Here is a 57,671-nt window from a genome sequence, read left to right on the forward strand (position 1 = left end):
GGGAATTATCGAGCAAACCTATAACAGCACGTCAAAGCTCAAACCGGCGGCGGTCAAGCAGACTTATTACGAACAATGCGTACGCCACGAACTGGCCCAGCGCTGAAGCAAAGAAGCCCAACCTGAACCGGTTGGGCTTTTTCATGCCTGCCCCTATGTCAGTGTCACTTTTCGCTTTCGCAATTGACCATCCACGACACGCCAAAACGATCCACCAGCATGCCGAAACGCGCGGCCCAGAAAGTCGCCTCCAGTGGCATATCGACGCGACCATCCTTGGCCAGTGCGTTGAACACTCGCTCGGCCTCGGCAATGCTTTCGACGTTCAGCGAAATCGAGCATCCGCTCATGCCCTGGGTCGGGCGGTCGGGTGTGGTGTCCGAGGCCATGATCATCTGATCACCCACTTTCAGGCAGGTGTGGATGATCAGGTTGTGGTGCTCTTTGGGCACATGCTCGGCGGCGGGTGTTTCGCCGAATGTCATCATTGCTTCGAGCTTTCCTTGCAAGGCTTGCTCGTAAAAGGTGAAGGCCTCGCGGCAGTCACCGTTGAAGATCAGGTACGGGTCGATTCTCATGTCTCTGCTCCCGGCAGTCAGGCGCGGAGCGTGGCGGGTGGTCGCCGGGTTCCGCGTTGGGCGGTTAAAACATAGCAGAGCGTTGGACGCCGGAAAGGCCTGAGTCTTACAGATGTTTTTGTTCTGAAAAGCGTGTTGATAATAACGCGGTCGTCGGGTGAAGTTCAGCCGTAGTGCTGGAGTACCATGACCCACCACCACCTGCAGAGTCCACTACCCCATGCCTGATCTATCGCGTTTCACGTCCTTGTTCGATCAGGCGCAGCGAGCCCTGCGGTTGGTCTGGGGGACATCGCGTGGCTTGTTTCTGGGGCTGGTGCTGGCAACGTTGGTGGCCGGGCTGTTGCCGGCACTGGCGGCATGGTTGGGGCAGCGAATTGTTGATGCCGTGGTGGCGGCGATGCAGTTGCATGCGCAACACGGCAGCGCGCCGCTGTGGCCAGTGTTGCGTTACGTTTTGTTGGAGGCCGGGGTGTTGGCGCTGTTGTCCGGCACGCAACGGGCGCTCTCGGTGCAGCAGTCGCTGTTGCGGGTGCAACTGGGGCAGAAGGTCAATACGCTGATCTTGCAGAAAGCGCAGACCCTGTCACTGGTGCAGTTCGAGAACTCCGAGTTCTACGACAAACTGGTGCGTGTTCGTCGCGAGGCTTCGACCCGGCCACTGGCGCTGGTCATGAAATCGCTGGGCTTGATTCAGAACTTGATCATGCTGATCAGCTTTGGCGTGCTGCTGGTGCACTTTTCTCCCTGGGCGCTGGTGCTGCTGGTGGTCGGTGCGTTGCCGGTGTTCTTCGCCGAGGCGCATTTTTCCGGTGACGCCTTTCGTCTGTTCACCCGCCGTGCGCCGGAGAGTCGGCAGCAGAGCTACATCGAAACCTTGCTGTCCCACGAAACGTACATCAAAGAGGTCAAGCTGTTCGGATTTGCCCCGTTGTTGCTGCAACGCTACCGCGACACGTTCGCCAGACTGTATGCCGAAGACCGGCGCCTGACGTTGCGGCGCGATGGCTGGGGCTTCGGCCTCGGCCTGCTCGGTACGGCGGCTTTTTACGTGGCCTATGCCTGGGTGGTGATCGATGCCGTACATGGCCAGATCAGCCTCGGTCAGATGACCATGTATCTGGTGCTGTTCAAGCAAGGCCAAAGCGCTGTGAGCAGCAGTCTGAGTGCAATCAGCGGCCTGTACGAAGACGGCCTCTACCTGACGAGTCTTTATGAATACCTGGCCGAACCGGTGCAGGTGGATACCGGTCACCTGACGGTCGGTGCCTGCCCGGGCGATGGTTTGCGTTTCGAAAACGTCGGTTTTCGTTACCCCGGTGCCAGTCGGCCGGCACTGGAAAACATTGACCTGCAACTGGTGCCAGGCAAGAGCATGGCGTTGGTCGGCGAGAACGGTTCTGGCAAGACCACGCTGATCAAGTTACTGACCCGGCTCTACCGCCCTGATCAAGGGCGCATCCTGCTCGACGGCAGCGATTTGCAGGATTGGCAGGAGACCGCGTTACGTCGGCGGATTGGCGTGATTTTTCAGGACTACATTCGCTACCAGTTCACCGTTGGAGAAAACATCGGCGTCGGCGATACCCTGGCGTTCAACGACGTGCAGCGGTGGCAGGAGGCGGCTGCCCAAGGCATGGCTGCACCCTTTATCGAAGGGCTGGACAAGGGGTATGCCACGCAGTTGGGACGCTGGTTTGCCGGTGGCCAGGAATTGTCCGGTGGGCAGTGGCAGAAGATTGCCTTATCCCGCGCGTACATGCGCCGTGATGCTGACATTCTGATCCTCGATGAGCCGACGTCCGCCCTTGATCCGGCGGCCGAAGCGGCGGTGTTCGAGCATTTCAGCCAGCACAGCGACGGGCGCATGACCTTGCTGATCTCCCATCGTTTTTCCAGCGTGCGCAATGCTGACCACATCATCGTGCTGCAACAAGGCAAGATTCTGGAGCAGGGCGGCCACGATCAACTGATTGCGGCTGCCGGGCATTACGCGCAACTGTTCGATTTGCAGGCTCGCGGCTACCGTTAAGTGTCCCGCCCGCTGCGTACGGTCGCAGGCCCGGCCACCCGGGGGGCCGGTTTGCTCTGCATCAGGCTGTCGATCGCCTTGCGGTAATTCTGCCCGCCGAGCGCCATGCTGTTGTTGTGCGTCGCGCCCGGCACCAACAGCAGGCGTTTGGGTTGTTGCGCGGCGTTGAACAGTTGCTCGCTGAAACGCGGAGGAACGAAAGCGTCAGCCAGACCGTGGACCACCAGCAGCGGCATATGAATGTCGGCGATCTTGTCGATCGAATCGAATTTCTGCGACAGCAGCCAGCGCACTGGCAATGACGTGTTGGCCACAGATGCGGCGACATCTGCCAGCGTGGTAAACGTGGACTCGATCACCAGTCCGCGCACGGGTAGCGCGGAGTGATCGCGAGCGGCGGCCTGCCCAAGTTCCGCTGCCAGATCGATCGCCACGGCGCCGCCCAGGGAATGCCCGTAGATCAGGCGTTTGGCCGGATCCGGTTGCAGCAGTTTGAAGCGCTCCCACGCCACGCGCGCGTCTTCGTAGACACTGCTTTCCGACGGCAGATCACCGTGACTCTTGCCGAAACCGCGATAGTCGATGGCCAACACTGAGTAACCCGCCGCGCGCAATTGTTCGATGCGGAACAACTGGCCGGTGAGGTTCCAGCGCACGCCATGCAGATAGAGAATGGCCGGCGCATTGGCTTTTTCCGCCGGCCACCACCAGGCATGAATGTTCTCCCCGGCTTTGAAGCTTTTCGGTTGCAGGTCGAGTTCCTGCACGCTGCCAGGCAAGCCGTGATACCAGCCGGCCGTGCCGGGTTCGATGCGAAACAGCAGTTTGCGTTCGGTGTGTTCGAGTACGGCACAACTGGTCGGCACGCCGATAATCAGCGCGGCCATACAGGCGAACGCCAAACGGCGGCGTCGCAGACGCGTCATGAAGGACAGGAACATTAAACGTTTCACCCAAGCGCAGACAAAGAAGGCTTTTTACCAGATGGCTCGGTCTGCGCGTGAGTTTTTCGACCACCGTCCCGATGCAACGATTACCAAATGCTGCAAGGAATCACGCCACCTGCAGCACAATCTTGCCGATATGGTCGCCAGCCTCCATGTGCGCGTGAGCCTGAGCCGCGTCGTTGAGTGAATAAACCTTGTCGATCATCGGCAGTAACCGCCCGGCAGACAGTGCCGGCCATACGTGCTCGCGCAGTTGATCGGCAATCGCGGCTTTTTCGGCAGCGGTGCGGGCGCGAAGGAGAGACCCGGTAATGACCGCACGTTTGGCCATCATTGCCAGCAGATCAAAGTCGTTGGCCCGCGCGCCGCCGAGAAAGCCGAGCATGACCAGTCGGCCATCCATCGCCAGTGCGCTGACGTTATCGTTGAGATACGAGCCGCCCATGATGTCGAGGATCACATTGACGCCCTGGCCTGCGGTTTTATCGGCGATGACTTGGGCGAACTCCTCCTCGCGATAGTTGATCGGCAAGCCGCCAAGGTCGCGGATCGCTGCGCATTTGTCTGCGCTGCCTGCGGTGGCGAACGTTTCTATACCGAATTCGCGGCAAAGCATCAGTGCGGTAGTGCCGATGCCGCTGGTGCCGCCGTGAATCAGCGCGCGTTGCCCACGGCTGGCGCCGCCGAGGCCGAACAGGTTGGCCCATACGGTAAAGAAGGTTTCCGGGAGCGCGGCGGCGTGCACCCAGTCCAGGCCGTGGGGAATCGGCAGGGTCTGGCCGGCCGGGACGGCGCAGTATTCGGCATAACCGCCGCCATTGGTCAGCGCGCAGACTTTGTCGCCCACGGCGAATTGACTGACACCCGTTCCGAGTGCCACGACTTCACCGGCAACCTCCAGCCCCGGGATCGGGTTCATGCCGGGTTTCATCGGATATTTCCCCGCTCGCTGCAAGGCGTCCGGCCGGTTGATCCCGGCGGCGTGTACGCGGATCAGTACCTCGCCGTCTGCGGCGACCGGCAACGGCACGCGGCGGGGTTGTAATACCTCGGGGGCACCGGGTTCGGTGATTTCGATTCGGGTCATTTCATTGGGCAGTGACATATCGGATCCTCTTGGATTGAGTTCTGTAAGTGGGAGCGTGCGGCGCAAGCAATGATTCCATTCAATGTGCACAGCACTGCGGTTCGATCGGGGCGGGCAGCCATTTCATGGCTTGCTCCAGCAGCAATGCCACGACGATCGCGCCAGCGGCAATGACGAACAACAACGCGTGGTGACCGCCGCTGGCGTTGAACAGCGCCGAATAGGCAAACCCGGCTAACGCCTGAAACGTGGCAAACGACACCGTGGCGCGGCTCCAGGCGATTTGCTGGCGATGGTGCTCCGGCACCAGCTCATGCACTCGCGCCAGTGCCAGCGGCACGATGCCGGGCGGGAATGAACCGAGAATCACCGCCAGCAACGCCAGCGCTAGAAAAGACTGGGTTATCGTCAGTAGCCCCAAGGCAATCGCCTGCACCACCAGCACCAGGCGAATGCCGGACCGCGGGCCAAGCTGATCGGCGAGAAAGCCATAACTCACCGGGCCGACAATCGCGCCCAGGCCATACATCACCCAGATCGACGCGCCGACATGCGCCCCGGCGCCTAGTCCGCGAGCGACGTAATCCACCAGAAAAACCATCGCCGGCACCAGACCAGCGGCCATGAAAGCGTATTGGGCGAACAGCACATAAACAGCGCGCGGCGTCGGTTCAACGGACGCCGTTTGGTGCGGAGCCGCCGGGTGCGCAAAATCGGACGGCCAACCGAACCAGCTCAACGCAGTCAGCAACAGGGCCAAAGCCCCCAGGCCCAGCCAGGTTGCCTGTAAACCAAGGTTTAACAGCGGTGGCACCAGCGTCCCCGAGCCGGCTATGCCAAGACCGATGCCGAGAAAAATCGCGCCGCTGGCCAAACCTTTACGGGCGGCCGGAACATGCGGCAATACCGTCGCCGCCACCAACACCATGATCGCGCCACCGGCAATCCCGGATAGCAGCCGCCAGCCGAAGAACCAGCTCACCGACACCGGAAACGCGCAGGCAAAAAATGCCGCCGTGACGATCAGCATCATCAGCCGCAAGGCATTTTTATTGCCGAACTGGCGCGCTGTAGGCCGGCCGAGCAGGGCGCCGATCAGATAACCCACCAGGTTGGCCGCTCCGAGGTAGACCACATCATTGGCGCTGAACCACTGCGCTTCAATCAGCGAAGGAATCAACGGCGTGTAAGCGAAACGCGCCAGTCCGATGCTGACCAGGCTGGCGCAGAGGCCAGCGAAGATCGACAGCCAGATACCGGTAGAGGTTGAAGTGCGCATGATAGCGATCTCGCGGAAGGTTTATGGCGTTCAGCATATCGGCTATCGTTGCTGCGTTAATGCAGCGATTAAGCTGCACTGCGATGCGAATTTGCATCATCGGGAGACAGCATGAATTGGGATGATGCACGGGTGTTTCTGGCCGTTTGCCGCGAGTCGACGTTGCGTGGTGCGGCGCGGATGCTGGGAGTGGATCAGGCGACTGTCGGGCGGCGGATCAGCGCGCTGGAAAAGTCCCTGAGTGCGACGTTGTTCCTGCGCACCTCCGAGGGGTACGCGTTGACGGCGGTCGGCGAAGCGGCGCTGAAAAGTGTAGAGAAAATGGAGCATTCGGCGCTGGAGCTGGAGCGGCAGATTCAGGGCCTGGACGATCGTCTGACCGGCACGGTGCGCGTCAGTACCACCGATTCGCTGGCCATCGATTTTCTGATCCCGGCGATTGCCCGTCTGCACGAGCAGCACCCGGACGTGCGGGTGCAGCTGGATGCGTCCACGCAGATCGTCAGCCTGGCCAAACGCGAGGCGGACATCGCCGTACGTAACACCCGACCGGACAATCCTGACCTGATCGCTCGGCGAATTGCCCGATGGCCGGTGGGGCTGTTCGCCTCCCAGGCGTATATCGACGTCAATGGAGTGCCGCGACCGGACACGGCGTTCGAGGGGCATGATCTGGTGGTCTATCAGCCGTATCTGCAAAGCAAAAAGGATCTGACTCTGGTATCGGAGCCGTTGAGTCGCGGCCGCATCGTCGCGAGCCTCAGTTCCAGCCTGCTCGTCCGTCGCTCGATTGCTGCAGGATTGGGTGTAGGAGAAATTCCGGTGTACATGGGCGAGCGAGATGGACTGGTCAGACTCTGGTCGCAACGTACCCGGCCACTGCCGTATGAAGTCTGGCTGGTGACCCATGCGGATCTGCGCCATACAGCGCGGGTGAGGGCAGTAATTGACCAGATTGTTGAGGCGTTTGCGCTGGAGAATGAGTAAGCACGAGACTGTTTTGTAGAGGCTACATCGTCGGATGAAACGGCCTACAACTCAGGCTGAATCAGCCGGCTTGTGGTCACTGGGGAAGGAATCTATTGTTTCCACAGTCCGGTAGGCGATGCGGACCTCGCAACGAAACGATCGACCACGGAAGGTCGTAATCCCGTCAAAGGTGATGAATTGAAAGCCAGGGAAGTCAGTCAGTACCCATACAGTGATCCATTGAACGAAATCCGGAATACGCAAACCATGAGCACGATAAGCCGCGAAGAGTTCGATGCCAGGATCGAGACCATAGAGACGAGAATGGATGCTCGGATGGAAGGTGTATCGATGAGGATCGATGCATTTCTGGCGGCTCAGGCAGAGCGGGACAAGGCCAACGGCCGGATTCAGTCAGAGATTGACAGGACTCAAGCTGAGCGGGACAGAACTCAAGCAGAGCGGGACAGGGCTCAAGCAGAGCGAGACAAACGTTTCGAACTGATGTCGTCTGCCATCCAGACCATTGCAGAAGAGTCGAAAGAAGCGATCAAACAGGCGAGCACCACGAAAGCCAACGTCTGGGCAGCGACTGCCGTTCAATTGGTGGGGCTCGTTGCGATCGTCGTCGGTGCCTGTTATGCCAATCAAGCCAACATGTATGCAGCGATCCAGACGACGTTGGCGGCGATTCAGGCGGGCAAGGAATTCACCGTCCCGATGCCCCCGACGCTGCCGTGGCTCAAACCACCAGAATAAAAAACGGCCTTCACCGGAAGGCCGTTTCTGTGGGCATTGAAACACCGCATCATGGCATTTCTGGCAACTCCTGCGGCCGCAAGTCGAACACCAGCACCTCGGCATCGACACCATTGCTTAAACTCAGCAACTGTTCCTCGCGAACTCGCACGCCGTCGCCTTCCTGCAATCGCTGACCATTGAGTTCAACACTGCCGCGTGCAACGTGCACATAGGCGTAGCGGTTGGCGGGCAGTTCCAGCGTCGCGCTTTCCTTGCCGTCGAACAGCCCGGCGTACACCCGTGCGTCCTGGCGCACTTTCAGCGAACCGTCGTGGCCGTCCGGCGAAATGATCAATTGCAGACGACCGCGTTTTTTCTTGGCGCTGAAATGCTCCTGTTGATAACGCGGTTTGGCACCGGCAACCTCCGGCACGATCCAGATCTGCAGGAAGTGCACCGGTTTGCTCGCCGAATGGTTGAACTCGCTGTGCGCCACACCGCTGCCGGCGCTCATCAATTGCACATCGCCCGGGCGGATGACCGAGCCGGTACCCAGCGTGTCCTTGTGTTCCAGCGCGCCTTCCAGTACGTAGGAAAAGATCTCCATGTCGCGATGCGGGTGCTGACCGAAGCCTTTACCGGCAGCAACGCGGTCGTCATTAATCACCAGCAGGTCGGAAAAGCCCTGCTCGCGCGGGTCGCGGTAGCTGGCGAAGGAAAAGGTATGAAAGGACTTCAACCAGCCATGATTGGCGAGGCCACGATCAGAGGCTTTGCGAAGGGTCAGCATGATGAAATCTCCTTGCGGGACGTGAATTCGTCCGAGTGAGGAGAAGTTTACTGGTTACTGTTCGGTGCAATAAGTAGATGAAAATTGAAAGACTGTCCTGATCAGGTTGACAGTTGTGCGACGCGCCTCGCATAAACTCTTGCGCCCCGAATGTCGTACTTGGCCATAATGTCTGGCCTGTCTCATGTCTCCTTGATTTAAGTGATGTCTTCCCATGAAAACCGTGGCAATGGTGCTGTTTCCCGACTTTCTTCTGCTAGACATGGCCGGGCCAATGGAGGTTTTTTCAGTTGCCAATCGCTACTTGAAACCTGCAGCGCATTATCAATTGATCACGCTTGGCACTGAACGTGGGCCGCTGCGGGCCTCCAATGGTGCGTTGGTGCATGCCGACCGGACTATCGAAGACGACACCGAGCGATATGACTTGCTGCTGGTGCCGGGAGGCCCGGGTGCCTACAACCAACAGTTTCCGTCGCTGTTTGCCTGGCTCAAAGACGCCGTCCGGCGCGCCGAATACTATGGCTCGATCTGCACCGGCGCCTTCGTGCTGGGCCATGCCGGCTTGCTCGATGGCTACCGCGTGACCACCCATTGGAACTACACCGAGCGCCTGATCAGGGGTTTCCCGAAAGCCCATGTCGCAACCGATCAGATCTATGTCGAAGATCGCAATCTGATCACCTCAGGTGGTGTCACTGCCGGTATCGATATGGCGCTGGCCGTGGTTGCCCGCGATCACGGCAAGAAACTCGCCCAGGATGTAGCCAAAGTCCTGCTGGTGGTGATGAAACGGCAGGGCGGTCAAGCGCAGTTCAGTCCGCTGATGGCTGCCGTGGCGCCACAGGAAACGCCGATTACCCGCGCGCAGAATTATGTGCTGGAGCACCTCGACGAAGCCTTTACGGTCGAGCGCATGGCCGCCATTGTCAACATGAGTGCGCGGCACTTTGCGCGGGTGTTCACCCGCGAAATCAACATGACGCCGATGGCATTTCTGCAGAGTGCGCGCATCGACTGCGCGCGAAATCTGCTGGAAACCAGCGATCTGCCGCTTAAAACCGTGGCTTACAAAAGTGGTTTCGGCAGTGTGCGGCACATGCGTTCACTGTTTGCTGAAAAGCTTGGCCTGACCCCTGCGCAATACCGCGAACAGTTCAGCTAGAGCGTTTGTGTCCGTCTGGCGCACCCGGATGTCCGTGCTGCGCCTCGCGTAGCGGTTGTCGCGTCATCTGAGGCTGCCAAGATAGTTGGCATGGATAGCCTCAACGATTTGAACACGGCGTCGGTGGTGCATTTTGGCCCCTACGCCTTCCACCTGCGTCAACGGCTGATACTCGATGGAGATCGGCCATTGCGCATGGGCGGTCGCGCGCTGGACATTCTGCAAGTGCTGGTCGAGCGTGCCGGTCGAGTGGTCAGAAAGGAGCAATTGATTGCGCTGGTATGGCCGACGTCGGTGGTCGAGGAGATCAACCTGCGCGTGCACATCGCTGCGCTCAGGCGAGCGTTGGGTGATGGCGAAAACGGTCAGCGTTACATCGTCAATGTGCCGCAATGCGGTTATAGCTTTATCGCCCCGGTCCGCTGCGACAGCGTCGCGCAAGTGGTTTTCGAGGGATTGCACACGCCTCAGCATAATCTGCCTGCGCGACTGACCCCGGTCGCCGGCCGCGATGCGCTGGTCGGCGGGCTGGTGCGGCAAATGCCACTTTGTCGACTGATGACCGTTACGGGCGCCGCCGGCGTGGGCAAGTCCACCGTGGCGTTGCGGGTGGCGGAATTGCTGTTGCAGTACTACAGAGACGGCGTGTGGCAGGTCGATCTGAGCTTGATCGACGACCACACGCCGCTGCTTGATCATTTACTGCAGATCCTGGAGAGCGATTTGACCGGGCTGTCGACTCGCCATGCGATGCTGCTGCTGGATAACTGTGACCACCGCCGCGACGCTTGCAGAGTAGCGGTTGAAACGTTGCTCGAAGCCGCGCCTCGACTGTCGATTCTCGCCACCAGCCGTGAAGCCTTGCAGGTCAGTCTGGAAACCCTTCAGTGCGTGCCACCGCTGGCCATTGCGAAGCGCTCTGCAGCCAATTGCATCACTGAAGCCATGGGCCATTCCTCGGTGCAGTTGTTCGTCAGCCGTGCGCGGGCGCGACAGCATGATTTCCGCTTGCGCGAGCAGGATGTCAACGCCGTGCTTGAGATCTGTCGTCAACTCGACGGTTTGCCGCTGGCGATCGAACTGGCGGCGGCGCAGATCGATGCGCTGGCGCTGGTAGGTTTGCAAGCGCAGATAGCCAACGGTCTGCAAGTGCTCAGCCATGGCCGGCGCACTGCAGTGTCGCGGCACCAATCCATGCAGGCGGCACTCGACTGGAGCTACCAATGCTTGAGTGAGCAGGAACAACGCGTGCTGCAACGCTTATCGGTGTTCAAACTGGCGTTTACGCTAGAAGCGGCGCTGGCGGTGATCAGTTGTCCGCAATTGCCTGCGCAGCGACTTGCCGCGATGATCGAAGGTCTGGCGCGCAAGTCATTGTTGACGGTGGAGCGGGGCGGCAGTGCGGGCCGCTACCGGATGCTTAACACCACCCGCTGCTATGCCCGGGAGCAACTGGAGCGTAGCGGTGAAGGGATTGATCTTGAACGGCGGCATGCGCGTTACATCAACAGGATTCGCCGGGCCTCAGGCGTGCACGCGCTCGCGTAACTCGTCGATCAGCAAGCGTACCTTGCGCAAGTCCGGGGTTGCGTAGCCCTCGTTGAAGCGTTGATAGAGCGGGTTGAGCAAATCCAGCGCCTCGCCGCAACGCGATTGGCGCAGCCAGAGCTGCGCGAGTGAGGTGGCAGTGCGCAGTTCCCAGGCGAGCGCACCTTGGGCGCGGGCGATGGTCAGGGATTGTTGCAGGAGTTCTTCGGCTTCCTGAATATTGCTGGCGTTTGGGAGGACCTCCTCGCGGGCACGCTCGCTCCCACAGAGATTTTGGGTGTACTCAAAACCCATGTGGGAGCGAGCTTGCTCGCGAAGGGGCCTGTCCAGACGACCCCGATCGTCAGTCAGTAACGCCTGCGCCCGAGCCCGCAAGATTTCCGCCGTGCTCCACCCCGCATCACCACTCAACGCCCTTTCAACCAGCGCGTCATCCACAAAACGGCCATCCAGCGTGACCATGATTTCCCGAATCAACCCGCTACTGTCCTTCGGCACTGGCGTGATGGTGGGCGCATCGAGCACCTGCGCATAGTGCCGCGCCCATGTGTTGAACAGCAGCACCGAATGCTTTTGCGATTGCTCCAGCAACAGCTGCAACAGTGCCCGGGCGTTCTGTTGATCGCCGTTGTAATGAGCGATCAGGCAACTGGCCAGCGCCAGGGTGTAGCAAATCGAAGTGCCATGGTCGATTTGCACGGCAATGTCCAGCGCCTGCCGCGCCGTGCGCCACGCTTGCTCCGGCAGACCCTGCATCCACAACACCCGCGCCAGCACCGTCAGTGACGCGACGCTCTGGTCGTATTGCACGCCAAAGCCGTGAGTGAAGCGGTTGACATGACCGCTCTGCGCCATGCACTCAAGCACTTGCTCGGCATGCATGCGCGCCTGCGTCTGATCGCCGGCATAGTGCAGGGCCAGTACGCGCAAGCGGTGTGTACTCAGAGACAGCATCGGATCGCCGTGCAGGCCGAGGCGGTCGAAGTGTTCGCTCTGTGCCAGCGCCATGCGGTAATGCCCGCAACTGAGGTTGACCGCCAGGTGCCCGGACACTGCGCGCAACTGCCCGGCGACGTCATCGTTTTCATGCGCCAACCGGCGGGCGTCGGCGAACGCTTCGATGGTTTCTGCAGTACCGCCCCACGTGTGATAACAGGCACTGCCGAGGGCCAGTTTCAGCGCAACTTTCAGGCGCGGGCAAGGTTCGCCGAGTTCATCAAGCACGCTTAGCGCCCGGCGTACATAGTCGCCGTACTCGTTGAGCAGCGACAACTCTTGCCACAAGGGCGCCGACGCCGCCGTCAGACGAATCCCCAAACCTGCGTGGCCGACGCCGTTCAGGCTCCAGTCCAGTGCCGCGCGCAGATCTTCCAGCCCTCGGGCATAACGTTCGATCCACAACGCCGTCGGCGTGTTTTCCCAATCGTTTTGCGCCTGCTGCATCAACGCCAGACAACGTTCTGCATGGCGTTCGCGGGTTTCCTCGCATTCGGCGGCGTGATCGAGTTTTTCCAGGGCATAACGGCGGGTTGTGTCGAGCAAGCGGTAGAACACCTCCTCATCGCCGACCTCGACGCTGAGCAGGGATTTGGCCACCAGTTGGGTGATCGATACAAACACCGCTGCGGGGTCGATCTGTTGGCCGACGATAACGGCCGCCGCCGACTCCAGCGTAAAACCACCGCGAAACACGCCCATGCGGCGCAGACAGGTTTGCTCGCAACGGTCGAGCAAGTTGAAACTCCAGTCCAGCGTCGCGCGCAGTGTGAGGTGGCGTTCCAGACTGCTTTGATTGCCCGCTGCCAAAGCTGGCAAGCGGCCCTGTAACTGGCTGAGCAGGCCGTCCAGGCCCAGTTCGGTGACTTGCGCTGCGGCCAGCTCCAGCGCTAGAGGAATACCGTCGAGTCGGTGGCAGATCTCGATCGCTTGCGGCAACTGTGCGTCGCTCAGTTCAAAGCTTTCCTGCGCGGCCGTGGCCCGTTCGATGAACAGTTGCAGGGCCGAATGATCCAGCGCTTGCTGACGATTCAATGTCGCGTTCATCGATGGGTATTCGAGCGAATCGAGACGCTGCACGAATTCACCTTCCGCGCGCAGGCTTTCGCGGCTGGTGGCGAGGATATGCACCTTCGGTGCGCCGCGCAGAATGCTTTCACTGAGCGCTGCGACGGCATCGATCAAGTGTTCGCAGTTGTCGAGCAACAACAGCATCTGCCGCTGTTGCAGGCCATTGACCAGTGCCACCAGCGGATCATCTTCGAGCAGGGTCAGATCGAGCAGGGCGGCCAGGTGTGAGCAAATCAGCCGGGGATCGTTGAGTGGTGCCAGATCGACCAGCCGGATTCCGTCGCGGTACTGGCCGATCAACTGCTCGGCCACGCGTAACGCCACAGTGGTTTTACCGATCCCGCCGGGCCCGACCAAGGTGATGCAGCGTCGGCGCGGCAGTTGCGTCATCAAGCTGTCGACCAGCGGCTGGCGGCCGATCATGCGCGTGCGTCGCAAGGGCAGATTGTGTCGACCGCCCGCATTGCTCACAGGACGCTCCTTCATGGATTCCAGCAAAACCGGTGCGACAAAACTGTAACCCCGGTGCGCCACGGTGATGATGTAACGCTGGCCGGCCTGACCGTCACCGAGCGCCTTGCGCAGCGCCGCCATGTGCACACGCAAGTTGATGTCTTCAACGACGGTGTCCGGCCAGACCCCGGCCATCAATTGCTGCTTGCTCACCACTTCGCCGGCATGGGCCAGCAGAATCAGGAGGATGTCCATCGCCCGTCGGCCCAAGCGCAGCGGCTGCTCGCCTTCGAGTACCAGACGTTGCCCGGGATGAATCCGATAAGGGCCAAAACCGAGGGCCTGATTCGGCGAAAGACTCAACAGCTCACTCCTGCGGTGCTGCGGCGGACAGAGCGGAGTAGGGCCGGGCGCGTGCGCAGGCCTTCTAATCCGGGGTGTCCCGGCATAATCCTCAGGTTTGAGCGTCAGTGCAACGGGGGCCGCGATCAAAACACGGCGGGCTGTGAGCGGTGAGTCTTGGGTTCACGCATGATCTGGCAGCGCCAGGCAAACGGGTTGATGCCTTCACTGCGGGTGAACATATGGCAAAAATGCGCCTGATCGCAGAAACCGCATTCCAGGCTGATTTGCGTCAGGCTCAGGTCGGTGTGCTGGATCAACAGCTTGGCCCGCGCGATGCGTTGGGTGCGAATCCAGTCCTGCGGCGACAGCCCGGTGCTGCACTTGAAGGCGCGGGAAAAATGGCTGCGCGACAGCGAACAGGCGCGGGCCAGCTCGGTGACTTCGAGGCTTTCACCCAGACGTTCGAGGATCAGTTGTTTGACCTGTCGTTCGCGCTGCGGGCTTAACCCGCCGATCCCGGGCTTGCGGGGTTCGCTGGCAGGGGCGAGGGCGACGGTGTGCTGTAAGTGAGCCATGGCCAAAGTCCGTGTCGATGGGGAATGCACGGTCGGCGCATCCCCTCAGGTCTAAAAACAACGCTGCGCAGTGGCATTCATTGTTGGGCGAGGGCGGCGGGCTGACGAGTTAATCGTTGTTAATTTCGCTGCGAAACGGCGCTAACAGTCCCGTTGATCGCGTAAAGTGCGCAGCACTGGCGTCTGACTGGCTAAAAGGAATCCGTGCCCATGAACCGTAACGATCTGCGTCGCGTTGACATGAACCTGCTGGTGATTTTCGAAGCGCTGATGTTCGAAAAGAACCTGACCCGCGTCGCCGAAAAACTGTTCATGGGGCAACCGGCCGTCAGTGCAGCGTTGGGGCGTTTGCGTGATCTGTTCGATGATCCTTTGTTGTTGCGCAACGGTCGCGGCATGGAGCCAACCGCGCGGGCGCTGGCGATTCTCAAAGAGCTGCAGCCGGCGATGGATGTCATCTCCGGCGCGGTCAGCCGGGCCAAGGAGTTCGAACCGGCGAGCAGTTGCGATGTGTTTCGCATCGGTTTGTCCGACGACGCCGAGTTTGGTCTGTTCCCGCCGCTGTTACGCCAGCTTCAGCAAGAAGCTCCGGGGATTGTCGTGGTGGTGCGCCGCGCCAACTACCTGCTGATGCCGGCGCTGCTGGCCTCTGGGGAAATCTCCGTTGGCGTCAGTTACACCACTGAGTTGCCGGCCAACGCCAAGCGCAAAAAACTGCGCGACATTCCCTGCAAAGTCCTGCGCGGTGACGGCCGCCCAGGCCCGCTGACGCTGGATGAATACTGCGAGCGTCCGCATGCGATGGTGTCGTTCTCCGGCGATCTGAGCGGCAATATCGACCTGGACCTGGCCAAGGTCGGTCGTACCCGCCGCGTGGTCTTGGGCGTGCCGCAATTCAGCGGCCTGCGTGCCTTGCTCGCCGGCACCGAGATGATCGCCACGGTGCCGGATTATGCCGCGTGTGCGTTGGTTGAAGGTTGTGCATTACGTGCCGAAGATCCGCCGTTCCCGATCGATGCCGCACAATTGTCGATGGCGTGGAGCGGAGTGCATGACAACGATCCGGCGGAGAAATGGCTGCGCTCGCGAATCAGTCAGTTCATGGCGGCGCCGCTGGATATTCCCGTGATGTGAGTGTCCGTTCGTCTGAAACAGGGCTTGACCTGTTAGTTCTGACAGTGGCGCATCTGCGTGCTCCGATGTCTGATTGGCCGATGTCGAAGGGTAGCCAAAAAGGACGTGAACATGGACACGCTGATACGTGCGCTTGACAGTAACAATCTGCCGCCGCTTTCAATCATAGAAAGTCGCCCCGACGGTCTGCTGGATCCACAGGCCGCTCGGTACAGCCTGACGGTAAAAATCGACTTCGATTGGCAGACAGGAGACAGTCTCACGATCACGTGGGCCGGTACGGCAGGTTCTGGGTCCTACACCTCACCGCGTATACCGATCGGCGGATTTCAACGTCCTTTCCAGACCCATATTGATAACCTCCTGGTGGCTTTCAACCTCGAGCAAACCGTCATCGTCACTTATACGCTTTATCGCGGCACTGAACTGCCTGTTACTTCACAGCCTTTGGCGCTTTACATCACACGCATCAATCAATTGAACCTGCCTCGGCCATTCATCCGACAGGCCGACAACGACGGTCAGGGAGGTGAGCTGAATGTCAGCGACCTTTCTGAGTTCACCTTGCGTACAAATGCGTGGCTACTGGGCAGGCGCGGCCAATTCTTCTGGCTGAATATCAACGGCACAAATGCCGATGGCAGTGTTTTCGAGGCGTCGTACTGGCAAGCGCCGGACAATGTGGTCAATGACGAATTCAACCGCTTCGGTTTCTTCGAACAGAAATTCTCTGCTGCACCACTGCAACGTCTGCAGGATCGCAGCGTGCTGTCGTTGCGCTTCATGGCCGGGCTGCAAGGCAGTCAGGATGAATCCCTTGCGCAGCCATTTGCACATCGAAACTACATCGTACTGACAGGGGCCTCCAGTGGGCCGAGGATAATGTCAGTCTCCGATCTCGATGGAGACATACTTGACGGCACGGACACCCGATACACCACTGTCACGCTAAGCGGCAGCGCTTGCGACACCGTGGATGTATTCGACGGCACGACCAGACTCGACACGGTCGGTGCCGTTGACGGTAACTGGACGTACGTCGCGGCTGGCCTGACGGGTGGATTGCATGAGTTTACGGTGAGGTTGGCGGATGGCAGCGGAAGCGCCTCAAGTCCATGGCGAATCAATGTCGTGACGCAAAACCTGCCGCTGAAGATTGTCGAGGCTCCCGATAACATCAACCTCGATCCGTTGGCAGCAATAATGACCCTGACTGCGTTGGTGGATCTCGACCTGCAACCCACCGATAGGGTTTCAGTGACTGTGAAAGCTGCTGATGGCACTCCCCCTGCAGGTTCGCATACCACCACACCGGTTGCGGCGGGTACCACACGGCCGATCAGAATTCCTTTGCCTGTATCACTGGTGGCCTTCAGCATCGGAAAAATCATGGAGCTGACCTTTACCTATACCCGGGGCGTTTCAGCTCTGGTGAGTTCACAACCTCTGCGTCTCAACGTGTTGCCGATTGCGTTGGATCGACTCGCCGCTCCGGTGATCACTCAGGCCAACGGCACCGACATTCTCGATCTGAAAGATGTCCAGTCCGGCGCGAATCTGATGTTTGGTGACTGGTCGCATATCGCGGTGAAACAATGTCTCTGGCTTGATCTGGTGGGGGAGAGCGACACAGGTGCGCACAATCTGCGGATGTGGGCGGGCACCGCTAACAGGGTGCATCAGGCCTGGGTGACGAATGGCAGTTACACCCCGATTGTTTCGGCCAATTACGTACGGCGGCTGAAGGATGGCAGCAAGCTGATCATTCGGTTCAGGGTCAATCTGGATCAGGTTGCGGATTTTGACACGGCAATCGTGTTTCAGACACGGGAATACACCATTCGAGCAGTGCCTTGAAATCAAAACCTCAGCCAGCGTCATCGCGTGTAACCGCCGTCGCAACTGAGCACATCCATCCAATTTCCCCCCACCCATCATTGGCATGATTCAGGCCAATGACATTTCAAGGGTCGGGTCATGAACGCTTCGCAACGAGAAGAACAGGCGCGCGACATCGGTTTGCTGTTCCTGCGGGTCAGTGGCGGATTGTTTTTGCTCTGGGTCCACGGCTTGCCCAAGCTGCTGGACTTCACCGCGCAACTGCAACTGATCGAAGACCCGTTCCACCTCGGATCCCACCTCACCTTGATCCTGGCGATCTTCGCCGAAGTCCTCTGTCCACTGCTGATCGTCGCCGGAGTGCTGGCGCGATTGGCGTGCTTGCCTATTCTGTTTGTGCTGCTGGTGGCACTGCTGGTCGTGCATCCGCAATGGAGTGTGGCCGAGGGACAGTTCGGCTGGTTGCTGTTGATCCTGTTTGCCACTGTGTTGATCGCCGGGCCGGGACGGCTGGTGATTCCTGTTCGTTTACCCGGAGTGCTGCGTTATGCCTGAAGTCCTCAATCCACAAGCACAGGGGGCCGATGAGACGGTCACGCTGATCATCAAACACCGGGTCAAGGCCGGTTTCGAATCGGCGTATGAGGCCTGGCTGCGCAATATCGTCCGCGTGGCGGGACAGCGTGAAGGGCATTTGGGTGTGGACGTGGTGCGCGGCAAGCGCGGCCGTCTCGATTTCTACACCTGCGTGCTGCGCTTCAGTTCTACCGAAGCGATGCAGGGATGGCTCGAATCGCCGCAGCGTCAGGCACTGGTCGCCGAAGCCGCGCCGATGCTGGCTGATGGCGATCAGACCGAAGTCGCGCCGATCAATGAATTCTGGTTCTCGCCACTGGCCGATGCCGCTACACCGCCACCGCGCTGGAAGCAGGCCGTGGTCTCGCTGTTGGTGATTCTGCCGCACACCTTGCTCGTGCCGTTGATCTGGGGACCGTTGCTGGCGTTGCATCCGATTCTTTCCAACTACGTAGTCGCGACGTTCCTGATCACCCTGACCATCGTCCTGTCGGTGGTGTACGTGGTGATGCCGCCGGTCACCCGTTTGTTTACGCCGTGGCTCGAAGCCAGCCAGGCCCATGAACACCTCGATTCCCAAGAGACCTCGCCACGCTGAGCGCGCGGGGTTCGCTTCTTTTCACTTTGCTTGAGGAACTGCGATGAGCGCCGATCTGATTCTGTTCAATGGCCAATTTCATACCGTCGACCGCACCAAACCGCTGGCCAGTGCCGTGGCGATCACCGACGGCCGTTTCGTCGTCGTCGGCAACGACAACCAGGCCATGGCCCTGCGCGGGCCGAACACGCAAGTGGTCGATATGCACGGTCGCTGCGTCATCCCCGGCCTCAACGACTCGCACTTGCACCTGATCCGTGGCGGTTTGAACTACAACCTCGAACTGCGCTGGGAAGGCGTGCCGTCGCTGGCCGATGCCCTGCGCATGCTCAAGGATCAGGCCGACCGGACGCCAACCCCGCAATGGGTGCGCGTGGTCGGCGGCTGGAACGAATTCCAGTTCGCCGAAAAACGCATGCCGACGCTGGAAGAAATCAACCAGGCCGCACCGGACACGCCAGTATTCATCCTGCACTTGTACGACCGCGCCTTGCTCAACCGCGCCGCGCTGCGTGTGGCCGGTTACACCCGCGACACGCCGAACCCGCCGGGTGGCGAGATCGTCCGTGACAGCAACGGCAACCCGACCGGCATGCTGGTCGCGCGACCGAACGCGATGATCCTCTACTCGACGCTGGCCAAAGGGCCGAAGCTGCCGCTGGAATATCAGGTCAACTCGACCCGCCAGTTCATGCGCGAACTCAATCGCCTCGGCCTGACCAGTGCGATCGATGCCGGTGGCGGTTTCCAGAACTATCCGGACGATTATCAGGTGATCGAACAACTGGCCAAAGATGACCAGTTGACCGTGCGCATCGCCTACAACCTGTTCACCCAAAAGCCAAAAGAAGAGCTGAGCGATTTCCATAACTGGACCGGCAGCGTCACGTTGCATCAGGGCGATGACTTTTTGCGCCATAACGGCGCCGGCGAAATGCTGGTGTTCTCGGCGGCGGACTTCGAAGACTTCCTCGAACCGCGCCCGGACCTGCCGCAAACCATGGAGCAAGAGCTGGAGCCGGTGGTGCGCCACCTGGTCGAGCAGCGCTGGCCGTTCCGTTTGCACGCGACCTACAACGAGTCGATCAGCCGCATGCTCGACGTGTTCGAGAAGGTCAATCGGGACATTCCGTTCAACGGCTTGCCGTGGTTCTTCGACCACGCGGAAACCATCACCCCGCAAAACATCGAGCGGGTGAAAGCGCTGGGCGGCGGCATTGCGATTCAGGATCGCATGGCGTTCCAGGGCGAATACTTCGTCGACCGCTACGGCAAGCAAGCCGCCGAAGCGACCCCGCCGATCAAACGCATGCTTGCCGAAGGCGTACCGGTCGGCGCCGGCACCGACGCAACGCGGGTGTCCAGCTACAACCCGTGGACTTCGCTGTACTGGATGGTCAGCGGTCGCACCGTCGGCGGTCTGGCCTTGTACGAAGAAGGTTTGCCACGCACCACCGCGCTTGAATTGTTCACCCACGGCAGCGCCTGGTTCTCCTCGGAGCAGGGCAAGAAGGGCCAGATCAAGGTCGGGCAACTGGCGGATCTGGCGGCGCTGAGTGCGGATTTCTTCCACGTCGAAGAAGAGGCGATCAAGTGGATCGAGTCGGTCCTGACCGTGGTCGGCGGCAAGATTGTTTACGCCGCCGGCGACTTCGAAGACCTCGGGCCGCGCTCGATTCCGGTGCTGCCGGACTGGTCGCCTGTCGTGAAGGTGCCGGGCCACTGGCGGCCGAATTCGCCGTTGCAGGCGCAGGTTCACCAATGCAGCGGCCCGTGCGCGGTGCACACCCACAGCCATGAAAAGGCGCGGATGTCGAATGCGCCGGTCAGCGACTTCGCCGGTTTCTGGGGCGCGTTCGGCTGCTCCTGCTTCGCTTTCTGATTTCCCCTGAAGCGCCGGCCATCCGGTCGGCGCCTCATGCTTCATCCATCCGTCCATCAGGAGTTTTCCCATGAGCGTTCCTTACACACGTCTGAACAAAGATGACGCGGTTGTACTGCTGGTCGATCACCAGACCGGCCTGATCTCGCTGGTACAGGATTTCACCCCGAACGAATTCAAGAACAACGTGCTGGCGCTGGGCGACATCGCCAAGTTCTTCAAGCTGCCGACCATCCTGACCACCAGTTTCGACGCCGGCCCCAACGGCCCGATCGTGCCTGAATTGCGCGAGCAGTTTCCGGATGCGCCGTTCATTCAGCGCCCGGGCCAGATCAATGCCTGGGACAACGAAGACTTCGTCAAAGCGATCAAGGCGACGGGTCGCAAGCAACTGATCATCGCCGGTGTGGTGACTGACGTTTGCGTGGCATTCCCGACCCTGTCGGCGATTGCTGAAGGCTATGAAGTGTTTGTCGTGACCGACTCGTCCGGCACCTTCAACACCACCGTGCAGCAGGCGGCGTGGGCGCGCATGTCGGCAGCGGGTGCACACTTGCTGAACTGGTTCTCGGTGGCGTGCGAGCTGCAGGGTGACTGGCGCAATGATATGGAAGGTCTGGCGCATTTACTGTCGGAGCGTTTGCCGAACTATCGCAACCTGATCAACAGCTATACCAAGTTCACTGCCAAGTAACTGGCTGATCCTCAAAAGCCCCTCACCCTAACCCTCTCCCAAAGGGAGAGGGGACTGACTGAGGGGCTTGTTCGAGATACGCAGACCTGCAATACCGAGCCGAACTCCGGTTTTGAAATGCCCGGAGATCGGCTCCCTTTCCCTTCGATGTCTTGGGGAGAGGGGGTCTTTCGGGATACGCCGACCTGGGGAATCGAGTCGAACTCCGCACTTGAAGCAAACGGAGATCGGCTCCCTTTCCCCCTCGCCCCCTTGGGGGCGGTCCGACGTTTTGATCTGGCTTAATGATTCTGGACACCCCTGAAGGGCGTAATCTACGCCCAACGACGAGGTGTAATTTTGACTAGACGGTACTTTTCGACAGATTTCAAACGGGACGCGGCTTGCTTGGTACTGGATAAAGATTATTCAGTAAGTGAGGCCTGCGAAGCGATGGGGGTGGGCCCGACCGCTCTGCGCCGCTGGGTTGAGCAGTTGCGCCAGGAGCGCAACGGCAAGACGCCCGAAAGATCCAAGGCCATGACACCCGATCAACAACGCATTCAGGAACTGGAAGCAAAAATCCGACGGATTGAGCGTGAGAAAGAAATCTTAAAAAAGGCTACAGCTCTCTTGATGTCGGATTCCCTCGATCGATAAGGCTGGTCGAGGAGTTAAGCGAGCAATATCCAAGAACCGAGTTGTGTGGTGTGTTTGGAATCAACCGCAGCAGTTTTTACGACCGGTTGAAACAGGGCACAAAAGTTGATGTTGAACGCGATCGCCTCAAGATCAAGGCTGTTGAACTGCATCAGCAAAGTCGCGGTTCGATGGGCGCGCGAGGCCTGTCAGAGGCGTTGCGTAACGAAAAGGAGTCTGTAGGTCGCTACATGGCTCGTAGCCTGATGCGCGAAATTGGATTAAAGAGCCAGCAACGGCGCAGGCATCGTTACAAACCCAGCGGCGCGGAGGCTCAATACGCCCCTAACCATTTGGAGCGTAAATTCAACGTCGAGGCGCCCAATCAAGTGTGGTGTGGCGACGTGACTTACATCTGGGCGGGTACTTACTGGGTTTATCTGGCTGCGGTACTTGATCTGCATGCCCGACGCATCGTCGGCTGGGCGATGTCCCGAAGCCCGGATTCAGCACTAACCTGTCAAGCCTTGAAGGTGGCTTTCGAGTCGCGAGGACGGCCTGAAAACTTAATGTTCCATTCGGATCAGGGCTGTCATTACAGCAGCAAAATGTTCCGTGAAACGTTGTCGGACATGCGGATAAAACAAAGCATGAGTCGACGGGGAAACTGCTGGGATAACGCTCCGATGGAACGTTTCTTTGGCAGTTTGAAATCTGAATGGATACCCAAGGCCGGCTACCGAAACGAAGACGAAGCCAGTACCGATGTGTTGCGCTACCTGACCCACTATTACAATCGGATCAGGCTGCACAGCCACAACGGTTATAGGACTCCGGTAGCCATGGAGGCCCTGGCGGCATGAGAAATGAACAAAACCCTATAACTGTGTCCAGTATCGTTTGACCAGATCATTTCGGGAGGGTTGGGGTGAGGGGGTAGGCTTTTGATCTTAAAATCTTCGCATCAACGCTTTTGCAGCCAACCGAGAAACCCACCTTTCCTCACCGCCACCGGTTTGGCCATCAACGCGAGGCGACTGTTCTGCTGCCGCACCGCCTGCAATTTATTCAACGCCCGACCCACCTCCGTGCGCTGTTCCATGCACTGACGAGTGAGGTTTTTGTCGAGACGATAAATGATGCTTGACGTCAATGCCGTGAACGTCGCCTGCGACGGCGTGTCGGCGAGAATACTCTGCTCACCCATGACCTCACTCGGTCCCATCCGGCCGGCCTCGACCTTGCTGTCGCCGTCCGCAACGGTCGCACTGACCACGCCGGTGGCAATCACAAACAGACTGTCCGGCACCTCGTCCAGATCCAGCACCACCTGGCCCGCCGCGTACTGCTGCGCAACCATCGATTGCGCCAGTCGATCACGCTCCTCACTGCTCAGCGAGCGGAAGATTTTCACTTCATCGAGCAATGCGCGAGCGCGGGTCGACGGTTCGATCACGCCGTCCGGATGCCGCGAAATGCCTGCCGCTTCCAAATGCCGGTGAGCGAGGTCGAACAGTTGATTGCGTACTTCGCTTTTCTTGCCGAGCTCGGCGATGAAACCGCTGGCGATGTACTCCGACATGGTTTCACCGGCCTCTTTGAGCACGGCTTTCGGCGCCGGACTCAACAACAGCGAACTGCTGCCTTGCAGCGTGCGATCAAGCGCATCCAGTACCCGCCGCGGACGAATGTGATTCGGTACTTTGATGCTGATCGACACCCCGTGCATGTTGTTCGGGCGGCTGAGGTTGACGATTTTCGCCTTGGCCGCGACCGAGTTCGGCACTACCGCCATGGTCCCGGCGCTGGTGAGCAGGTGCGTGGCACGCCAGTCGATGTCGAAAACCTTGCCTTCGACGCCGTCGATCATCACCAGATCATCCACCTGATAGGGCTTGGTGGTGTTCAGCACGATTCCGGAAAACACGTCAGCCAAGGTACTTTGCAGTGCCAGACCGACAACGATGGCAACCACACCGGAGGTCGCCAGCAGGCCTTTCACGGGCAATTCCAGCACGTAACCGGCGGCCGCAACGATGGCCACCAGAAACACCAGTGCGCCAATCACGTCTTGCAGCAAACGACCGCTGTGGCCGATGCGGCGCATCAGTGCCAGGCCAATCACTTCGGTCAGCACCCGCGCGGCGTACAGCCACCAGAGAATCCCCAGGGCTGTTGCACCCAGTTGCGCCACGCGATCATCGGCGAACAGCGGAGCCTGCAACGGGCTGACACCGGCGTTGATCACCAGCGCAGTGAATGCCAGAAACAGCACCAGCCGCACGGCCACTTTCGGCGCACGGTGCGTGAAGGGCGTGAAGTGCCAGAGCACGGCGTCGAGCAGCAGCAGGGCGGCGCTCCAGGACAGCAGATGGGTGTAGAAAAGGGTCATGACCGAAGCTCCGCAGTGGCTGCCAATAAAAAGATCGCAGCCTGCGGCAGCTCCTACAGAAGAACGTATTCCAATGTAGGCGCTGCCGCAGGCTGCGATCTTTTGCTGTTATGGATTCAGATGAGTCTTCAGCTCAGCTGCGGCCTGACGCACCGCCGCTTTCACTTCTGGAATCTGACTCAGCGGATTGAGCAAACCAAAGTCATGAATCATCCCGTTGTAACGCACCGAGGTCACCGCCACGCCGGCCGCATCGAGGTGCCGCGCATAGCCTTCGCCTTCATCACGCAGTACGTCGAATTCGGCGGTCTGCACCAGTGCTGCCGGCAAGCCCTTGAGCTGTTCGACGCTGGCGTTCAGCGGCGAAGCATGGATCTGCGCACGCTCGGCGGGGTTGGTGGTGTAGTTGTCCCAGAACCACTGCATCATGCCTTTGGTGAGGAAATGGCCCTCGGCAAATTGCTGGTACGAACCGTCCTCGAACTGCGCGTTGGTCACCGGCCACATCAGCAACTGGAAGCGCAGCGCCGGGGCTCTTTGTTCCTTGGCCATCAACGCCACGACCGCCGCCATGTTGCCGCCGACGCTGTTGCCGGCCACGGCCAGGCGCTTGCCGTCGACCCCGATGTCCTTGCCGTGCTCGGCCACCCATTTCGTCGCGGCGTAGGCCTGGTTGATCGCGGTCGGGTACTGCGCTTCCGGCGACGGCGTGTAGTCGACGTAGACGGCAACTGCGCCAGAACCCACCACCAGATCACGAATCAGGCGCTGGTGCGTCGGGTAATCGCCGAGTACCCAGCCGCCACCGTGGAAAAACATGAACACCGGCAACTCGCCTTTGACCTTGGCCGGACGGACCACTTTCAGGTTGATGGTCTGGCCGTCGACCTTGATCGCCTTGTCGCTGACTTCAACACCGGACAAGTCCACCTTCACCGAAGCCTGCGCGCCGGTCAGCACCGCACGGGCGTCTTTCGGGCTCAGTTGCTCAAGGGGTTTGCCACCGCCGGCGGCCAGCGCGTTGAGGAAGGCTTGGGTGTTGTGTTCGACACCGCTGTTTTCGGCGGCGAATGCGTTGCCGATGGACAGGGCGAGGAGGGAAGCGGTGAGGGTTTTCTTGACGATGTTCATGGTGGAAATCCTTTTGAATGTTTTTTGATTTATTTGCCTGGGTTGCGGGCTGCTGTGGCGCTGGGGTTCAGGCCTCAGCAACACCGTGAGCACAGATTAATGGGCTGCCGAAAAGTGAAAAAGCGGCTATAAAGCGTTTAACTGTCTACCAGAGAGTGACAATGAACCCGTTCGAAGACATGCGTATTTTTTGCCAGGTCATGGACTCCGGCAGCTTCACCTCTGCGGCCGATCAGTTGGGCCTGTCCAAGCAGTTCGTCAGTCGGCGCTTGATGCAACTGGAAGAGCGTCTTGGCGTGCGGTTGTTGAACCGCTCGACGCGGAGCCTCGACGTCACGCCGCTGGGGCAGAGTTATTACGAATCGGCGTTGCGCCTGTTGGGCGAAGTCGAACAGGTCGAGCAGGGCATCGCCGGGCAAACCGCCGAGCCGCGCGGGACGATTCGCCTGAGCGCGCCGCTGTCGTTTGCCGTGGCGCATCTGGGCTGTCTGCTGCCGCTGTTCTTGCAGCGTTATCGCGAGGTCACGGTGGAAGTGGATTTGAGTGATCGCCCGGTGGACCTGCTCGGTGAAGGCTACGATCTGGCGCTGCGCATTGGCGTGCTGGAAGACTCGACCCTGATTGCCCGGCGCATCGCTTCGATCGAACGGGTGTACTGCGCCAGCCCGGCGTACCTCGCCGAACGCGGCACGCCGCTCAAGCCTGAAGATCTGCTCAGCCATGATTGCCTGCCGTATGGACATGGGCGTTCGGTGCAGTGGCGGTTCAATGCGGGGCAGGGCAAGCCGCTGTTGGTCAATGTCACCGGGCGTATGCGGGTGAACAACGGCGAGTTGCTCAGGGATGCGGCGGTGCAGGGGATGGGCATTACCTATTTACCGACGTTCATTGTCGGCGCGGCGCTGAAGGATGGCCGGCTGGTGCCGGTGCTGGATGATTTGCGCCCGGAGCCGCTGACGCTCTCGGCGGTGTATCCGCAGCATCGTCAGGCTTCAAGGCCGGTGCAGGCGCTGGTTGAATTCCTGCGTGAACGGCTGAACCAGAGCAACGTCGCTCTCTGAGTGGATCTTTCAAACACTGCAAAACCCTGTGGGAGCGAGCCTGCTCGCGAAAGCGGACGGTCAGTCAAAACATCATTGGCTGACCCACAGCATTCGCGAGCAGGCTCGCTCCCACATTGGGTTCATGGTTGTCTGCGGAATTTGTGCACACTGCATAACCCTGTGGGAGCTGGCTTGCCAGCGATAGCGGTGTGTCAGGCAATACAAGGTTGCCTGATCCGGCCTCATCGCTGGCAAGCCAGCTCCCACAGGTTTTGTGGCGTTTCTGAAAATCAGTTGGCGCGCTTGTCATCGCCCGGCTCGCCGCCGACATGCACACCACGATCATCGCCGACTTCGCCCGCAGCATGCACGCCACGATCATCACCGACTTCACCGGCACGGTGGACTCCGTGGTCATCACCTACTTCGCCCGCACGGTGGACCCCGTGGTCATCACCGACTTCACCCGCGCGGTGGACGCCATGGTCATCTCCCGCTTCGGCGTGCGTGCCGTTGCGGCCGGATGAGGCGCTGTCGCCCGAGTGTCCCGAGCCGTGGTCGCTGCCGCTGTGGCCACTGTTGCCGCCGCCACCGCTGCCACTATTGCCGCCGCCCCCATGACTGCCGCCGCCACCGCTTCCGCCGCCATTACCACCGCCCCCGCTACCACCACCGCTCCCACCGCCATTGCCGCCATGACCACCACCGCCACTTCCACTTCCTCCGCCACCACCACTTCCGCCGCCGCCGCCCCCACCGCCGCCTCCGCTACCGCCACCACTGCCTCCACCACCACTCCCACCATCCTTGGCATGAGCACTGGATACCCCGGACACACTGTCCGGAATCAGCACCGTAGACGCCGACAGAACTGCGCCGATGGCCATTGCGAGCACGAGCTTTTTAATGTGCATATCGTTCTCCGTCTTTGTGGTTTTGTTGGGAACGTAAAAGTGCATTGTTGCAGGGACCGGACCCGTTCCCGGAGTCAGTGAATACTTGAAGCCAGTTCGAAAATCGGGATGTACATCAGGATCACGATGACCCCGATGAGCAGGCCGATGAAGGTCATCAGCAGCGGTTCGAACAGCTTCACGAACCACTCCAGCCAGCGGCTGATTTCCTCGTCGTAGAAGTCGGCGCTGCGTTCCATCATCTGCCCGAGGTTGCCGGACTGCTCGCCCGCGCGCAGCAGGCGCAGGGACACCGGTGTCACCAGGTGATTGAGTTCCAGCGCGGTAGACAATGACTGCCCCTCGCGCACCCGCTCGCAAGCCTGATCCAGGCGCACCCGCGATGCCACGGTGAGCAAGCCACGGACCATGGCCATGGCGGTCACCAGTGGAATCCCGCCTTGCAGCAGAATCCCCAGCGAGCGGTAGAACCGCGCCAGTTCATACATGAAAATCCGCTGATGCACGGCCGGCAATTTCTCCACCAGCCGATCCAGCCCACGGCGAAACGCCGGTTGTTTTTGCAGCACGGCGAGGGCGATGACAATGGCCGCCAGCGCACCGAAGAATTCAGCCTGATGCGCATGCAAGAACATGCCGCTGCTCATCAACACCTGCGACAGCCACGGCAGGTTATTCCCCAGCCCTTCGAACACCAGGCTGAAGCGCGGCACCACATAACCCATCAAGAACAGCACCACGCCACCGCCGACCACCAGCAACAGCACCGGGTAAATCGAGGCGCTGATGATCTTCTGTCGCACTTCGTCCATGCGCTGGCGATAACTCACGTAGCGGCCCAGCGCATCGCCGACCGCGCCGGTCTTCTCGCTGGACTGTACCAGCGCCACGTAAAGCGGCGGGAAAACCGCCGACAACTGGCCCAACGCCTGCGAGAACGATTTGCCCTCGTACAGCAGGCGCACCAGCTCACTCAAGGTTTTGCGGGCAGCGGGGGCGGATTCTTTTTCGGCGAGGCTTTCCAGCGCATCGATCAACGGTAGGCCGGCATTCAGCAGGGTGGTCAGCTCCTGGCTGAACAACACCAGATTGAAGGTCTCGCGCTGACGCAGTTTCAGCGAGCGCCAGTGCTTGTCGGCGTGCAGGCTGAGCACACGCAAACCCTGATCCTCGGCGATCCGCCGCGCCTCGCTGTCGCCCGGCGCTTCCACGCTCAACGACACCACACCCGTCTTGCCGACTGCCTTCAAATGAAATCGCATGGGCCGTGCTCCGCTTACTGCCAGTTGGTCACTTCGGCGTTTTCACCTTCGCCGCCGGGCTGGCCGTCCTTGCCCATCGACAGCAAGTCGTACTCGCTGTTTTCGCCGGGATAGCGGTAGGTGTAATTGCGTCCCCACGGATCCTGCGGCAGTTTTTTCTGCAAGTACGGACCGGTCCATTTCGCCTCGTCGCTCGGCGCGGTGACCAAGGCCTGCAAGCCCTGTTCGGTGGACGGGTAGTGACCGACCTCCAGTCGATAGATGTCCAGTGCCTTGCTCAACCCTTCGATCTGCGCCTTGGCCACTTTTACTTCCGAGCGACCGAGTTGGGCGAAGTATTTCGGCGCGACGATCCCGGCCAACAGGCCGAGCACCACCAGCACCACGAGCAATTCGAGCAGGGTGAAACCGCGTTGGTCACGCGGACGAAATTGCAGCTTCATGATGACCTCCCGTGAGTGGCAGCCGTGTCGCGTGAAGGACTTATGCAATTGCCATGCTCAGCCCCCACTCAAAAACATCAACTTGGCTGAAGCCCTTGTAATACGGGCTTTTCAACAGTCGGCACAGTGCTTGCGTATGGCTCAAACGTGATCGGCCATTGGGGCATTTCCCCCAATTTATCGGGGTCGATCCGGGGAGGCCCGACATGAAATTTCTCGCCAGCGGATTGCTCGGTTGTGTGCTGTTCAGCGGTGCCGTGCAGGCCGACGTATTTATCTCGGTGGACGCCAAGGGCAGTTACGTCCTGTCCAACGTTCACCGACCCGGACGCACGTACGAACGGGTGATCCACGAGGCTGAATTGCCTGTGGCCAGCCTCGACCAACAGCCGCAAATGATCGCCAACCAGCCCTACGCGGAACTGGTGTCGGCGGCAGCCAAAGTCAATCAATTGCCCGAAGCGCTGTTGCACGCGGTGATCAACGCCGAATCCCACTACAACCCCGGCGCAACCTCAGCCAAAGGCGCGGGCGGGCTCATGCAGTTGATGCCCGACACCGCACGCGAACTGGGTGTAACGGACGTCTACGACCCCAAGGCCAACATCCAGGGCGGGGCCAAATACCTCAAGCGCCTGATGACCCTGTTTGACAACGACATTGCCCTCGCGGTGGCGGCTTACAACGCCGGGCCAGACGCCGTGCTCAGCCGTGGCCGGGTGATTCCGCCGTTCGCTGAAACCCAGCGTTATGTGCCGAATGTATTGCGTCAGTACCGGCGTTTGCAGGGGCTGGCGATGGATGCGCCGCTGTGACCCCAACCCGGTTTTCCCCACTTTCGGGGCAAACCGATGAGGCCCGAAATGTGGGGGAAACGGGTGGGGAATATCCCCCGGATTCTCAAGTCGTTGCGGTAACTGACTGAACGGTAATGGATTTTTTTGTGGCACAGGGATTGCTCCGAGGCATTTGTCGAGAAGTGTTCCCAAGAGCACCTACTACGAGGTTACTGATCATGGTTGGCATTCATCACGCTCCGTCTCTGTTGAACTGGCTGCTGATTCTGGCCTCGATGCTCAGCGTCGAGCTGGCCGGTGCGGCCGTACGTTGCGAGCGCAACCTGGTGGCCAACGTCGTCGCCTTCGATCAACCGCTGATGTTCAACCGCCTCGGTGCGCAGAACATCAACGGCATGATGTTCGCCCTGCGCCGCGATGTGGTCGATGAACATGAGCAGTCGCTGGCTTACGGTGGCGCTGCGGTGCCGGGCAAAGTTTCGCTGCGTCCGGACAAGCGTCCACGGCCGTTGGTACTGCGGGTCGCCGCCGGGGATTGCCTGACGATCAATCTGCAAAACCTGCTCGACTATCAGGCCAACCCGAACAAGCATTTTGAGAACGAGGGCGAAGAGGAGGGCGCCGAGAACGCCAACGGCGCCGAAGACTTCAAAGTCGATGAGCAAGTCGCTGACCGTCATGTCGGTTTCCAGGTCAACGGCCTGCAAGCGGTGAACAGCATTGATGACATCTCTTCATTCACCGGGCGTAACGCCAACAGCCTGGTGCCACCGGGCGCGAGCCGCTCCTACACCTTGTACGCCGAGCGTGAAGGCGCGTTTGCCGTCAGCAGCCGTGGCGCAACGTTCGGTGGCGAGGGCGCGGCCGGCAACGTTGCCAATGGCTTGTTCGGTCAGGTCGTCGTGCTGCCCAAGGGCGCTCGCACCTATCGCAACACCCTCACCGAAGAAGAAATGCGCCTTGCCACCACGGGCCGCGCGCCCACCGGCCAACCGATCGTCGACTACCAGGCGCGCTACCCGCAACGCGAACCGTGGTTGCGCGAAGGCAAGGCCGGTACGCCGATCATCGGCATGGTCGACGGTAATGAAATCATTTCCAGCGAAAGCGATGCGATTGTCATGGGCAGCAACGCCGACGGCAGTTTCCCGTCCAGTACCTATCCGCTGGAATCGATGGGCAAACGCAACCCGGCGATCCCCAACCGGTTGGAACCGTTCCGTGATTTTGCCTCGCAGTTCCAGGACGAAACCGCCGCCACCCAAGCGTTCCCCGCGTACTGGGCCGATCCGGTGATGGCCCATGTGCTGGAGCCGACCCGCGACTCGTTCATGATCAACTACGGCTCCGGCGGCATGGGCGCCGAAGTGGTCGCCAACCGCTTGGGCGTGGGGCCGATGCACGATTGCCTGTCGTGCGCCTATGAAGAATTCTTCCTCAGCTCGCACACCGTCGGCGATGTGGCGATGCTGGTGGATGTGCCGGCCAATACCGGGCTTGAGAACATCGCCCCGGGCCAGACCCCACGCGCCGATCAGATCGGTGTGAAAGCCACCATGGCCCTGTATCCATCGGAGCCGTCGAACGTCAACCACAGCTACATCGGTGACTTCGTCAAATTCCGCAATACCCACAATGGCCACGAGCAGCACATCTTCCACCTGCACGGCCATCAGTGGCTGTTCAACCCCAACGACGACAACTCCGATTACGTCGACGCCCAAGGCATCGGTCCGGGCGCCGGTTACACCTATGAAATCGCCAACGGTGGTTCGGGCAACCGCAACCGCGTGGCCGGTGATGCGATCTATCACTGTCATTTCTATCCACACTTCGCCCAGGGCATGTGGGCCATGTGGCGGGTGCACGATGTGTTCGAAGAAGGCACTCGCCTCGATGTTTCGCAGCAGGGCGCCGACGGCTATCACAGCGAACCGTTTGCCCTGCGCAGCGGCAAACCGGCGGCCGGGGCAAGGGCCTTGCCCGATGGTGAAATCGTCGCCGGTACACCGATTCCGGCCATTGTTCCGCTGCCGGGCAAAGCCATGGCGCCGATGCCCGGCAAAGTGGTGGTGGTGCCGAAAATCGGTGAAACACTGGTCGCCGGCCATGATGACGACGAGGATGAAGAAGAGGGCGATGACGATGGCGAGCACCATGGCGGCAACGCGGGTGGTCAAGCCATCGGCTCACTGGCGCTGGTCGATCGCAGCGAAGCCAATCGCAATTCCGACGGCAGTCTGAAAAACCCTGGCTATCCGTTCTGGATCGGTGGCATGGAAAGTTCGGTCGGCCAGCGTCCACCAACGCCGCCACTGGACATGCTCGACGCGGCCACCGCGCAATCGCTCAAGGCCAGCGGCAAAGCGCTGTGGGCCAATCTCGACCCGGCACAGTCCGGCGGTTGGGATGGCGGCTTGCAGCGGCACGCACTGGATGGCGTCGCGGCCGGTGGCGAAGCGCACACCGTGACCACCTCGCTGGACTTCTCCAAGGCAGTCACCCGCGCCAAACCGATTTACCTGCCGGAAGAAGGCACCGAAGTCGAACAGGCGGCGATGGCCTTCCACGCGAAAAAAGATCACCCAAGCTACGCCTTGCTGCCCGGCAATCAAGTGGTGGCCAAGGCGTTTCGCACCAACGGTGCCTTGCCGATGGCCGGCGCACCCTATTACGAACCGTGCATGGACGACCGCCAGAAACGCCTGACCAGCAGCGCTGGCAGTGGCGAATTCAACAGCGGTGAACGCATCGACGGCATGTCCTTTGTCGGCGCCTCGAGCTTCACTGCTGACCGCCCGCGAATCTACAAAGCCGCCAACATCCAGTTTGATGCGGTGTACAACAAAGTCGGTTATCACTTCCCGCAGGCGCGCATTCTGGCGCTGTGGGAAGACGCCTGGCCGGTGATCACCAAGCAGCGTCCGCCAGAGCCGCTGGTGATGCGCATGAACACTTTCGATTGCGTGCAATACCAGCAAACCAACCTGGTGCCGGCCACCTACGAGATGGACGACTATCAAGTGCGCACGCCGACCGATGTGATCGGCCAGCACATTCACTTGCCGAAGTGGGATCTGACTTCGGCAGACGGCTCGTCCAACGGCTGGAACTACGAGGACGGCGTGCTCTCGCCCGGTGCCGTGCAGGAACGTATTCACGCGATCCGTGAGTTCAACCAATGCGCCAGTACCGACCCGCGCGACGGCACCCAGGCCTGCCCGAAAGCCAAAAACCATCCGTTCTTCGGCCAGTATGGCCGCGCCGATTGGCTCGGTGCGCGCACGGCGATGCAGCGCTGGTTCGTCGATCCGGTGGTCAACGCCAAAGGCGTCGATCGCGGCCTCGGCACCATCTTCACCCACGACCACTTAGGCCCATCGACGCACCAGCAGATTGGTCTGTACGCCACCGTGTTGGCCGAACCGGCCGGTTCCACCTGGTTCCATGCCGAGACCGGCGAACCGTTGTACAGCGGCGCGCGGCAGGACGGCGGCCCGACCTCATGGCAAGCGGTGATCAACACCGGTGACCTCGATGGCGACGGCAAGAACGACAGCTTCCGCGAGTTCTTCCTCGAGTACAGCGACTTCCAGCACGCCTATGAGGCTGGCGTCTACGTCGGTGCCGGCCCTAACGGTGTGCCCAATGCGCAGGCATTCCCGGCGACCGCCGACAGCTTCCGCTACGCAATCAATCCGCCAGTGCGCAACAACGCCAGCAATCTGCTTGAGGGCGTGCTGGAAGTGCAGGGCGGTCAGGTTCCGGGTTGCCCGAGCCGGCCGTGTCCGCAGGCGATTTCGGTGGATGATCCGGGCATGTTCGTCGTCAACTATCGCAACGAACCGCTGGCCCTGCGTGTGTACGACCCGAACAAGGTTGGCCCGGATGGCAAGCGCGGCATGCAGGCCGACGGCCTCGGCGGCGATCTATCGTTCGCCATGCAAAGCCGTACCGACCGGGCAATTCCGGCGATGAACCTGGCGCCGAATCTGCTCACCTCGGCGACCGGCCCAACCGGCGGCACCACGCTGTTCCCGCCGCACATCAACAAGGGCGGCGCCGAACCGGGTGACCCGTTCACGCCGATGCTGCGCACCTATACCGGCGACAACGTGCGGCTGCGGGTGCATGCCGGCGGCCATGAGGAAGAGCACAACGTCACCCTGCACGGTGTGAAATGGCTGCAGAGCGGTTCCGGTTTCGGCAACAGCTCCAACTCCGGTTGGCGCGCGTCGCAGATGATCGGTATTTCCGAGCAGATGGGCTTTATTGCGCCGGTGTCGATGCTGTCCAGTTCCGCTGCGACCACGGGCGACTATCTGTATTCGATGGACGCCTCGATCGAAGGCTACTGGAGCGGTATCTGGGGGGTGATGCGTAACTACACCGCCAAACGCAATGACCTGTTTGCCATCCCCAACAACCCGAATCCGGCGGGCATGCGCAATACCGTAGCGTTCGAGGGCAGTTGCCCACGGATCAGCGCCAACCCCAATGGCATCGGCACGCGGCCGACGGTACAGCGCAACTATGAAGTAGTCGCGGCGCTGGCCAATGACATTCTCGGCAATGCGCTGGGCCTGACCATCGGCGATCCCGAAGGGCTCGGTCAGCATGTCGGCGGGCCGCTGAATCCGGCGGGCGGCACCCTGGTGCTGAACTCGCGCACGGTGAGCATTCCACAAGTCACCGTGACCGATCCGGAGGATGGCGAAACCATCACCATCGGCGGGCAGAGCGGGCCGTTGCATGACCCGACGGCCATTCTGTATGTGCGCAAATCCGATCTGGATCCGCTCAGCGGCAAGCTCAAACCCGGCATCCCGGTCGAACCACTGGTGCTGCGTGCAGCTGCGGGGGATTGCATCAACATCACCCTGGAAAACCGTCTGCCGAGCGTGATGCCTGACCTGACGCAAACCGCGGTGATGCAAGGCATGGTCAAGCGTGATCGCAACAGCGGTCTGGGCTCGACCACCTTCAGTAACAACCTGATGCGGCCGTCCAGCCACGTCGGCCTGCACGCGCAATTGCTGGCGTATGACATCACCAAATCCGACGGTGCCAACGTCGGCGCCAACCCGATCCAGACCGTGCCACCGCGCGTCGGCAACAGCGGCGCGTACCCGACGCGTACCTATCAGTACTACGCCGGGCACCTGGAGCGTGAGGGCAAACCGGTGACTCAACTGGGGCGCAGCGTCGACAACATCAACGCCACGGCGGTGGAGTTCGGCGGTTTGAACATCACCCCGGCGGACGTGATCAAGCAACCGCAAAAAGGCCTCGGCGGGGCAATGAGCATCCTGCCGATCGGCGCGACCTGGGTTGACGATGCGCGCAAGGTCAACGCTACGGTTACGGCACCTGGGCAGACCAGCTACCGCGATTTCGCGATGGTCTGGCACAAGGCGTTGAACACCCGCTGGGCCAACGGCCGGCCGGTGGAGGGGATTGCCGCCGAGGGTTTCGGCGTGCCGACCGATCCGCAGGACAACTCGAGCATGGCGATCAACTACAAGACCGAACCGCTGTGGTATCGCTTCGGCCTCGCTCCGGATGCACCGTTTGGTCATGCCGATGGCGCGGGTTACGGCGACATGACCAATGCGCACATGGCTTACAGCAATGCGCTGGTCGGTGGCGATCCGCAGACGCCGGTGCTCTATGCCAAGCCGGGACAACCGTTGCGCACGCACATCCTGATGCCGAGCGGCGGCAGTCGCGGCACGACGTTCCAGCTCGACGGGCATGTCTGGTCGGTGAACCCGTTCCAGGCCGAGAAGAGCGACACCGGTGGCTATCCGATGGGCTCGCCGGGCGTCGGCTCGGTGCGCTTCGGCTACAACCCGATGTCGATGTACATCGGCGCCCACGAAAGCATCCTGCCGGCCGCGCATTTCAGCTTCATGATCCCCAGCGCCGGCGGCAGCAATGCGATCCCGGGGGACTACCTGTTCCGAGACTACGCGGCCTACGGCAACACCTCCGGATTATGGGGATTGCTGCGCGTGACCAACGAACCGGAACCGGCGCCGCAAGGGCAGTAGGAGAACGGCAATGTCCCGGTGGATGCACGTCCCTTGTGGGAGCGAGCCTGCTCGCGAATGGGAGCAACCCGGTTTTCGAGGGTGAGGCGCAAGACGCATTCGCGAGCAGGCTCGCTCCTACAGGGGCCGGTGTCTTGCCAGATGAAGAGGTCGGGGAGGGTGGTATGAACAGGATCATCAACATCATCGGTATTTGTACGCTGGCCCTGGCCGGGGCGTTGCTGACGCTGAGTGAGATTGCGCTGGCGCAAACCGGGGGCGGGCAGACGTTGGCGCGCGATGGTGTGGCGGTGGATTTCAACCTCAAGCCACTGGCCGCCGACGGCAAACTGCGCGAAGGCGAATTCGCCGATGTGCAGTTCCACATCACTGACAGCGCTTCCGGCCAACCTTTGTCTGGTGTGGCGCCGGGCGCCTGGGTCGATCCGCAAACCCTCGCCGCCGATCAAGCCCAGGGCCGTGAAAAGAGCTGCAAGGCCCGGGTCGGGGTGTTTCTCAAATCCAATATCGGCGCGCGACCGTTGCTCGACCTCAACAGCTATTTCCTGCTGGTGATGAACCGCGACGCCAGCATCGCCGTGGTCGATCCCTCGGTCTCGGTCGGCGGCATCACCAGCACCCTCGCGCGGATCGAACTCAAACAACCGCCGATGGACTGGGTCACCCCCAAAGACAACAAACGCGTATTCGTCTCGATGCCGACGGCCGGCGAAGTGGCTGTCATCGACAGCGAGCAATTCAAAGTCTTCGACTCGATCGCCGCCGGCAGCCAACCGGTGCGCGTGGCGCTGCAACCGGATGAACGCCTGCTGTGGGTCGGCAACAACGCCAGCAAAGCCGAAGACTCCGGCGTGACGGTAATCGACAGCCAAAGCCTCAAGCCCCTCAAACATTTAAAGACCGGGCGCGGCCACCACGAAATCAGCTTCAGCAAGGACAGCCGCTTTGCCTTCGTCAGCAACCGCGACGACGGCACCGTCAGCGTGATCGACATCGCCAGCCTGAACATCGTCCAGCAGATCAAAACCGGCGCTCATCCGTTATCCGTCGCCTATTCGCCATTGTCCGGCGCGGTCTACGTCGCCGACGGCAAGGACGGCACCGTAACCGTCATCGACGCCAGCACGCACGCCATCCGCCAGGTGATCAAGTTGCAACAAGGCCTCGGCCCGATGGGCTTCAGCGCCGACGGCCGCTTCGGTGTGGTGCTCAATACCGTGGAAAACCGCGCCAGTGTCATCGATGCGGCGACCAACAGCGCCATTCACGATCTGGACGTCAGCGCCGAACCCTATCAAGTGGTGTTCACCAAGGCCTACGCCTACATCCGCGGGCTCGCTTCACCGAAAGTCACCATGATCAACCTGTCCTCCCTCGGCGAAGGTCGCCAACCGATCAGTCAAGGCTTCGAAGCCGGCCCGCAAGCGCCGCGCCTGGCCGGGGACCTACCGCTGGCCTCAAGCCTGGCGGTGTCGCGTGACGACAACGCAGTGTTCGTGGTCAACCCGGTCGACAACACCACCTACTTCTACGCCGAAGGCATGAACGCGCCGATGTCCGGTTACCCCAACCGTGGCCAGATCGCCCGCGCCGCCATGGTCATCGACCGCAGCCTGCGCGAAGTCTCGCCGGGACTCTACAGCGCGCGGGTCAAGCTGCCGGCAGCGGGGCGCTTTGATGTGGCGTTCCTGCTCAATCAGCCGAACATCATTCATTGCTTTACCGCGCAGATTGATCCTGACGGCAAACCGCAAAAACACCTCGGCCAACCGAAAGTCGAGTTCCTTCTCGACAAGACTGCCGTGGCGCTCAACGACCCCTACGTCGTGCGTTTCCGCATCGTCCAAGGCAAAGACAAAACCCAGCGCAGCGGCGTGAAAGACGTGCAACTGCGCTACTACCTCGCGCCCACCTCGCACCCGCGCGAAGTGGCGGCGCTGGAAGTCGCCGATGGCGTCTACGAAGCACCCATCACCCTCGACCGCAGCGGCGCCTGGTACCTGCATGTGCGTGCGGCATCGCTGGGCGCCGGTTTCGATGACAAGACCTTTGCCAGCGTTCGGGTAGCCCCCGGCCTGGCCCGTTGAAGAGGAGTTTCGACATGAACCGATTTGCATCCACTGGCCTGCTGACCATGTGCCTGCTGAGCCTCGGCCTCCAACAAGCCCAAGCCCATTCGGCGGACGAGCACGCCGGGCACAAGGCCCCGGCCAGCAACAGCCAGGAACATGCTCAGGTGAAGTTCGCCAACGTGCCGCTGCTCGACCAGAACGGCAAAACCGTGCGCCTGGAACAAGACCTGGTTCAGGGCAAAATTGTCGTCATGAGTTTCATCTACACCAGTTGCACCACGGTGTGCCCGGTGGTCTCGTCGATCATGGGCAAGGTGCAAAAACAACTCGGCGCGCGGGTCGGCAAGGAAGTGCAACTGGTGTCGATCAGCGTCGACCCGCAGCGCGACGACCCGAAACGCCTGCAGGATTACGCCCGCACCTTCCAGCGCGGCCCGGGCTGGAGCTGGCTGACAGGCTCGCCGCAGTCGATCAACGAAACCCTCAAGGGCCTCGGCAGTTTCGGTGGCGACCTCAAGAATCATCAGCCGCTGATCCTCGTCGGCGACGGCGATAGCCGCCACTGGATGCGCTACTACGGCTTCACCGATCCTGCGCTGCTGGCCAAGGAAGTGGAAAAACTCAGCGGCCTGCGCACCCACGCCAAACACACCGCCATCGCCATGGAGCAACAGCCATGAGACTGCTCGACTGGATCTCCCTGACCGTGTGTTTCTGGATTCTGAGTAACGTCGCGTTCGCTCACGAAGGCCACGTCTCTGAACCGCCAGCCGCTGTGACTGCCGCGCCGGCCAAAGGCACCCACGACGCGAAAACCTGGTTCACCGACACGCCGTTGCAGGATCAGAACGGCGAGACTTTGCGTTTCTATAGCGATGCACTACAAAACCGCATCGTTCTGCTCAACGTGATCTTCACCAGTTGCAACGATGCCTGCCCGCTGATCACTCGCAAGCTCAAGGAAGTCCGCGAGCTGCTGGGCGACAAGGCGCAGGACATCACCTTCATTTCCCTTACCAGTGACCCGCTGCGCGATACGCCGGCGGTGCTCAAGGCTTACACCTTGAAGCAGGGTTCCGATGACCCTCATTGGCTTTTTCTCACCGGCGACAAGGCGCAGATGGATCTGGTATTGAGCCGTATCGGCCAGATCGTGCCGACGCCCGAGCAGCATTCCACGCAGTTGATCGTCGGCGATGTCGCCAATAAACGCTGGAGCAAAATCCGTCCCGATGCCCCGGCCGCCGCCATTGCCCAGCGCTTGCAGTTGCTGACAATGCCCGTGGCCGGCCGCTGAGTTCGCGCCATGAACCTGAGCCGCGTACTCGCCCTGATCCTGCTCGCTGGCGTCAGCCTTGGCGCGAGTGCTGTGCCGTTGACTGCGCAGGAGGCGGCGGGCAAGCGCCTGTACCGCCAAGGCTTGTCGGCCAGCGGTGAAGCGATCATGGCGCGGGTGGGCGCGGCGGATGTGTTGTTGCCAGCGACCAGCCTGCCGTGCGCCAACTGCCACGGCGCCGATGGCCTCGGTCGACCTGAGGGCGGCGTGCGTCCACCCGAGTTGAACTGGGCGCGGCTGACCAGCACGTATGGCCAGCAGCAGGTCAACGGCCGCAGCTATCCGGCCTACAGCGAAAGCTCGCTGGCCATTGCCATTGAGCAGGGCCGCGACCCCGGCCACAATCGCCTCGACCCGAGCATGCCGCGCTTTCTGCTGTCGATGAAAGATCAGCGCAACCTCACCGCCTATCTCAAGCGCCTCGCCGATGAGCGCGATCCCGGCCTCGACGCCGAGACTTTGCACCTCGGCACCTTGCTGCCCAGCCAAGGGCCGCTGGCCGAGGAGGGCGCGACGGTGGCGGCGGTACTCAACGGTAGTGTGGCGCGGATTAATCAGGCCGGCGGCATTCATGGACGGCAATTGCGCCTGACGGTGATCGACCCCGGCCCGGATCGCGCCAGCGCCGAGCACGCCTTGCAGCAGTTGATCGAGCAGGAACACGTGTTCGCCTTGATCGCACCGCTGGCGCCGGCCCTCGGCAGCGAACTCGGGCCGCGCCTGGAACAGGCCGGCGTGCCGCTGATCGGGCCGATGTCGATCCTCGGCACCCTGCAGGCCAGTCCGCAGATATTCGAGCCATTGCCGGGATTGCGTGAGCAGTTGATCGCGCTGGCCGATTACGCCACGGCAAGTTTGCGCGTGCTGCAAGGGCCAACGCTGATTGCGTATCCCGATGACCCGGCACAAACACTGGCCGCGCAAAACCTCGGCCAGTACTTGCAGGATCACGGCTGGCAGAAAGTCCATCTGCAAGCCTACGACGCGGCGGTGGATGCGCTACCACTTGGCTCGCGTTCAGTGTTTTATCTGGGCAGTGGCGGCGGCTTCAGTCGTCTGGCGACGCGGCTGCAAAGCGCCGGGCAAGTGCCTTATCTGTTTGCCGCCTCCAGCCAGGTCGCCGGCGATCTGCTGCAAGTCCCTGATGGTTTCACCCGACGGGTGTTTCTCGCTTATCCGTTCGTGCCCAGCGACTGGACCCAGGCCGGGCGCATGGCCCTGACGTTATTGCGCGAAGGCCAAGGTCTCGGCGCTCAGCACGCGGTGCTGCAAGTCGGCGCCTACGCTTCGATGCTGCTGTTGAGCGAAGGCATGAAACAGGCCGGCCGCGATGCCAGTCGCGAGAAACTGGTGGCGGCGCTGGAAGGCCTGCACGACTTCGACACCGGCCTGACTCCGCGCCTGAGTTTCGGCCCCGGTCGACGCCTGGGCTTGAGCGGCGCGCACGTGGTCACCGTGGATTTGCCCGATCAGCGTTTCTATCTGGTCGCGCCCTATAAACCGATTGTTGCCAGCCCCTGAACGGAGGGCCCGATCATGAAACGCACAACGCTGATCTTGCTGCTGACTTGCTGGCTGCCGCTGGCGTGGGCCAATAACGAACCGGCCGTGGCGCGAGTCAATGGCGAGGAGATTTCCGGGTTTCGCTTCGAGCGTTTCTTCGCCGAATACCTGGAAGATCAGGGCCGCGCGGTGACGAGTATTCGCAGCCCCAAGGCCTACAAGGAACTGCGGCAGGCGGCGCTGCAAATGCTGATCGACAAAGAATTGCTGTGGCAGGAATCGCAGAAGCGTGGCCGGCAAGTCGACGAGCAAGCGCTGCGTCAGCAGATCGAGCAAACCCGCATGGCCATCGGCGGTGCGGATAAATTCGTCCGGCGCTTGCAGGACGCCGGTTTCGATGAGGCGTCCTTCACCGAGTACACCCGCCGTGAACTGGCGGCGCAGCAGATGTTCGCCGAGCTGATCCGGGCCAATACCTTGCAACCCCGCCACCTGCTGATCCGCGTGCCCGAGCAAGCGGATGCAGCCACAGTCGCCGCAGCGCGTCTACGCTTGATGCAAATGCGCGCCTCGATTGTCAGCGGGGCGACGTTTGCCAGCGATCCGCTGCGTTCACCGTTCGGCTGGCATGTGATTTATTTGCAGAACCACTTGGAGGCCGCCGATGTCCCAGATTTGCAGGGGCTGGATTCAGTCAGGGCAGAGCTCGCCCGACAGCAGCAGACCCAGGCTCGTCGTCAGGTGCTCGCGCAATTACGGGCGCAGAACAGGATCGAACGAATTGACGACGATTGAAGGTTCCCCCCCAATAGTGGGGAATGGCTTCTTTGCCCATTCAGGTGCTTCCCCGTTTCTGGGGGACGGGGTACCGGGACGAGCGGGCATTGTCATTAAATTCAAGGACATGAAGACATAAAATTACCGGCGCTCAGCCTGGCATGAAGTGTGCGTTACCCCTGGTAAGGCGCACTCTCAGGGCAGGGTCATCGGACCTGCTGTTTCAAGGAGTCGACCTTGGTTAACAAAGTACTGGTTGTCGAAGACGAACAGCTGCTTGCACAAAACCTTCAGGATTATCTGTCGGCGCAAGGGCTGGACGTCGCGATTGCACATGACGGAGCGACGGCAATCGGCCTGGCCGAAACCTTTGCCCCCGACGTGCTGGTGTTCGATTACCGCTTGCCCGACATGGAAGGCTTTGAGGTGCTCGACGCGGTCCGCCAGAACAGGACGTGCCATTTTGTGCTGATAACGGGTCACCCGACCGCTGAAGTCTGTGAGCGGGCGCGGCAACTGGGGGTCAGCCACATCCTGTTCAAACCGTTTCCATTGGCGGAACTGGCGCGGGCGGTCTGCGACCTTCTGGGCATCAAGCGCGAAGCGAAACCCGGTGCGAGCCCTTCCGAGGGCTTTGTCGAACGACGCCAGAGCAGGACCGAGAGCTTCCCGTTGCAGTTGTACGATGGCAGTTGGGTGTTGGCGGATCGGCGACGACAGTTGCACGCCATGGCACCGGACGACGATCAAATGCTCACCGGGGAGTAATGGCGCGATCAGACGTTCCGGCACTTGCCGCCAAGGTTTGCCGCGCCGACAGGGCTCTGAGCCCCGGTTGGAGAGCAAGCCATGGAACGTCTGTCCGTTGTCGTCGAACCGCTGCCCGCCGAAAGCGCGCCAGAACGCTTTTCCAGTGAGCAACTTGCCCAGGCCCGGGCGCGGGCCGCCACCTCTGGCGAACGCGTCCTCGAAGCCCTTGGCGTACTTTGCGAACTGGCGCCGATGCCGTTCATTCACACCCTCGGCGCCACCCTGCATTACCCGGTGCTCGACACCGACAGCCTGTTCCAGGCGACGCCGGTGTTCGACCGGGTCACCCTCGCACAGTGCCTGAAACGCGAATTCATCCTGCTGCGCCACAACGACGAAGTCATCGGCGTGTTTGCCGACCCCTTCGACCCGGCGCGCCTGGCCTGGATCGATGACTGCCTGCACGGCGCGCCGCTGCACCTGGTGCACGCCGATGACCTCAAGGCCTATCTGGCCCGCCACGAAGAAAGCTTCCACGCCGTCGAATCGCTGAACGCCCAGGGCGACACCCACAGCGAAACCGACACCCTGCAAAGCCTGTCGCTGACCAGCATCAGCGAAGACGCCAGCAGCGTGGTGAAACTGGTCAACTCGACCCTCTACGACGCGCTGAAAATGCACGCCAGCGATATCCACCTCGGCACCACCGGCCACGGGCTGGTGATCAAGTACCGCATTGACGGTGTGCTCAACAACATCAGCAAAGTCCAGGGCAACGAGTTCGCCGAGCAAGTGATCTCGCGGGTCAAGGTCATGGCCGAACTGGACATCGGCGAGAAGCGCGTGCCGCAGGACGGACGCTTCAAGATCGGCATCAGTGGCCGCCAGATCGACTTCCGCGTATCGATCATGCCGAGCATCTTTGGCGAAGACGCGGTGCTGCGGGTCCTCGACAAACAGGATCTGGCCGACAAGGTCTGCGGCGTGCAATTGCAGGCGCTGGGCTTTGAAGACGAAACCCTGCGCCAGTTACGCCGCCTCGCCGCCGAACCCTACGGCATGGTGCTGGTGACCGGCCCGACCGGCAGCGGCAAGACCACCACGCTGTACGCGATGATCACCGAGATCAACCATGGCGTGGACAAGATCATCACCATCGAAGACCCGGTCGAGTATCAATTGCCGGGGGTCCTGCAAATCCCGGTCAACGAGAAAAAAGGCCTGACCTTCGCCCGTGGCTTGCGCTCGATCCTGCGCCACGACCCGGACAAGATCATGGTCGGCGAGATCCGTGACCCGGACACCGCGCAGATCGCCGTGCAATCGGCACTCACCGGTCACCTGGTGTTTACCACCATCCACGCCAACAACGTCTTCGACGTGATCGGCCGCTTCACCCAAATGGAAATCGACCCCTACAGCCTGGTCTCGGCGCTCAACGCGATTCTCGCCCAGCGCTTGATTCGGCTGGTGTGCGCCAGTTGCAGCGCGCCGGTCAATCCGAGCGATGAAGAACTGCGCGCCTCGGGCCTCGATCCGCAGAAAGTCGATCACTACCACTTCGTCCACGGCAAAGGCTGCGGCCACTGCCGGGGCAGCGGTTATCGCGGGCGCACGGCGATTGCCGAGCTGCTGCACCTCGATGACGAGCTGCGGCAGATGATCGTCGAGCGCCAACCGATTACCCAGATCAAAGCCCTGGCCTGCGCCCGTGGTTTGCGCCTGCTGCGCGAATCGGCGCTGGAGCTGGTGGAACAAGGTCGCACCACGCTGGAGGAGATCAATCGTGTCACTTTTATCGCGTGAGCGTTTTGTCGCCGTGCTCGGCGCCAGCGGTGTTGGCCTTGGTCAGCGGCGCGGCAGCGACACCCTGTGGATGGGCAGCGTCGGCTACATCGACGAAGGCTTCCAGAGCTACGCGGTGGCGCTGGATACCCTTGACCGCCTGCTCGGTGAACACGCCCGTGCCGGTGCCGAATTGAGCGTGGTCATCTCCGGGCATTTCAGCCGCTTTTGCCTGGTGCCTTGGAGCGCGCAGATCAGCAGTCCGGAAGAACTGCGCGGCTTTGCTCAGCTGTGTTTTGAAGACCTGTTTGGCGCGCCGACCCAGCCGTGGAGTCTGGTATTGTCCGCCGAGCCAGCCGGTTACGACCGCATCGCCAGCGCCTTGCCGCAAGACTTGCTCGAACGCCTGCGCACGCTGGTCAGCGGTCGCGGTTTGCGCCTGCGTTCGGTGCAGCCGTACCTGATGGCGGCGTTCAACCGCTTCGACAAAAGCCTCGATGCCGGCGACTTCCTGTTCGTCGTCGCCGAGCCGCAACGCAGCGTGTTGTTGCTGGCGAGGGAGGGGCGCTGGGCCGGCGTGCGTTCCGTCGGCGGCAGTGATAGCGATGTGGCGCTGAGCGCGTTGATCGGTCGCGAACGGCAACTGCAAGCCTCGACCAGCGAACGCGCCTTCAACGTTTACCTGCATGCGCCGGCGCGCCTCGATGCGCATCCGGACGTGGCGGGCGTGCAACTGCGCACCCTTGAAGATGACTCGATGACCGTGCGTGACGGCTTGTACGTCATGTCCCGGGCGGTGGCCTGACATGCGCGCGCTCAATCTCGACTTCCAGCCACGACCACGTTCCGGCCCATTGGGTTGGGGTCTGCTCGGCGGCGGTGTGCTGCTGGCGCTGCTGTGCTTCGGCGTGCAACAGCACCTCGACGCGCACACCGAACAGCAACAAGGCCACCTGCAAACCACCCAGCGCCAGCTCACCGGCGACAGCGGTGCCAAAAGCACATTGAGCCCGGCGGAAACCCGCGAGCAGGCGCAGAACCTGGCGGAGATGCGCAAGGTCTCGCAGCAATTGCGCCGGCCATGGGAACGCCTGTTCGCCATGCTTGAAGCGCTGCCGCGCGACGACGTCGCCCTGCTGAGCCTGACGCCGGATGCACGCAAAGGCCAGGTTCGGATCAGCGCCGAAGCGCGGGATCTGCAAGCGATGCTCGACTTTCACAAACGTCTGGAAGCCAGCGACGAGCTGTCCGACGTGTCGCTGCTGAGCCACGAAATCGTCGTCAAATCGCCGGAGCAACCGGTGCAATTCAACCTGTCGGCGACCTGGGAGATGGGCGATGCGAATCCCTAGACTGATCGTCCACGAATACCTGCAAGGCCTCGGCATTCCGGGCCTCGCCGGGCTGGCGCTGCTGCTGGTGGCCGTGGCTTGGGCACTCGGTGGTTTGCTGCCGGGCTGGCAATCGTTGCAGCACCTCAGCCAGCAGACTCAGGAGGCCAGCGAGTATCTGGCCAAGGTTGAAGACGGCAGTATCGCGCCGCCAGTGGTGCCGCAACGTCAGCTCGACGACTTCCGCAACAAACTGCCGGCCCAGCCGCAAGCCACCGTCGCTATCGATCGCATCTACGCCCTTGCAGCGCAAGAACACATCACTCTGGCGCGCGGCGAATACGCCCTCGGCGTCGACCCGAAAACCCATCTGGCGCGCTATCAGATCCTGTTGCCGGTACGCGGCAGCTACCCGCAACTGCGCCGCTTCCTCCATGCCTTGCTCGGCCAGTTGCCGGCGGTGGTGGTGGAAGACCTGGAGTTGCAACGCAAGAAGATTGGCGACACCGACCTCAATGGCCGGATCCGTATGACCCTTTACCTGTCGAGGTCGTGATGAATACCAAGCGCGTGACAGGGTGGCTGGCGTTCTTCGGCGTGGCGGCGGCGCTGGCATGGTTGCCGGAGTATTTCTCGCCAAGTGATGACGCCGATTCCAACGAAGTGGCGGTGGCCGCCCCGGCTAAAACCGCCAGCCGTGGCGCGCTGCCGGCGAGCAACGCCAAGGCCAAGGACTTACCGATCAAGGACTTGAGCCCGGCCGGTGACCTGTTCGCCGCCAAGTCCTGGAAGGCCGCGCCGGCCCTGGCCACGGTCACCGAACAAGCGATCAACCCGGCCACAGTGGTGCAAGCCCCGAGCCTGCCACCGGTGCCGTTTCAATTCGTCGGCAGGCTGCATGACCGCAGCGACCTGCAAGTGTTTTTGCAGAACGGCGAAAAGATCTACGTCGTGCGCAACGGGGATGTGATCGACGACACCTGGAAGATCACCGGCATTTCCGATCTGGAATTGAGCCTGGTTTACCTGCCTTTGCATTTGTCGCAGACCTTGTCTGTGGGGAGTACGCAATGAACCGTTCCCGTTTGCTGATGAGCCTGGGCCTGTGTGCCGGGCTGGCCGCGTGCAGTTCTGCGCAGGTGGCCAACAAGGAAGCCGCCGACCTGATTGAACAGGGGCAGTACGAGGCGGGGCTGGCCCGGATCGAGGAAGGTCTGCGTGAGAATCCTCGCGACACCGAACTGCACCTGCTGCTCAACAGCGGCCGCGCCAAAGCGATCACGGCATTGCTGACGGCCGGCGACACCGACCGCTCGCGGCGCGACTTTGCTTCGGCGCGCACCGCTTACATGCGCGTGCTGACCATCGAGCCGAACAACCGCCGCGCCCAGGATGCCCTGAAACAGCTGGAATACCTGCGCACCATGGACGAGAAACTCGAACTGGCCCGTGGCGACCTGCGTCGCGGCGACATCTACGGCGCGGATCGCCAGGTCAAGCAGATTCTCGAACTCGACCCGGCCAACGCAGGCGCGCTGGAGCTGCAAGGCAACATTCGTCTGGTGCAGAGCCGCAACGTGATCGCCTATCCGCAACTGCGCACTAAGCTCGATCGCCCGGTCACCCTGGAATTTCGTGACGCCAACCTGAAGACCATTTTCGAAGTGCTGTCGCAAGTCGCCGGGCTGAATTTCATCTTCGACAAAGACCTGCGCCCGGACATGAAAGCGACGATTTTCGTGCGTGACGTGCGCATCGAAGACGCCGTGACCCTGCTGCTGCAACAGAACCAGTTGCACCAGAAAGTGGTGAACGAAAACACCTTGCTGATCTACCCGGACTCGCCACAGAAAGTGAAGGATTACCAGGAACTGGTGATGCGCACCTTTTACCTGACCAGCATCGACGCCAACACTGCGCTGAACATGGTCAAGACTATGCTCAAGACCCGCGACGTGTTCGTCGATGAGCGCCTCAACACCTTGACCATGCGCGACACCGAAGACGCGATCCGCATGGCGGAAAAACTCCTGCAATCGCAAGACCAGTCCAACCCGGAAGTGGTGCTCGAAGTCGAGGTGATGGAAGTCGCCACTCAGCGCATTCTCGACCTCGGTCTGCAATGGCCGAGCACCTTCGGTGTGGTCAACTCCGATGGTTCGCCGGTCACCCTGCTGGGCCAACTCAAGGGCATCAACTCCGACCGTATCTCGATCGGGCCATCGCCGCAGGCCAAGATCAACGCGCAGGACAACGACATCAACACCCTTGCCAGCCCGGTGATTCGCGTCAGCAACCGTGAGCAGGCGCGCATCCACATCGGCCAGCGCGTGCCGATCATCAGCGCGACCTCGGTGCCGTCGACACAAGGGCCGGTGATCACTGAAAGCGTCACTTATCTGGATGTCGGTCTGAAGCTCGAAGTGACCCCCACCGTGCACCTGAACAACGAAGTGGCGATCAAGATTGCCCTGGAAGTGAGTAACGCCACGCCGCTGGAACCGACCCGCCAGGGCACGATCCCGGTACAGGTCGATACCCGCAATGCGCAGACCTCGCTGCGTCTGCATGACGGCGAAACGCAAATCCTCGCCGGGCTGGTGCGCAACGACCACGGCGCCACCGGCAACAAGATTCCCGGGCTCGGTGACATTCCCGGGCTGGGCCGCTTGTTCGGCAGCAACAAAGACACCATCGGCAAATCGGAACTGGTGCTGTCGATCACCCCACGGATCGTGCGCAACCTGCCGTACCAGAGCCCGTCGGACATGGAGTTCTCCACCGGTACCGAAACCAGCATGCACATTCAGGCACCGGATCGTTCGCAGAGCTACGTGATGCCGTCGCCTGCCGCGCAGCCGCGTGCAGTCGGTGAGTCGGCCGTGGCAACCACCCGCGTCACTGTCGAGAAGCCTTGATCATGAACGCCTCCCAGCGCGGTTTTACCTTGATTGAAGTCGTGGTGACGCTGGCCCTGATCGGCCTGTTGGCGAGCATGGCCGCGCCGCTGACCGAGACCCTGGTGCGGCGTGGCAAGGAGCAGGAATTGCGCAACGCGCTGTATCAGATTCGCGATGCCATCGACGCCTACAAACGCGCCTTTGATGCCGGTTACATCGAGAAGTCGCTGAACAGCAGCGGCTACCCGCCGAACCTGAAAGTGCTGGTCGAGGGCGTGCGCGATGTGCGCAGTGCCAAAGGCGCCAAGTTCTATTTTTTACGCCGCATCCCGCGCGATCCGCTGGTGTCGGCCAAACGCGATGACGAAGGGGGTTGGGGCGTGCGCGCCTACAACAGTTCGGCTCAGAATCCGCGCGATGGCGAAGACGTGTTCGACGTCTACTCCCACGCCCGCGGCAAGGGCCTCAACGGCATCGCCTACCGCGAGTGGTGAACCTCATGCGCCGGGAAAAAGGTTTTACCTTGCTGGAGCTGATGGTGGTGATGGCGATCATCGCCACGCTGATGACCATCGCGCTGCCGCGCTACTTCAACAGCCTTGAAGCGTCGAAGGAAACCACGTTGCGCCAGAGCCTGTCGGCGATGCGCGAGGCGCTGGATCACTTCTACGGCGACACCGGCCGCTACCCCGATTCCATCGAGCAACTGATCGAACAACGTTACCTGCGCAACGCGCCACTCGATCCGATCACCGAACGCAAAGACCAGTGGGTGCTGATCGCGCCACCGGACGGCGTCGCGGGCGGCGTGGCCGATATCAAAAGCGGTGCTACCGGGAGGGCGCGTGATGGCAGCCAGTATTCCGAGTGGTAACCGCGCACAGCAGGGTGGCTTCACGTACCTGGGCGTGCTGTTCCTGATTGTGGTGATGGGCATGGGCCTGGCCAGTGCCGGCGAGCTGTGGTCGACCGCGTCGCGCCGTGACCGAGAGCGCCAGTTGCTCTGGGTCGGCACCCAGTACGCGCAGGCGCTGCGCAGCTACTACCGCAGTTCGCCGGGGTTGGCGCAGTACCCGAAAGAATTGGGCGATCTGCTCGACGATCAGCGTTTTCCCGAGGCGAAACATCATTTGCGTCAGCTCTATCCGGATCCGATTGGCCAGGGCGAATGGGCGCTGCAACGCGGTTTCGACGGACGCATCACGGGTATCAATAGCCCGTCGACCGAGCTGCCATTGAAGCAGGCGGACTTCCCGACGCAGTGGTCGGATTTTGAAGGCATGCAGCGTTATTCCGATTGGCAGTTCGTCGCCGAAAAGGCCTTCCTTGAGGGCACCAATGGCCCGGCCAAAGGCCAGTCGAATCTGCCGCAGGCGTTGCAGCCATGACTCGCCACTGGTGGTGCGCGTTGGTCCTCACCGTGGTGGCGTGCTGCGCCAGCGCCGGTGAAGAAGACGAAATGATGGGCTTCATCGTCGACGACACGATCTCGCACATCGGCCACGACTTTTACTACTCGTTCAGTGAACGCCTGCGCGACACCAGCCCGATGGATTTCAACCTGGTGGTGCGCGAGCGACCCGACGCGCGCTGGGGCAGCCTGGTGACCGTGGAATATCAGCAACGCCTGGTTTATCGGCGCTTCCTGCCGCCGAACACTGTGGAACTGAAGGACGAGGCCTACGAGGCCGCCGATCTGGTTCGACTGGAGGTTGTCCGGCGCAAGCTGGAAGCCATGTTGCAGGACACCACCGACCTTGAGAAGGACGAACTATGAACAGCACAACGTTCTCACGGCGCAGCGGTTTCTGGATCTCGGGGTTGTTGATCGGGCTCGCCAGCGCCGCTGCCGTCCAGGCCACCGAACTGGTCTACACGCCGGTCAACCCGTCGTTCGGCGGTAACCCGCTCAACGGCACCTGGCTGCTCAACAACGCTCAGGCGCAGAACGACTACGACGATCCTGACCTGAAAAAGCGCACCACAGTGGCCGGCACGTCGGCGCTCGAACGCTTCACCAGTCAATTGCAATCGCGGCTGCTGGGGCAGTTGCTGGACAACATCTCCACCGGCAACACGGGGAGCCTGTCCACAGACGCTTTTATCGTCAACGTCGTCGACGACTCGGGGGCACTCACCATTGAAGTGACCGACCGAGCGAGCGGTGAAGTTTCGGAAATTCAGGTGAACGGCCTCAACCCATGACGGGCTGGCGGTTCCGGGGAGAACGGACATGAAAAAGATCATCGCGTTAGGGCTGCTGTTGGCGACATTACAAGGGTGCAGTCTGCGTGAGCCGATGCCGGCCGAGCAGGACACCGAAACCCCGACCCTGACCCCCAGGGCCTCGACCTATTACGACTTGCTGAAGATGCCGCGACCCAAGGGGCGGTTGATGGCGGTGGTGTACGGCTTCCGTGATCAGACCGGGCAGTACAAGCCGACGCCGGCGAGTTCGTTTTCCACCAGCGTGACCCAGGGTGCAGCGTCGATGTTGATGGACGCGATGCAGGCCAGTGGCTGGTTTGTCGTGCTGGAGCGCGAAGGGCTGCAGAACCTATTGACCGAGCGCAAGATTATTCGCGCGTCGCAGAAGAAGCCGAATACGCCGGTGAATATTCAGGGTGAGCTGCCACCGTTGCAGGCGGCGAACATGATGCTTGAGGGCGGGATCATCGCGTATGACACCAATGTGCGCAGCGGTGGGGAAGGGGCGCGGTATCTGGGCATTGATTTGTCGCGGGAGTATCGGGTGGATCAGGTGACCGTCAATTTGCGCGCGGTGGATGTACGCAGTGGGCAGGTGCTGGCGAATGTGATGACCAGCAAGACGATTTATTCGGTGGCGCGCAGTGCCGGGATTTTCAAGTTTATCGAGTTCAAGAAGTTGCTTGAGGCTGAGGTGGGATATACGACGAATGAGCCGGCGCAGTTGTGTGTGTTGTCGGCGATTGAGGCGGCGGTGGGGCATATGGTGGCGCAGGGGATTGAGCGGCATTTGTGGCAGGTGGCGGGGGACAGTTCTACGCCTTCGCAGGATGATGTGTTGAATCGGTATTTGACGCAGAACAAAGTGGATCCGGAGGCCGAGTGAACGTGGCGGCCTTCGGGCCGACCAGGTTCTGGTTGGGCGGTGAGTTCTGGTTGACCGGGTGCATATCCGTTGCTGCGGTAACGGCGGCTTAGGGTTCCGCCCTTACGGCGGGTCACCTTTTCCAAACGCCGAAAAGGTAACCCAAAAGGCTTGCTCCTGCGTGCGGCCCGCTCGCTAGGGCTCGGGGTTCCTTCGCTGCGGGATCGATCCGGGCGCAGCGCCTACGGTTTGCTTCGCTGCACCTCCTCTCGCTGGGTTTGGCTGCGCCAAACGGTCGCTGCGCTCCCACGCCCGGATCAATCCCTCCACTCAGCCTTCCGACGTCGCCCGTGGATCAAGATCAAGAGCAGGCGAGCTGACACTCGGCCTATTGAGTGGTGAAGAGCACGGCGTGCTTGGCTTGCTCGCGAAGGCGGCCTGACAGCCGACCAATCTCTTGCTGACAGCACGCGATTCAATTGTAGGAGTGAGCCTGCTCGCGATAGCTATCTCACAGACACAGTTGCCATTGCGGATGTATCCAAATCCTTGTGGGAGCTGGCTTGCCAGCGATGGCGATCTATGAGCCGACCAATTCCCGCCGCTTGCACACATTCACTGTAGGAGCTGCCGAAGGCTGCGATCTTTTGACTCTGATTTTTTAAGATGAATATCAAGATCAAGATCAAAAGATCGCAGCCTGCGGCAGCTCCTACACATGCGTATTTCAATTCGGGATGTTTAAAGGATGTTTCGTTTTTGCAGAACCTTCCCACAAGGTTTTCAGGTTGTCCGTCGGACGTCCGGTCTCTAGCCTGTGTTTGTCGCTGCCAATTCAGCGGCCGGGCGTGGAAACCCGAGTAACTACAGAGCGCACTAGCGCCATTCATAACGTATCCTTGCGCACCTTCACTGTGTGCACTTTGTTATGGCGGCTGTGCGTGGGAGACCTTGTGTCTGCCGGGTTGCCTCTGTCCCGGGTTTCCAACCTGCGTACAGCTGCCACCTATTCGCTTGGAAACCGGATGGGGGGCCAGCTATAACCGTCATACAGGGTAAATAATCATGAAAAAACCAATACCCAACCCCCCAGAACCAGACACCAACACCACATCCCCCTACGCCTCCGTCGACAGCAAAAAACTCCACGAAGCCGCCGACCGCGCCCTCGATTTCTACCTCAAGCCCACCGCCCACATCATGTCCAGCGCCAACGAGCCGGAACCCATGTACCTCGCCAACCCCAGGTACAACACCGAATCCCTGCTCGCCAACGCCAGCGAAACCCTCGGCTCCGCCAGCGAAATGCTGATCAACTTCGCCGCTTCGCTGGAAACCTCACACCGCAAGACTGCACTGGGTATCGCACAAGTCGTCATGCTGGGCGAACTGGCGGTGAATCAAGCGCTGGATCACGTCGAGTTGAAGGATGGCTAATTAGATCGTTCCCACGCGCAGCAAAGGAATGCAGCCCCTGACGCTCTGCGTCAAATTCGCAATTTGGAACGCGGAGCGTCCCGAGAGGCATTCCCACGCAGTGCGTGGGAACGATCAAGAAAAAACGCGACCCTCGAAAAGGTCGCGTTTTTGTTAGCAAAATAATTGCGTTTGATCTGCCGGCATTTTTCGGTCTGCGTTATGGATATTCCTGCCGCGCATGCAAAACGCTCAGAATATTTATCCGACCCACCACTTGATAAATGATCAGGTAATTGGGGTGCACAACCATCTCGCGAGTACCGGGCGCTCGACCTATTCGATAGAGGTGTGGATGTTGAGCAAGGGTAACCGTAGCGCCTTCGATAGCTTGGGAAAGTCTGTCAGCCGCTACTAAGTTCCGGTCACTGATGTAATCAAGGATTTTCAGGAGTTCAGCCCGAGCTTCGGGCTGCCACTCAACCTGCATCGTATTTTTTACGCTTTGCTTCCATCAAGGCACGCATCTCGGCCATAACCTGATCATTGGGAATGCTCGGTCTTGTATCACTCATCGAAGCCTGCACTTTAGCGATTAACCAACGGTCATAGCTCGCGGCCTGCTCTTCAGGATCAAGATCTGAAACAACTGGGCACAGTGGGTCGATTAAAGACGGGTCGATCATGGCACCTCCGGGTTTAATGCCTCGAAGTCTATTCGGTAAAGCATTTGCTGTCGTCGCTGGCTGGATGAATAGCACGTTGGTCAAGCTCCATGAGGATCATTTGTCCCAAAGAATCCTAGACGCCGTGCTTCCGACGGCCAACCGCCAGAAGTGGTAGGAAAACACCACCGATTTACTAAAAGCTTTCTTTTTTCTGTAGGACTCGGCTGATCTGACAAGCCTCGCGTGTGGTTAGGTCTGCCTACAAAAAAACCGCGACCCCCCTCACCAGAGAATCGCGGCCCATCAACACCCAACCCCTTACTGCTGCAAAACCGTCGCCTGGTTAGCCGACCCAAACTGCTGAATATTCGCCGTCTGCGTCACGCCACTCTGATCCACATTGGCAATGTTCCCCGTCCCACCCTGGGTCACATACGCCACGTTCATCGTATCCGCCTGTTTCACAGTGATCTGGTTGTCACTGCCATACAACTGCGCGGTATACGCCTGGTTGCCCGACCCCGACTGATCAAACTCGGCACTGTTTCCGGTGCCATTCGAAGAACCCTGCACCAGGTTGCCGGTCCCGCGTTGATCCGAGATTAAAATGTTGTCGCTGCCATTCTGATCAAAATACAGCTCGTTATACGACTCGGCCTGACTGACCGTGGTCTTGTTGCCAGTCCCGGTCTGATGCGTGGTCATCACATGCCCAACGCCATCCTGAGTGAAGTTGGCGATGTTGCCATTCCCCGCCTGGGTGACGGTCGCACGTTGGTTGCTGCCGAACTGCCCACCCGATTGCGGGCCTTTCCAGTTGCTGGCGTAGACCTTGTTGTCGTTGCCCACGGAAGTGGCGCTGAGCGTGTGGCCGTCGCCGCTCTGGTAGGTGTAGTGCACGTTGCCGTTGCCGACTTGGTACAGCGCCAATGTCGAGTTGACCGATTCGAACTGGTCGGCGTAGATCGCGTTGGTGTTGCCGACCTGGGTGACGGCGGCGCTGTTGTTTTCGCCGAAGCTTTGGTCAACCACGGTTTCGTTGCTGTCGCCGTACTGGTTGATGGTGGCTTGGCTGGCCAGTTGCGAGTCTTGCCAGATTTCGGTGCCGTTGAGGTTGCCGAACTGGTTGATGGTGATGTTGCCGCCGGTGCCGTTGCGCTGGTCGCCGTAGGCGTAGTTGTTTTCGCCGGCCTGGTTGATGCCGATCTGGCCGCCGTTGTGGGTGACTTGTTCGGCGGTGCCGTAGTTGGCGGTGCCGTACTGGGTGATCACCGAGCTGTTGCCGACGCCTTCATAGAGTTGTTCGATGTTGGCTTCGTTGCTGTCGCCGTACTGGAAGGTTTTGCCTTCGCTGCCGTTCTGCGAGTCCTGATAGACGAACGAGAAGTTGCCGGTGCCTTGCTGCTGTTGCAGTGCGCTGTTCGGTGAGCCGAAGCCCAGTGACTGGCTGGCGTGGGCGGTGTTGAAGGCGCCGGCCTGTTGCTGGGTGATGGTGGCGTTGTCTTCGTAAAGTTGTTCGGCGTAACCGGCGTTGTAGTCGCCGACGGCGTCCTGGGTGATCACGCTGGTGGCGTGGTCTTGCACGGCGGCGGCGTCGTTGCCCTGGCCCAGTTGGGTCTGGGTGGCGGTGCTGAACGGCGCCTGGGTCTGTTTCACGTCCGCGATGTTGGCGGTACCGACCTGGCTTTGGTTGGACAGGCTGTCGTCGGCCATGGCCTGGGCACTGATCATGACCAGGAGGGCGGCGGTGAGGGGCGTCAGTTTGAACATGATGAACTCTCCGATGATTTGCAGTGCTTAGCGGTATTGCTTGACCGAAACGCTCATGCCGTTGCCCGACTGGGTCACGGCGCTTTGCAGCCCCGTGCCGGCCTGCTCGATGCTGGCGTCGTTGTTGTTGCCGTTTTGCGAAATCTGCGCGCGGTTGTGGCTGCCGTTCTGGGTGATCGAGGCGGCGTTGCCGGAACCGTTCTGGTTGATCAGCGCCATCAGGTCGCTGCCCTGTTGCAGGATGTACGCCTCCTGATTGCTGCCCGACTGCACGATCTGCCCGAGCAGCGACTGACCGTTCTGTTGCAGCAGGGCGACGTTGGCCTGGCCGAGCTGGTCGATCAGGGCTTGCTGACCCACCGGTGGGGGCAGTTCGCCGAGGTCGCTGCTGGTCGGGGCCAGGTCGTCGTTGTCCATCAGGTCGTCGGCGCGCACGCCTGCACTGCTGCACAGCAGGAGCAGGCAAAGCAGGGCGGCGGTCGGCGTGTTCATGGCGAAAATCCCGGGTCTTGAAATCTGGCCCACCGGCCCGGTCGCGATGACCGGGTGGTGGGGGTGGAGGGTTACTGCACGGTGACCGGGACGGTGCGCACGGTGCCAGGCGTCGTGCGGATCGTTGCGGTCGGGTTGGCCGACGGCACTACGGTGGTGTTGGTGACGGTCAGTCTCCAGCGACCGGTCAGTGGCACGGTCGTGGTGCCGAGGGTTACCAGTCCGGTCGGTGTGGTGACCTGCACGGTGACGGTGTTGCCGAGGATCACCGACGAGGTCCCCGAGAAGTCCCAGGTAAAGCGGTTGCCGGCCCGTGCGGTGACGGTGGCGGCGGTGACGGCGAAGTTCTCCGCTGGCGCTCTTGGCGACACCTGCACAGTGACCGTGGCCGGTGTCGACAGGGCGCCGAAGCTGTCCCGGGCAACGTAGGTGAAGGTCGTGGTAAAGGCGGTCAGGATCACGGCCGGCGGGGTGTAGGTGACGACCGTGCCATCGCTGGTGACGGTGCCGCGACCGAGCGCCGGTTGGGTGACACTGGCCACGGCCAGCGGCACGTTGCCTTCCGGATCGGTGTCGTTGGCCAGCACACTGATCGGCACGGTCAGGCCTGCCGTTGCGATGCTGTCGGCGACGGCAGTCGGCGCCTGGTTCGGGGCGACGGTGATGGTCACAGTGGCCGGATTGGCCGAGGCCAGGCCTTTGGCGTCCTGCGCTTTGTAGGTGAAGGTCGTGGTCAGTGGCGCGTTGACCACCGCTGGCGGGGTGTAGACCACGGCGGTGGTGCCACTGAGCACGACGGTGCCTTGGCCGGCTGCCGGTTGAGTCAATGCGGTGATGCTCAGCGGCGTGTTGCCGTCGGGATCGCTGTCGTTGGCCAGCAGGTTGACGGTCACCGGCACGCCGAAGCTGGTGCTGCCGGTGTCGGCGTTGGCGATTGGCGCCTGGTTGGCGCCGGTGTCCGGTGCGGTGCCGACGACGACAACGGGCTCGGTGTCACTGCCGCCGGCGGCGGATTTCACCGTCACGGTGGCCGGTGGCTGAGTCAGGTCGGCGACGGTAATGCGCTGCAGGGTGCCGGTCTTCGACAGGCGTCCATAGCCTTGGGCAACCATGTCCGGAACCGCCACTTCATCGGTTGATGTCGCTTCGATCAGCAAGCTGTGGTTGGCCCAGCTGTAACGCGCGGTCTGCACTTTCACCACGTCGGTGAGCTTGGCCGACACAGCGGTCGGCCGCGTGGTCCCGGCCGGGTTGGTCGCAGTCACCACCACGACGGGCGGCACGGCACCGCTGCCCAGGCGTTGGCCGAAGAACAGGCCGCTGTTGTCCCCCGTCAGGCTGGTCTGGCACGGCGTTGGCGGTGGACCGGGGAGCAGCGCCACAGTTTCACGGAAGCACAGGGTCGAGCTGCTGTCAGCCTTGGCGAATACCTCGGCACGCACCCCGGCCGAGGTGCGGCGATAGGTGGCGCGGTCGATGTCGACATGGGTTTGCTGACGGCTGTCGAGCACCTTGCCGGCGACGGTGAACAGGTTGGTCTGAATGGTGCCGGCGCCGGACGGCCCGACGATGCGCACGAAGTTGGTGTCGAACGGGCTGCCGGTCACCGCTTCGGTGAGGTTCGGGTCGCCGACGAAAGTTTCGACGCCGCCGGTATCGGGGTTCACTTCGGTGTACGGGCCGTTGATGCTGCGCAGGAACGGCCCGATGGCGCCGTTGAGGGTGCCGCTGAAGTCGCCCGGCGCACCGATGCCGATGTCTTTGGTGATGTTGATCGCCCGGCGCCCGGGTGTGGTGACGTTGACCGTTTCCACACCATACGGGTGAGTGATGGTGTAGGTGCCGG

52 protein-coding genes (2 of these 52 only partly in view) are annotated in these 57,671 nt (G+C 61.1%); 35 read left to right on the top strand and 17 right to left on the bottom strand.

All coding sequences use genetic code 11. The annotated features are described in order from the left end of the window. Positions 1–106 carry the end of a hypothetical protein gene (locus P3G59_RS10920; protein WP_277761522.1) on the top strand. Its footprint begins 224 nt before the window's first position, so the window shows 106 of its 330 coding nt (coding positions 225–330); the start codon falls outside the window, past its left edge; it ends in the stop codon at positions 104–106. Positions 107–164: 58 nt separating this feature from the next. Here P3G59_RS10920 and P3G59_RS10925 read toward each other — a convergent pair whose 3' ends face one another. Beyond that, a complete protein-coding gene (locus tag P3G59_RS10925) occupies positions 165–578 on the bottom strand; it encodes a VOC family protein (RefSeq protein ID WP_277761523.1) in 414 nt (137 codons plus the stop codon). Positions 579–798: 220 nt separating this feature from the next. Here P3G59_RS10925 and P3G59_RS10930 point away from each other — a divergent pair, with 220 nt between their 5' ends. After that, complete coding sequence (locus P3G59_RS10930; RefSeq protein ID WP_277761524.1) at positions 799–2,610, top strand: ABC transporter ATP-binding protein; 1,812 nt, start codon at positions 799–801, stop codon at positions 2,608–2,610. On the opposite strand, the gene P3G59_RS10935 is transcribed toward P3G59_RS10930, so the two are convergent. The 3 genes from P3G59_RS10935 to P3G59_RS10945 all read right to left on the bottom strand — a co-directional run bounded on the left by P3G59_RS10935 (position 2,607) and on the right by P3G59_RS10945 (position 5,923). Then, positions 2,607–3,551, bottom strand: coding sequence for an alpha/beta fold hydrolase (locus P3G59_RS10935; protein WP_277761525.1), 945 nt, complete (start codon positions 3,549–3,551; stop codon positions 2,607–2,609). The genes P3G59_RS10930 and P3G59_RS10935 overlap by 4 nt on opposite strands. Before the next feature lie 112 nt (positions 3,552–3,663). Then, entirely contained in the window at positions 3,664–4,662 is a 999-nt protein-coding gene (locus P3G59_RS10940) for an NAD(P)H-quinone oxidoreductase (RefSeq protein ID WP_277761526.1), read from the bottom strand. 61 nt (positions 4,663–4,723) lie between these two features. Further along, entirely contained in the window at positions 4,724–5,923 is a 1,200-nt protein-coding gene (locus P3G59_RS10945) for a YbfB/YjiJ family MFS transporter (protein WP_277761527.1), read from the bottom strand. 111 nt (positions 5,924–6,034) lie between these two features. Here P3G59_RS10945 and P3G59_RS10950 point away from each other — a divergent pair, with 111 nt between their 5' ends. Next, entirely contained in the window at positions 6,035–6,910 is an 876-nt protein-coding gene (locus P3G59_RS10950; RefSeq protein ID WP_277761528.1) for a LysR family transcriptional regulator, read from the top strand. Positions 6,911–7,159: 249 nt separating this feature from the next. Continuing rightward, positions 7,160–7,651 (top strand): hypothetical protein, encoded by a 492-nt coding sequence (locus P3G59_RS10955; protein ID WP_277761529.1) that lies wholly within the window; start codon positions 7,160–7,162, stop codon positions 7,649–7,651. Between the two features lie 49 nt (positions 7,652–7,700). Here the strand turns inward: P3G59_RS10955 and P3G59_RS10960 are convergent, their stop codons facing one another. Beyond that, a complete protein-coding gene (locus tag P3G59_RS10960) occupies positions 7,701–8,423 on the bottom strand; it encodes a pirin family protein (RefSeq protein ID WP_277761530.1) in 723 nt (240 codons plus the stop codon). Between the two features lie 214 nt (positions 8,424–8,637). Here P3G59_RS10960 and P3G59_RS10965 point away from each other — a divergent pair, with 214 nt between their 5' ends. After that, positions 8,638–9,588, top strand: coding sequence for a GlxA family transcriptional regulator (locus P3G59_RS10965; RefSeq protein ID WP_277761531.1), 951 nt, complete (start codon positions 8,638–8,640; stop codon positions 9,586–9,588). Between the two features lie 90 nt (positions 9,589–9,678). Then, the gene (locus tag P3G59_RS10970; protein ID WP_277761532.1) at positions 9,679–11,136 is read left to right on the top strand and encodes a winged helix-turn-helix domain-containing protein; all 1,458 of its coding nucleotides are present in this window, start codon (positions 9,679–9,681) and stop codon (positions 11,134–11,136) included. On the opposite strand, the gene P3G59_RS10975 is transcribed toward P3G59_RS10970, so the two are convergent. Further along, entirely contained in the window at positions 11,113–14,019 is a 2,907-nt protein-coding gene (locus P3G59_RS10975; RefSeq protein WP_277761533.1) for a winged helix-turn-helix domain-containing protein, read from the bottom strand. The genes P3G59_RS10970 and P3G59_RS10975 overlap by 24 nt on opposite strands. A gap of 125 nt (positions 14,020–14,144) precedes the next feature. After that, complete coding sequence (locus tag P3G59_RS10980) at positions 14,145–14,576, bottom strand: AraC family transcriptional regulator (protein ID WP_277761534.1); 432 nt, start codon at positions 14,574–14,576, stop codon at positions 14,145–14,147. Between the two features lie 210 nt (positions 14,577–14,786). Here P3G59_RS10980 and P3G59_RS10985 point away from each other — a divergent pair, with 210 nt between their 5' ends. From P3G59_RS10985 to P3G59_RS11015, 7 genes are all read left to right on the top strand, one after another. Then, positions 14,787–15,710 carry a LysR family transcriptional regulator gene (locus P3G59_RS10985; RefSeq protein WP_277761535.1) on the top strand — a complete coding sequence of 308 codons (924 nt, stop codon included), beginning with the start codon at positions 14,787–14,789 and terminating at the stop codon, positions 15,708–15,710. 111 nt (positions 15,711–15,821) lie between these two features. Then, positions 15,822–17,567 carry a hypothetical protein gene (locus tag P3G59_RS10990; RefSeq protein WP_277761536.1) on the top strand — a complete coding sequence of 582 codons (1,746 nt, stop codon included), beginning with the start codon at positions 15,822–15,824 and terminating at the stop codon, positions 17,565–17,567. A gap of 120 nt (positions 17,568–17,687) precedes the next feature. Further along, positions 17,688–18,104: a DoxX family protein gene (locus P3G59_RS10995; protein WP_277761537.1), complete on the top strand. Its 417-nt coding sequence runs from the start codon at positions 17,688–17,690 to the stop codon at positions 18,102–18,104. Then, entirely contained in the window at positions 18,097–18,723 is a 627-nt protein-coding gene (locus tag P3G59_RS11000; protein WP_277761538.1) for an antibiotic biosynthesis monooxygenase, read from the top strand. Before P3G59_RS10995 ends, P3G59_RS11000 begins: the two co-directional genes overlap by 8 nt. 43 nt (positions 18,724–18,766) lie before the next feature. Beyond that, positions 18,767–20,605 (top strand): amidohydrolase, encoded by a 1,839-nt coding sequence (locus tag P3G59_RS11005; RefSeq protein WP_277761539.1) that lies wholly within the window; start codon positions 18,767–18,769, stop codon positions 20,603–20,605. Positions 20,606–20,675: 70 nt separating this feature from the next. Beyond that, positions 20,676–21,299, top strand: a complete 624-nt coding sequence (gene ycaC, locus P3G59_RS11010) for an isochorismate family cysteine hydrolase YcaC (protein WP_007913541.1) — start codon at positions 20,676–20,678, stop codon at positions 21,297–21,299. Between the two features lie 339 nt (positions 21,300–21,638). Beyond that, positions 21,639–22,780, top strand: a protein-coding gene (locus P3G59_RS11015; protein ID WP_277758129.1) for an IS3 family transposase whose coding sequence is annotated in 2 segments (ribosomal slippage) — positions 21,639–21,888 and positions 21,888–22,780 — 1,143 coding nt in all. Because the reading frame shifts where the segments join, the coding sequence is not laid out codon by codon here. Positions 22,781–22,881: 101 nt separating this feature from the next. Here the strand turns inward: P3G59_RS11015 and P3G59_RS11020 are convergent. Beyond that, complete coding sequence (locus tag P3G59_RS11020; protein WP_277761540.1) at positions 22,882–24,309, bottom strand: mechanosensitive ion channel family protein; 1,428 nt, start codon at positions 24,307–24,309, stop codon at positions 22,882–22,884. 108 nt (positions 24,310–24,417) lie between these two features. Then, the gene (locus P3G59_RS11025; protein WP_277761541.1) at positions 24,418–25,440 is read right to left on the bottom strand and encodes an alpha/beta hydrolase; all 1,023 of its coding nucleotides are present in this window, start codon (positions 25,438–25,440) and stop codon (positions 24,418–24,420) included. A 161-nt stretch (positions 25,441–25,601) separates the two neighbouring features. On the opposite strand from P3G59_RS11025, the gene P3G59_RS11030 reads away from it, so the two are divergent. After that, complete coding sequence (locus tag P3G59_RS11030) at positions 25,602–26,501, top strand: LysR family transcriptional regulator (protein WP_277761542.1); 900 nt, start codon at positions 25,602–25,604, stop codon at positions 26,499–26,501. Between the two features lie 272 nt (positions 26,502–26,773). On the opposite strand, the gene P3G59_RS11035 is transcribed toward P3G59_RS11030, so the two are convergent. The 3 genes from P3G59_RS11035 to gspG all read right to left on the bottom strand — a co-directional run bounded on the left by P3G59_RS11035 (position 26,774) and on the right by gspG (position 29,102). Next, positions 26,774–27,397 (bottom strand): hypothetical protein, encoded by a 624-nt coding sequence (locus P3G59_RS11035; protein WP_277761543.1) that lies wholly within the window; start codon positions 27,395–27,397, stop codon positions 26,774–26,776. A gap of 74 nt (positions 27,398–27,471) precedes the next feature. Then, complete coding sequence (locus P3G59_RS11040; protein WP_277761544.1) at positions 27,472–28,659, bottom strand: type II secretion system F family protein; 1,188 nt, start codon at positions 28,657–28,659, stop codon at positions 27,472–27,474. Between the two features lie 14 nt (positions 28,660–28,673). Then, a complete protein-coding gene (gene gspG / locus P3G59_RS11045) occupies positions 28,674–29,102 on the bottom strand; it encodes a type II secretion system major pseudopilin GspG (RefSeq protein WP_034152611.1) in 429 nt (142 codons plus the stop codon). 206 nt (positions 29,103–29,308) lie between these two features. Between gspG and P3G59_RS11050 the strand changes: the two genes are divergently transcribed. From P3G59_RS11050 to P3G59_RS11150, 21 genes are all read left to right on the top strand, one after another. Beyond that, entirely contained in the window at positions 29,309–29,917 is a 609-nt protein-coding gene (locus P3G59_RS11050; protein ID WP_277761545.1) for a lytic transglycosylase domain-containing protein, read from the top strand. A gap of 200 nt (positions 29,918–30,117) precedes the next feature. Beyond that, positions 30,118–35,952, top strand: a complete 5,835-nt coding sequence (gene mnxG / locus P3G59_RS11055; RefSeq protein ID WP_277761546.1) for a manganese-oxidizing multicopper oxidase MnxG — start codon at positions 30,118–30,120, stop codon at positions 35,950–35,952. Positions 35,953–36,116: 164 nt separating this feature from the next. After that, entirely contained in the window at positions 36,117–38,039 is a 1,923-nt protein-coding gene (locus P3G59_RS11060; protein ID WP_277761547.1) for a YncE family protein, read from the top strand. A 14-nt stretch (positions 38,040–38,053) separates the two neighbouring features. After that, positions 38,054–38,704 carry an SCO family protein gene (locus P3G59_RS11065; RefSeq protein ID WP_277761548.1) on the top strand — a complete coding sequence of 217 codons (651 nt, stop codon included), beginning with the start codon at positions 38,054–38,056 and terminating at the stop codon, positions 38,702–38,704. Further along, complete coding sequence (locus P3G59_RS11070) at positions 38,701–39,321, top strand: SCO family protein (protein WP_277761549.1); 621 nt, start codon at positions 38,701–38,703, stop codon at positions 39,319–39,321. The genes P3G59_RS11065 and P3G59_RS11070 overlap by 4 nt, the downstream gene beginning before the upstream one ends. 9 nt (positions 39,322–39,330) lie before the next feature. Next, positions 39,331–40,881, top strand: coding sequence for an ABC transporter substrate-binding protein (locus tag P3G59_RS11075; RefSeq protein ID WP_277761550.1), 1,551 nt, complete (start codon positions 39,331–39,333; stop codon positions 40,879–40,881). Positions 40,882–40,896: 15 nt separating this feature from the next. After that, a complete protein-coding gene (locus P3G59_RS11080) occupies positions 40,897–41,658 on the top strand; it encodes a SurA N-terminal domain-containing protein (RefSeq protein WP_277761551.1) in 762 nt (253 codons plus the stop codon). A gap of 219 nt (positions 41,659–41,877) precedes the next feature. Continuing rightward, on the top strand, positions 41,878–42,408 hold the full coding sequence (locus P3G59_RS11085) for a response regulator (RefSeq protein WP_034152602.1): 531 nt from the start codon (positions 41,878–41,880) through the stop codon (positions 42,406–42,408). Between the two features lie 81 nt (positions 42,409–42,489). Beyond that, on the top strand, positions 42,490–44,196 hold the full coding sequence (locus P3G59_RS11090) for a GspE/PulE family protein (RefSeq protein ID WP_277761552.1): 1,707 nt from the start codon (positions 42,490–42,492) through the stop codon (positions 44,194–44,196). Beyond that, positions 44,177–44,980, top strand: coding sequence for a hypothetical protein (locus P3G59_RS11095; RefSeq protein ID WP_277761553.1), 804 nt, complete (start codon positions 44,177–44,179; stop codon positions 44,978–44,980). Before P3G59_RS11090 ends, P3G59_RS11095 begins: the two co-directional genes overlap by 20 nt. Position 44,981: 1 nt before the next feature. After that, complete coding sequence (locus tag P3G59_RS11100) at positions 44,982–45,527, top strand: PilN domain-containing protein (protein ID WP_277761554.1); 546 nt, start codon at positions 44,982–44,984, stop codon at positions 45,525–45,527. Beyond that, a complete protein-coding gene (locus P3G59_RS11105; RefSeq protein WP_277761555.1) occupies positions 45,514–46,062 on the top strand; it encodes a GspMb/PilO family protein in 549 nt (182 codons plus the stop codon). Before P3G59_RS11100 ends, P3G59_RS11105 begins: the two co-directional genes overlap by 14 nt. Next, a complete protein-coding gene (locus P3G59_RS11110) occupies positions 46,062–46,580 on the top strand; it encodes a hypothetical protein (RefSeq protein WP_277761556.1) in 519 nt (172 codons plus the stop codon). The genes P3G59_RS11105 and P3G59_RS11110 overlap by 1 nt, the downstream gene beginning before the upstream one ends. Further along, positions 46,577–48,424 carry a secretin N-terminal domain-containing protein gene (locus P3G59_RS11115; RefSeq protein ID WP_103305796.1) on the top strand — a complete coding sequence of 616 codons (1,848 nt, stop codon included), beginning with the start codon at positions 46,577–46,579 and terminating at the stop codon, positions 48,422–48,424. The genes P3G59_RS11110 and P3G59_RS11115 overlap by 4 nt, the downstream gene beginning before the upstream one ends. 2 nt (positions 48,425–48,426) lie before the next feature. After that, entirely contained in the window at positions 48,427–48,900 is a 474-nt protein-coding gene (locus P3G59_RS11120) for a type II secretion system protein (protein WP_277761557.1), read from the top strand. A gap of 5 nt (positions 48,901–48,905) precedes the next feature. After that, positions 48,906–49,280, top strand: coding sequence for a type II secretion system protein (locus P3G59_RS11125; RefSeq protein ID WP_007919395.1), 375 nt, complete (start codon positions 48,906–48,908; stop codon positions 49,278–49,280). Then, positions 49,255–49,794, top strand: a complete 540-nt coding sequence (locus P3G59_RS11130) for a type II secretion system protein (RefSeq protein ID WP_277761558.1) — start codon at positions 49,255–49,257, stop codon at positions 49,792–49,794. Before P3G59_RS11125 ends, P3G59_RS11130 begins: the two co-directional genes overlap by 26 nt. Further along, the gene (gene csgE, locus P3G59_RS11135) at positions 49,791–50,183 is read left to right on the top strand and encodes a curli production assembly/transport protein CsgE (RefSeq protein WP_277761559.1); all 393 of its coding nucleotides are present in this window, start codon (positions 49,791–49,793) and stop codon (positions 50,181–50,183) included. Before P3G59_RS11130 ends, csgE begins: the two co-directional genes overlap by 4 nt. Further along, a complete protein-coding gene (locus P3G59_RS11140; RefSeq protein WP_034152593.1) occupies positions 50,180–50,611 on the top strand; it encodes a curli assembly protein CsgF in 432 nt (143 codons plus the stop codon). Before csgE ends, P3G59_RS11140 begins: the two co-directional genes overlap by 4 nt. A gap of 28 nt (positions 50,612–50,639) precedes the next feature. Then, positions 50,640–51,500 (top strand): CsgG/HfaB family protein, encoded by an 861-nt coding sequence (locus tag P3G59_RS11145; RefSeq protein WP_277761560.1) that lies wholly within the window; start codon positions 50,640–50,642, stop codon positions 51,498–51,500. 1,044 nt (positions 51,501–52,544) lie between these two features. Next, complete coding sequence (locus P3G59_RS11150; protein ID WP_277761561.1) at positions 52,545–52,916, top strand: DUF6124 family protein; 372 nt, start codon at positions 52,545–52,547, stop codon at positions 52,914–52,916. Positions 52,917–53,115: 199 nt separating this feature from the next. On the opposite strand, the gene P3G59_RS11155 is transcribed toward P3G59_RS11150, so the two are convergent. The 5 genes from P3G59_RS11155 to P3G59_RS11175 all read right to left on the bottom strand — a co-directional run. Next, positions 53,116–53,385, bottom strand: coding sequence for a type II toxin-antitoxin system mRNA interferase toxin, RelE/StbE family (locus tag P3G59_RS11155; RefSeq protein ID WP_083368636.1), 270 nt, complete (start codon positions 53,383–53,385; stop codon positions 53,116–53,118). Then, a complete protein-coding gene (locus P3G59_RS11160) occupies positions 53,375–53,581 on the bottom strand; it encodes an antitoxin (RefSeq protein WP_083368637.1) in 207 nt (68 codons plus the stop codon). The genes P3G59_RS11155 and P3G59_RS11160 overlap by 11 nt, the downstream gene beginning before the upstream one ends. Before the next feature lie 300 nt (positions 53,582–53,881). Next, the gene (locus P3G59_RS11165) at positions 53,882–55,333 is read right to left on the bottom strand and encodes a curlin (RefSeq protein ID WP_277761562.1); all 1,452 of its coding nucleotides are present in this window, start codon (positions 55,331–55,333) and stop codon (positions 53,882–53,884) included. A 27-nt stretch (positions 55,334–55,360) separates the two neighbouring features. Then, the gene (locus tag P3G59_RS11170) at positions 55,361–55,825 is read right to left on the bottom strand and encodes a curlin (protein WP_103305806.1); all 465 of its coding nucleotides are present in this window, start codon (positions 55,823–55,825) and stop codon (positions 55,361–55,363) included. Between the two features lie 71 nt (positions 55,826–55,896). Next, on the bottom strand, positions 55,897–57,671 hold the 3' portion of the coding sequence (locus tag P3G59_RS11175; RefSeq protein WP_277761563.1) for an Ig-like domain-containing protein. It continues 460 nt past the right edge of the window; 1,775 of the gene's 2,235 nt are visible here — the last part of the coding sequence; its start codon lies beyond the right edge, outside the window; the stop codon is at positions 55,897–55,899.

It is taken from the genome of Pseudomonas sp. A34-9 (assembly GCF_029543085.1).
Classification (GTDB): Bacteria; Pseudomonadota; Gammaproteobacteria; order Pseudomonadales; family Pseudomonadaceae; genus Aquipseudomonas.

Bases quoted from the DNA above. Each gene is read 5' to 3' on its own strand.
- P3G59_RS11110 (WP_277761556.1), top strand. From the start codon at position 46,062: ATGAATACCAAGCGCGTGACAGGGTGGCTGGCGTTCTTCGGCGTGGCG.
- P3G59_RS11100 (WP_277761554.1), top strand. From the start codon at position 44,982: ATGCGCGCGCTCAATCTCGACTTCCAGCCACGACCACGTTCCGGCCCA.
- P3G59_RS10950 (WP_277761528.1), top strand. From the start codon at position 6,035: ATGAATTGGGATGATGCACGGGTGTTTCTGGCCGTTTGCCGCGAGTCG.
- P3G59_RS11020 (WP_277761540.1), bottom strand. From the start codon at position 24,309: ATGACCCTTTTCTACACCCATCTGCTGTCCTGGAGCGCCGCCCTGCTG.
- P3G59_RS10925 (WP_277761523.1), bottom strand. From the start codon at position 578: ATGAGAATCGACCCGTACCTGATCTTCAACGGTGACTGCCGCGAGGCC.
- P3G59_RS11070 (WP_277761549.1), top strand. From the start codon at position 38,701: ATGAGACTGCTCGACTGGATCTCCCTGACCGTGTGTTTCTGGATTCTG.
- P3G59_RS10955 (WP_277761529.1), top strand. From the start codon at position 7,160: ATGAGCACGATAAGCCGCGAAGAGTTCGATGCCAGGATCGAGACCATA.
- P3G59_RS11075 (WP_277761550.1), top strand. From the start codon at position 39,331: ATGAACCTGAGCCGCGTACTCGCCCTGATCCTGCTCGCTGGCGTCAGC.
- P3G59_RS10935 (WP_277761525.1), bottom strand. From the start codon at position 3,551: ATGTTCCTGTCCTTCATGACGCGTCTGCGACGCCGCCGTTTGGCGTTC.
- mnxG (WP_277761546.1), top strand. From the start codon at position 30,118: ATGGTTGGCATTCATCACGCTCCGTCTCTGTTGAACTGGCTGCTGATT.
- P3G59_RS11130 (WP_277761558.1), top strand. From the start codon at position 49,255: ATGGCAGCCAGTATTCCGAGTGGTAACCGCGCACAGCAGGGTGGCTTC.
- P3G59_RS11125 (WP_007919395.1), top strand. From the start codon at position 48,906: ATGCGCCGGGAAAAAGGTTTTACCTTGCTGGAGCTGATGGTGGTGATG.
- P3G59_RS10945 (WP_277761527.1), bottom strand. From the start codon at position 5,923: ATGCGCACTTCAACCTCTACCGGTATCTGGCTGTCGATCTTCGCTGGC.
- P3G59_RS11035 (WP_277761543.1), bottom strand. From the start codon at position 27,397: ATGCACATTAAAAAGCTCGTGCTCGCAATGGCCATCGGCGCAGTTCTG.
- P3G59_RS10960 (WP_277761530.1), bottom strand. From the start codon at position 8,423: ATGCTGACCCTTCGCAAAGCCTCTGATCGTGGCCTCGCCAATCATGGC.
- P3G59_RS10965 (WP_277761531.1), top strand. From the start codon at position 8,638: ATGAAAACCGTGGCAATGGTGCTGTTTCCCGACTTTCTTCTGCTAGAC.
- P3G59_RS11080 (WP_277761551.1), top strand. From the start codon at position 40,897: ATGAAACGCACAACGCTGATCTTGCTGCTGACTTGCTGGCTGCCGCTG.
- P3G59_RS10995 (WP_277761537.1), top strand. From the start codon at position 17,688: ATGAACGCTTCGCAACGAGAAGAACAGGCGCGCGACATCGGTTTGCTG.
- P3G59_RS11115 (WP_103305796.1), top strand. From the start codon at position 46,577: ATGAACCGTTCCCGTTTGCTGATGAGCCTGGGCCTGTGTGCCGGGCTG.
- P3G59_RS10980 (WP_277761534.1), bottom strand. From the start codon at position 14,576: ATGGCTCACTTACAGCACACCGTCGCCCTCGCCCCTGCCAGCGAACCC.
- P3G59_RS11120 (WP_277761557.1), top strand. From the start codon at position 48,427: ATGAACGCCTCCCAGCGCGGTTTTACCTTGATTGAAGTCGTGGTGACG.
- P3G59_RS10940 (WP_277761526.1), bottom strand. From the start codon at position 4,662: ATGTCACTGCCCAATGAAATGACCCGAATCGAAATCACCGAACCCGGT.
- P3G59_RS11050 (WP_277761545.1), top strand. From the start codon at position 29,309: ATGAAATTTCTCGCCAGCGGATTGCTCGGTTGTGTGCTGTTCAGCGGT.
- gspG (WP_034152611.1), bottom strand. From the start codon at position 29,102: ATGAAGCTGCAATTTCGTCCGCGTGACCAACGCGGTTTCACCCTGCTC.
- csgE (WP_277761559.1), top strand. From the start codon at position 49,791: ATGACTCGCCACTGGTGGTGCGCGTTGGTCCTCACCGTGGTGGCGTGC.
- P3G59_RS10990 (WP_277761536.1), top strand. From the start codon at position 15,822: ATGGACACGCTGATACGTGCGCTTGACAGTAACAATCTGCCGCCGCTT.
- P3G59_RS11150 (WP_277761561.1), top strand. From the start codon at position 52,545: ATGAAAAAACCAATACCCAACCCCCCAGAACCAGACACCAACACCACA.
- P3G59_RS11165 (WP_277761562.1), bottom strand. From the start codon at position 55,333: ATGTTCAAACTGACGCCCCTCACCGCCGCCCTCCTGGTCATGATCAGT.
- P3G59_RS11060 (WP_277761547.1), top strand. From the start codon at position 36,117: ATGAACAGGATCATCAACATCATCGGTATTTGTACGCTGGCCCTGGCC.
- P3G59_RS11160 (WP_083368637.1), bottom strand. From the start codon at position 53,581: ATGATCGACCCGTCTTTAATCGACCCACTGTGCCCAGTTGTTTCAGAT.
- P3G59_RS11030 (WP_277761542.1), top strand. From the start codon at position 25,602: ATGAACCCGTTCGAAGACATGCGTATTTTTTGCCAGGTCATGGACTCC.
- P3G59_RS11040 (WP_277761544.1), bottom strand. From the start codon at position 28,659: ATGCGATTTCATTTGAAGGCAGTCGGCAAGACGGGTGTGGTGTCGTTG.
- ycaC (WP_007913541.1), top strand. From the start codon at position 20,676: ATGAGCGTTCCTTACACACGTCTGAACAAAGATGACGCGGTTGTACTG.
- P3G59_RS10970 (WP_277761532.1), top strand. From the start codon at position 9,679: ATGGATAGCCTCAACGATTTGAACACGGCGTCGGTGGTGCATTTTGGC.
- P3G59_RS11000 (WP_277761538.1), top strand. From the start codon at position 18,097: ATGCCTGAAGTCCTCAATCCACAAGCACAGGGGGCCGATGAGACGGTC.
- P3G59_RS11155 (WP_083368636.1), bottom strand. From the start codon at position 53,385: ATGCAGGTTGAGTGGCAGCCCGAAGCTCGGGCTGAACTCCTGAAAATC.
- P3G59_RS11065 (WP_277761548.1), top strand. From the start codon at position 38,054: ATGAACCGATTTGCATCCACTGGCCTGCTGACCATGTGCCTGCTGAGC.
- P3G59_RS10985 (WP_277761535.1), top strand. From the start codon at position 14,787: ATGAACCGTAACGATCTGCGTCGCGTTGACATGAACCTGCTGGTGATT.
- P3G59_RS11105 (WP_277761555.1), top strand. From the start codon at position 45,514: ATGCGAATCCCTAGACTGATCGTCCACGAATACCTGCAAGGCCTCGGC.
- P3G59_RS11005 (WP_277761539.1), top strand. From the start codon at position 18,767: ATGAGCGCCGATCTGATTCTGTTCAATGGCCAATTTCATACCGTCGAC.
- P3G59_RS11090 (WP_277761552.1), top strand. From the start codon at position 42,490: ATGGAACGTCTGTCCGTTGTCGTCGAACCGCTGCCCGCCGAAAGCGCG.
- P3G59_RS11170 (WP_103305806.1), bottom strand. From the start codon at position 55,825: ATGAACACGCCGACCGCCGCCCTGCTTTGCCTGCTCCTGCTGTGCAGC.
- P3G59_RS11140 (WP_034152593.1), top strand. From the start codon at position 50,180: ATGAACAGCACAACGTTCTCACGGCGCAGCGGTTTCTGGATCTCGGGG.
- P3G59_RS11145 (WP_277761560.1), top strand. From the start codon at position 50,640: ATGAAAAAGATCATCGCGTTAGGGCTGCTGTTGGCGACATTACAAGGG.
- P3G59_RS10930 (WP_277761524.1), top strand. From the start codon at position 799: ATGCCTGATCTATCGCGTTTCACGTCCTTGTTCGATCAGGCGCAGCGA.
- P3G59_RS11025 (WP_277761541.1), bottom strand. From the start codon at position 25,440: ATGAACATCGTCAAGAAAACCCTCACCGCTTCCCTCCTCGCCCTGTCC.